This is a genomic window from bacterium, from assembly GCA_035703895.1.
Lineage (GTDB): Bacteria > Sysuimicrobiota > Sysuimicrobiia > Sysuimicrobiales > Segetimicrobiaceae > Segetimicrobium.
Genome location: DASSXJ010000274.1, coordinates 1 through 41,538, shown reverse-complemented (window position 1 = coordinate 41,538; position 41,538 = coordinate 1). Strand labels below are relative to the sequence as shown.

General features: G+C 67.7%; 42 protein-coding genes. 29 read left to right on the top strand and 13 right to left on the bottom strand.

Annotated features, from left to right (window positions below):
• The first annotated feature begins 356 nt into the window (after nt 1-356).
• From VFP86_18180 to VFP86_18155, 6 genes are read left to right on the top strand one after another with little or no spacing between them, the layout of a single operon-like run.
• On the top strand, nt 357-1,280 hold the full coding sequence (locus VFP86_18180) for a transporter substrate-binding domain-containing protein (protein HET9001574.1): 924 nt from the start codon (nt 357-359) through the stop codon (nt 1,278-1,280).
• Between the two features lie 25 nt (nt 1,281-1,305).
• Nucleotides 1,306-1,974: an amino acid ABC transporter permease gene (locus VFP86_18175; protein ID HET9001573.1), complete on the top strand. Its 669-nt coding sequence runs from the start codon at nt 1,306-1,308 to the stop codon at nt 1,972-1,974.
• Between the two features lie 5 nt (nt 1,975-1,979).
• On the top strand, nt 1,980-2,630 hold the full coding sequence (locus VFP86_18170; GenBank protein HET9001572.1) for an amino acid ABC transporter permease: 651 nt from the start codon (nt 1,980-1,982) through the stop codon (nt 2,628-2,630).
• Between the two features lie 7 nt (nt 2,631-2,637).
• The gene (locus VFP86_18165; protein HET9001571.1) at nt 2,638-3,417 is read left to right on the top strand and encodes an amino acid ABC transporter ATP-binding protein; all 780 of its coding nucleotides are present in this window, start codon (nt 2,638-2,640) and stop codon (nt 3,415-3,417) included.
• Between the two features lie 31 nt (nt 3,418-3,448).
• Nucleotides 3,449-4,582, top strand: coding sequence for a SelA-like pyridoxal phosphate-dependent enzyme (locus tag VFP86_18160; protein HET9001570.1), 1,134 nt, complete (start codon nt 3,449-3,451; stop codon nt 4,580-4,582).
• Between the two features lie 13 nt (nt 4,583-4,595).
• A complete protein-coding gene (locus VFP86_18155; protein ID HET9001569.1) occupies nt 4,596-5,828 on the top strand; it encodes an MFS transporter in 1,233 nt (410 codons plus the stop codon).
• On the opposite strand, the gene VFP86_18150 is transcribed toward VFP86_18155, so the two are convergent.
• The 10 genes from VFP86_18150 to VFP86_18105 form a co-directional block, all read right to left on the bottom strand.
• Complete coding sequence (locus VFP86_18150) at nt 5,822-6,415, bottom strand: hypothetical protein (protein HET9001568.1); 594 nt, start codon at nt 6,413-6,415, stop codon at nt 5,822-5,824. The two genes, VFP86_18155 and VFP86_18150, sit on opposite strands and share 7 nt — an antisense overlap.
• Nucleotides 6,416-6,527: 112 nt before the next feature.
• Nucleotides 6,528-7,136 (bottom strand): hypothetical protein, encoded by a 609-nt coding sequence (locus VFP86_18145; GenBank protein ID HET9001567.1) that lies wholly within the window; start codon nt 7,134-7,136, stop codon nt 6,528-6,530.
• A gap of 111 nt (nt 7,137-7,247) precedes the next feature.
• Nucleotides 7,248-7,466, bottom strand: a complete 219-nt coding sequence (locus VFP86_18140) for a hypothetical protein (GenBank protein HET9001566.1) — start codon at nt 7,464-7,466, stop codon at nt 7,248-7,250.
• Between the two features lie 141 nt (nt 7,467-7,607).
• The gene (locus VFP86_18135; protein HET9001565.1) at nt 7,608-8,645 is read right to left on the bottom strand and encodes a D-2-hydroxyacid dehydrogenase; all 1,038 of its coding nucleotides are present in this window, start codon (nt 8,643-8,645) and stop codon (nt 7,608-7,610) included.
• 59 nt (nt 8,646-8,704) lie between these two features.
• Nucleotides 8,705-9,691 (bottom strand): Gfo/Idh/MocA family oxidoreductase, encoded by a 987-nt coding sequence (locus tag VFP86_18130; protein HET9001564.1) that lies wholly within the window; start codon nt 9,689-9,691, stop codon nt 8,705-8,707.
• An 88-nt stretch (nt 9,692-9,779) separates the two neighbouring features.
• A complete protein-coding gene (locus VFP86_18125) occupies nt 9,780-10,673 on the bottom strand; it encodes an ABC transporter permease (protein HET9001563.1) in 894 nt (297 codons plus the stop codon).
• A complete protein-coding gene (locus VFP86_18120; protein HET9001562.1) occupies nt 10,666-11,589 on the bottom strand; it encodes an ABC transporter permease in 924 nt (307 codons plus the stop codon). The genes VFP86_18125 and VFP86_18120 overlap by 8 nt, the downstream gene beginning before the upstream one ends.
• 22 nt (nt 11,590-11,611) lie before the next feature.
• Entirely contained in the window at nt 11,612-13,258 is a 1,647-nt protein-coding gene (locus VFP86_18115; GenBank protein HET9001561.1) for an ABC transporter substrate-binding protein, read from the bottom strand.
• A gap of 37 nt (nt 13,259-13,295) precedes the next feature.
• Entirely contained in the window at nt 13,296-14,972 is a 1,677-nt protein-coding gene (locus VFP86_18110) for a DUF885 domain-containing protein (GenBank protein HET9001560.1), read from the bottom strand.
• Between the two features lie 6 nt (nt 14,973-14,978).
• Nucleotides 14,979-16,100 (bottom strand): Gfo/Idh/MocA family oxidoreductase, encoded by a 1,122-nt coding sequence (locus tag VFP86_18105; GenBank protein ID HET9001559.1) that lies wholly within the window; start codon nt 16,098-16,100, stop codon nt 14,979-14,981.
• A 97-nt stretch (nt 16,101-16,197) separates the two neighbouring features.
• Here VFP86_18105 and VFP86_18100 point away from each other — a divergent pair, with 97 nt between their 5' ends.
• The 6 genes from VFP86_18100 to VFP86_18075 are packed head-to-tail and all read left to right on the top strand — an operon-like array spanning nt 16,198 to nt 21,608.
• The gene (locus tag VFP86_18100; protein HET9001558.1) at nt 16,198-16,443 is read left to right on the top strand and encodes a hypothetical protein; all 246 of its coding nucleotides are present in this window, start codon (nt 16,198-16,200) and stop codon (nt 16,441-16,443) included.
• A gap of 21 nt (nt 16,444-16,464) precedes the next feature.
• Nucleotides 16,465-16,752, top strand: coding sequence for an OsmC family protein (locus VFP86_18095; protein ID HET9001557.1), 288 nt, complete (start codon nt 16,465-16,467; stop codon nt 16,750-16,752).
• Between the two features lie 25 nt (nt 16,753-16,777).
• Nucleotides 16,778-17,968 (top strand): amidohydrolase family protein, encoded by a 1,191-nt coding sequence (locus VFP86_18090; GenBank protein ID HET9001556.1) that lies wholly within the window; start codon nt 16,778-16,780, stop codon nt 17,966-17,968.
• Nucleotides 17,965-19,086 (top strand): mandelate racemase/muconate lactonizing enzyme family protein, encoded by a 1,122-nt coding sequence (locus VFP86_18085; GenBank protein ID HET9001555.1) that lies wholly within the window; start codon nt 17,965-17,967, stop codon nt 19,084-19,086. The genes VFP86_18090 and VFP86_18085 overlap by 4 nt, the downstream gene beginning before the upstream one ends.
• A gap of 7 nt (nt 19,087-19,093) precedes the next feature.
• Entirely contained in the window at nt 19,094-20,464 is a 1,371-nt protein-coding gene (locus VFP86_18080; protein HET9001554.1) for an MBL fold metallo-hydrolase, read from the top strand.
• The gene (locus VFP86_18075; protein ID HET9001553.1) at nt 20,454-21,608 is read left to right on the top strand and encodes a VIT1/CCC1 transporter family protein; all 1,155 of its coding nucleotides are present in this window, start codon (nt 20,454-20,456) and stop codon (nt 21,606-21,608) included. Before VFP86_18080 ends, VFP86_18075 begins: the two co-directional genes overlap by 11 nt.
• A gap of 101 nt (nt 21,609-21,709) precedes the next feature.
• Here VFP86_18075 and VFP86_18070 read toward each other — a convergent pair whose 3' ends face one another.
• A complete protein-coding gene (locus VFP86_18070) occupies nt 21,710-22,150 on the bottom strand; it encodes a hypothetical protein (protein ID HET9001552.1) in 441 nt (146 codons plus the stop codon).
• Nucleotides 22,151-22,291: 141 nt separating this feature from the next.
• Nucleotides 22,292-22,723: a hypothetical protein gene (locus tag VFP86_18065; GenBank protein HET9001551.1), complete on the bottom strand. Its 432-nt coding sequence runs from the start codon at nt 22,721-22,723 to the stop codon at nt 22,292-22,294.
• Between the two features lie 235 nt (nt 22,724-22,958).
• On the opposite strand from VFP86_18065, the gene VFP86_18060 reads away from it, so the two are divergent.
• From VFP86_18060 to VFP86_18015, 10 genes are read left to right on the top strand one after another with little or no spacing between them, the layout of a single operon-like run.
• Nucleotides 22,959-23,939 (top strand): ABC transporter substrate-binding protein, encoded by a 981-nt coding sequence (locus tag VFP86_18060; GenBank protein HET9001550.1) that lies wholly within the window; start codon nt 22,959-22,961, stop codon nt 23,937-23,939.
• Nucleotides 23,940-23,979: 40 nt separating this feature from the next.
• Nucleotides 23,980-24,765 carry an ABC transporter ATP-binding protein gene (locus VFP86_18055; GenBank protein HET9001549.1) on the top strand — a complete coding sequence of 262 codons (786 nt, stop codon included), beginning with the start codon at nt 23,980-23,982 and terminating at the stop codon, nt 24,763-24,765.
• Nucleotides 24,758-25,552 carry an ABC transporter permease subunit gene (locus VFP86_18050; GenBank protein HET9001548.1) on the top strand — a complete coding sequence of 265 codons (795 nt, stop codon included), beginning with the start codon at nt 24,758-24,760 and terminating at the stop codon, nt 25,550-25,552. Before VFP86_18055 ends, VFP86_18050 begins: the two co-directional genes overlap by 8 nt.
• Nucleotides 25,534-26,478 (top strand): fumarate hydratase, encoded by a 945-nt coding sequence (locus tag VFP86_18045; protein HET9001547.1) that lies wholly within the window; start codon nt 25,534-25,536, stop codon nt 26,476-26,478. The genes VFP86_18050 and VFP86_18045 overlap by 19 nt, the downstream gene beginning before the upstream one ends.
• Nucleotides 26,471-27,082 carry a FumA C-terminus/TtdB family hydratase beta subunit gene (locus VFP86_18040; protein ID HET9001546.1) on the top strand — a complete coding sequence of 204 codons (612 nt, stop codon included), beginning with the start codon at nt 26,471-26,473 and terminating at the stop codon, nt 27,080-27,082. Before VFP86_18045 ends, VFP86_18040 begins: the two co-directional genes overlap by 8 nt.
• The gene (locus VFP86_18035; protein HET9001545.1) at nt 27,072-28,793 is read left to right on the top strand and encodes an FAD-binding protein; all 1,722 of its coding nucleotides are present in this window, start codon (nt 27,072-27,074) and stop codon (nt 28,791-28,793) included. Before VFP86_18040 ends, VFP86_18035 begins: the two co-directional genes overlap by 11 nt.
• Nucleotides 28,790-29,521, top strand: a complete 732-nt coding sequence (locus VFP86_18030; protein HET9001544.1) for a succinate dehydrogenase/fumarate reductase iron-sulfur subunit — start codon at nt 28,790-28,792, stop codon at nt 29,519-29,521. The genes VFP86_18035 and VFP86_18030 overlap by 4 nt, the downstream gene beginning before the upstream one ends.
• Before the next feature lie 6 nt (nt 29,522-29,527).
• Nucleotides 29,528-29,914: a hypothetical protein gene (locus tag VFP86_18025; protein HET9001543.1), complete on the top strand. Its 387-nt coding sequence runs from the start codon at nt 29,528-29,530 to the stop codon at nt 29,912-29,914.
• A gap of 9 nt (nt 29,915-29,923) precedes the next feature.
• Complete coding sequence (locus tag VFP86_18020) at nt 29,924-30,226, top strand: hypothetical protein (GenBank protein HET9001542.1); 303 nt, start codon at nt 29,924-29,926, stop codon at nt 30,224-30,226.
• Between the two features lie 26 nt (nt 30,227-30,252).
• Complete coding sequence (locus VFP86_18015; GenBank protein ID HET9001541.1) at nt 30,253-31,233, top strand: VWA domain-containing protein; 981 nt, start codon at nt 30,253-30,255, stop codon at nt 31,231-31,233.
• Here the strand turns inward: VFP86_18015 and VFP86_18010 are convergent.
• On the bottom strand, nt 31,230-33,827 hold the full coding sequence (locus VFP86_18010; protein HET9001540.1) for a hypothetical protein: 2,598 nt from the start codon (nt 33,825-33,827) through the stop codon (nt 31,230-31,232). The two genes, VFP86_18015 and VFP86_18010, sit on opposite strands and share 4 nt — an antisense overlap.
• A 113-nt stretch (nt 33,828-33,940) precedes the next feature.
• On the opposite strand from VFP86_18010, the gene VFP86_18005 reads away from it, so the two are divergent.
• From VFP86_18005 to VFP86_17975, 7 genes are all read left to right on the top strand, one after another.
• On the top strand, nt 33,941-35,305 hold the full coding sequence (locus VFP86_18005; GenBank protein HET9001539.1) for a sugar ABC transporter substrate-binding protein: 1,365 nt from the start codon (nt 33,941-33,943) through the stop codon (nt 35,303-35,305).
• 128 nt (nt 35,306-35,433) lie between these two features.
• Nucleotides 35,434-36,246, top strand: a complete 813-nt coding sequence (locus tag VFP86_18000) for a sugar ABC transporter permease (protein HET9001538.1) — start codon at nt 35,434-35,436, stop codon at nt 36,244-36,246.
• Nucleotides 36,240-37,103, top strand: a complete 864-nt coding sequence (locus tag VFP86_17995; protein ID HET9001537.1) for a carbohydrate ABC transporter permease — start codon at nt 36,240-36,242, stop codon at nt 37,101-37,103. The genes VFP86_18000 and VFP86_17995 overlap by 7 nt, the downstream gene beginning before the upstream one ends.
• 68 nt (nt 37,104-37,171) lie before the next feature.
• Nucleotides 37,172-38,866 carry a peptide ABC transporter substrate-binding protein gene (locus tag VFP86_17990; GenBank protein ID HET9001536.1) on the top strand — a complete coding sequence of 565 codons (1,695 nt, stop codon included), beginning with the start codon at nt 37,172-37,174 and terminating at the stop codon, nt 38,864-38,866.
• A gap of 59 nt (nt 38,867-38,925) precedes the next feature.
• Complete coding sequence (locus VFP86_17985; GenBank protein HET9001535.1) at nt 38,926-39,852, top strand: ABC transporter permease; 927 nt, start codon at nt 38,926-38,928, stop codon at nt 39,850-39,852.
• On the top strand, nt 39,845-40,813 hold the full coding sequence (locus VFP86_17980) for an ABC transporter permease (protein ID HET9001534.1): 969 nt from the start codon (nt 39,845-39,847) through the stop codon (nt 40,811-40,813). Before VFP86_17985 ends, VFP86_17980 begins: the two co-directional genes overlap by 8 nt.
• Before the next feature lie 72 nt (nt 40,814-40,885).
• The coding region (locus VFP86_17975; GenBank protein ID HET9001533.1) for an NAD(P)-dependent oxidoreductase at nt 40,886-41,538 on the top strand (653 nt) is incomplete at its 3' end.

The window sequence follows — 41,538 nt, the reverse complement described above, 5'->3', positions numbered from 1 at the left end:
CGAGCGTCCGAGCTTCCACGTGATACCGATCTCGTGTTTTACTGAACCTGACCCGAGGAAGGATCAGCCGCCCGGGCGGCGGCTGCGCTGTGGGGCAAGGGGTACACGCGGGTGTTCGCATTGAAGGGTGGTCTCGCCGATTGGGAGGCGCACGGCTACCCCACGCGTGAGGGGGTGTGATCATCCCGACGCAGCCCGCACGCCCGTCGAAGTGTGCAGGAAACCTTCCCACGGTGATGAAGAGGGCGGCACTCCGGTCGGATAACGATGTCATGGCTGTAAAGCGCTCGTATGGGGGGGTGACCACGATGGGAGACGGCGTGAGGGCGAGGCATACGACGGGTTCACGGAGGCAGTTGCTCGCAGACTCTGCGGGGGCGCTGGCCACGGGCGGATTAGCCCGCTGGGCGGCCGCTGCGGGGACCGGATCGATCGCCGCGGCGTTTTTGGCCACCAACGTTGCGGCGCAGCAGGCGCAGGGCAACAGCAAGCTCTACGACGTGATCAAGCGCAAGATGCTGATCGTCGGAACGGGCAACGGCAACCCACCGTGGCATTTCCAGGACGAGAAGGGGGAGTTTGCCGGGTTCGACATCTCCATGGGGCGCCTGCTGGCCAGTGCCCTGTTCAACGACCCGACCAAAGCGCAGTTCCAGATTCAGGCCGCCGACGCGCGGATCCCGAGCCTGCTGACCGACAAGGTGGATATCGTCTTCCAATTCATGACGATCAGTCCCCTGCGCGCTCAGCAGGTGGAGTTTTCCATCCCCTATTACCGAGAGGGCGTGGGGCTGTTGATGCCCAAGGCCAGTTCGTACCGAGACTACAAGGCGCTGGCCGCCGCCGGCGGCAAGATCAAGTGCTCGGTCTTGCAGAACGTGAGCGCCGACGACCTGGTGCACGAGGCACTGCCCAAGGCGCAGGTCATCCAGCTCGACAGCCAGGCCAACGTTATCCAGGCGGTCGATTCCAACCGCGCAGACGTGGCGGCGGTGGATCAGTCAACCGTGCGGTGGCTGACGATTCGGTTTCCTACTAAGTATAAGGATTCGGGAAAGGGATATTACCCTCAGCTGTATGGGGGCGCGATGAAGCCGGGAGATCCTATCTGGCGACAGTTCGTCGACACGGTGCTCATGATCGCGATGGGCGGAAACCAGTGGAAGTACTACAAGGAGGAGTACGCGAAGTACTTTGGCATAACGCTCCCCGATCCGCCGATCGGGTTCCCAGACGAAGCGCGGATGGACCAGGCGCTGGGATTGATCCGGCCGAGCTGAGCGGCCACACGCGCGAGGGAGCGCTCTGGGCGCCTACCACTTCAACTGGTTTCTGGCGTGGCAGAACTTTCCCCGATTCTATTGGGGGTTGGCCCTTGGGCTGGAGCTCGCCGCGCTCTGCCTGTTCATCGGCAGCCTGATTGGGATCGGGGGCGCCTTTGCCCGCAGCTTCGGCCCACCCTGGCTCCGTGTCGGCATCACCTCCTACGTGGAGTTCATCCGGAACGTTCCGCTGTTATTGCTGGTATATTTTGCGTTCTACGGGCTCCCCAAGGCCGGGATCACCGTCTTCAATAACGTCTGGTCGTTCATCGTCGCGCTCTCGGTATACTCGGGCGCCTATCTGACCGAGGTCTTCCGGGCCGGCGTCAACTCGGTCCCCGTCGGCTACCTCGAGGCGGGTAAGGCTGTCGGACTGACCCCGTGGCAGCGCGTGCGATTCGTGACGCTCCCTGTGACCTTCCGGATCATCCTCCCGTCGCTGAGCAACACGTTCATCTCGCTCTTCAAGGACACCTCGCTCGCGTCCGCGCTGGCCGTGCCCGAGCTGACGTATGCTGCCGAGTGGTTGAACGTGAACACCTTCCGCACCATCGAGGCCTGGACGTTTGCCTCCGTCATGTACCTGCTCGCGGGGTACGGGATCGCGCTTGCCCTCCGGCGGATCGAACGCCGGTATGCCGTGATCCGGTGACCGGCGTGTGGCATCAGATCGCGCTGGCGCTTCCGCAGCTGCTGCGCGGGCTGCGCACGACGTTGGAGATCTCGGCCCTCGTCCTCGTCGCCGGCTCGCTCGTTGGGTTTGTGGTTGGGCTCCTGCTACTCTACGGCGGTCTCGTTGTCCGCCTCGCCGCCCGGGCCTACGTGGATACTGTGCGAGGCATCCCCGTGCTCGTCCTGATCTTCGTCTGCTACTTTGCCCTGCCCGCGTTCGGCCTGAGGCTCTCCGCCTGGCAGGCCGGCGTGACCGCGCTCACGGTCTTCGCGGCCGCGCACATCGCGGAGATCGTCCGAGGCGGGATCGACTCCATCCCCCGCGCGCAGTCGGACGCAGCGAAGGCCGTCGGGTTGACCTTCTGGCAGCGGCTGCGCCTCGTGATCCTGCCTCAGGCGACGCGGCGCATGTTGCCGCCGTGGGTCAATGCCGCGGTGGAGATCGTCAAAGGGTCGTCGCTCCTCTCGCTGTTGGGCATCGTGGATCTGCTGCTGGCGATGCAGAACGTCGTTGGATACACGTTCATCGTGCTGCCGTTCTACTTCCTCACCGCCGTTTTGTATTTCGTGGTCAACTTCACGGTCTCGCGGACGGCGGCGACGCTTGAGCGGCGGTTTGCCTATCTCAAGTACTGACGCCGCGATGCCGCCCGTCCTGAGGATTGCCGATCTACACAAACGGTTCGGGACGCTCCACGTGCTCCGCGGGATCACGCTGGAGGTGGATCCTGGGCAGGTGGTGGCGTTGATCGGCGCCAGCGGATCCGGCAAGACCACCTTGCTCCGGTGCGTGAACGCGCTTGAGGACTACCAGCAGGGGCGGATCCACATTGGAGAGGAGCTGGTGGGATACCGGGAGGTCGACGGCCAGCGGGTTCGGCTCCCCGAGTCACGGGTGTCGCGCCAGCGGGCGGAAGTGGGAATGGTCTTTCAAAGCTACAACCTCTTCCCCCATATGACGGTGCTCGACAACGTCACCCTGGGGCTGGTGCACGTTCAGAGAAAGGCGCGGGTCGACGCAGAACGCATCGCGCTCACCTGGCTCGAGCGCGTGGGGCTGGCGGAGAAGGTCCGGGCGTATCCATTTCAGCTTTCGGGCGGGCAGCAGCAGCGGGTGGCAATCGCCCGGGCGGTGGCGATGCAGCCCAAAGTGATGCTGTTCGATGAGGTCACCTCGGCTCTCGATCCCGAGCTCATCGGGGAAGTGCTCACCGTGATGCAGGACCTCGCCCGGAGCGGGCAGACCATGCTCGTCGTCTCCCATGAGATGATCTTCGTGCGCGAGGTCGCTCACCGGGTCGTCTTCATGGACGGCGGGGTGATCGTTGAGGACGGCGTTCCCTCCGAGGTCCTGGTCCATCCCCGCACCGAGCGTCTGCGGGCGTTTCTCAGCCGCTTCCGCGGCGTCTTCGGATCGGTCTGAGGTGTGTGGGGAGACGAAAGGGGATGCGCGGATGACCGGGGCGGGGAAGCGAACGCAGGATCGCGATGCGGCGGATCCCCACGCGCTGCGGGTGATCAACGCCAGCGGCCACATGACGTCGCTCGGCGGGGCCACGCTGTCCGCGGGCGTGGTGGAGGCGATGCGTCGCGCCGCGGGGGCCTACTGCGACATGGACCGGCTGCACGAGTGGGCCGCCGAGACGATCGTGCGCGCCACCGGGGCGGACGCCGCGTGCGTCGTCGCGAGCGCCGCCGCGGGGATCGCGCTCTCGGTTGCGGCCGTGATCGTCGGGAACGACCCCCGCCGGGTGCGCCGGCTCCCGGACGTCCCGGAGGGCGAGCGGCGGATCGCGATCCAGGCCGGGCACCTCATTGACTTCGGCGCGGAGGTCGCGCAGATGATCCGCCTGGGCGGCGGATCCGTGCTGGCGGTGGGCTCTGCGAACCGGGTGGACCGGCTGGAGCTCGAGGCCGTCATGCGGACGCGGCCCGCCGGGTTCGTGTTTGTGCAGTCGCATCACGCGGTGCAGAGAGGGATGCTCTCGCTCGGGGACTGCGTCGATGTCGCGCGCGCGTCCGGCGTCCCCGTGCTCGTCGACGCCGCCGCCGAGGAGGATCTCCGGCGGTACGTCGCGCGGGGGGCCGATCTCGTGATCTACAGCGGGTCGAAGGCGTTTGCCGGCCCCACGAGCGGTCTCGTGTGCGGGCGACGGGACCTCGTCGACGGCGTCCGGGCCCAGCACCGCGGGATCGGGCGGGCCATGAAGATCGGGAAGGAAGCCATCACCGGACTCGTGCAGGCCCTCGACGAGTATTCGGCCGCCGACCGCCAGGCCGTGCGGGCTCGGGAGGGCGCGGTGGTCGCGCGGTTCGTCGCGGCCTTCGGGCGGCTGCCGGGCGTGGCAGTTCGGGCCGTGCGGGACGACGTGCGCCCCGACATCGAACGGGCGGAGATCCAGTTTTCCGGAGAGGACGAACGGGCCCAGGCGAGACGGCTCGTCACGCACCTGCGTGGGTGGACCCCGCCCGTCTTCACGCGCGACCATCGGATAGGCGAGGGGATCCTGGCGTTCGATGCCCGCCCGCTTTCGGACGGCGACGCAGACGTGGTTGTCGCAGCCGTCGAGGCCTTCTTCCGCGGGTAGCCCCGGCGATCTCGTGACCTCGCGACCTCAGACGTCGTCCGCGCTGATCGCGGGGTGGACGGTCTTTACGCTGGCCAACGCGCAGCGGATCGCCATCGTTCCGTTCTTCAACGACCTGCGCCGAGTGTTCCATATCGACTACACGGCAGTCGGGGGATTGCTGTCCGCGTACCTGCTCGGGTACGTGCTCGCACAGATTCCCGCGGGGCTGGCCGCGGACAACCTTCCCACCCGCCGTGTTACGGTGGCCGGGCTCGCGGCGCTCACGGTCACCTCAGGGCTCTTTGCGCTGACGGGCAGTTACTGGGTCGCGATGCTGCTTCGGGGTCTGATGGGGATGAGCGCGGCCGCGCTGTACTCCTCGACCGTGAAACTCACCCTGGGCGCCGCCGCACATCGCGGTGCCGCGATGGGCGTGCTGCAGTCGGGCGCGGGAACCGGGATGGTGGTCGGTCTCTTCGCGATGCCGCTTCTCGGCGAGACGACGAGCCTGCGCACGGCGTTCCTCGCCATGGCCGCGTTCTCGTGCGTCGCGCTGATTGTGGCCGGGCTATTCCTTCCCGGCGACGGCGGGCGACAGCCCAGCGCCGAACCGCTGCTCGCCCAGGTCGGCTGGATCGTCGGCCGGCGGCACTTCGCCTATTTGTCGAGCTGCGTGTTCCTGGGGCTATTCAGCGCCTACGGGATCACCGCGTGGCTGCCCACGTATCTCCGGAACGACTTCGGGTTCACGAGCGCCGCCTCCGGCGCAGTCGCCGCGCTCATCAACGTGGCCCTCCTCGTGACCGCGCCGTTTGCCGGGACGCTCTCGGACCGGTTCGGTACCCGCGCGGCGGTCATCCTGATCGGGTTTGGGGTCTTGGTGGGTTCGTTTTCGCTGCTCGTGATGCTCCACACCGCAGCGTGGGTGGCGGTCAGCGCCGCGCTCGGTGGTGTCGGGCTGGCCCTGACGCTGCCCACCATCACGACGCTCACGACGGAAGTCTTCGGGATCCGTCGGGCCGGCCTTGCCGTGTCCCTCAACCTGGCGTGGGGCCAAATCGCCTCGACGATCTCAGGCGTCCTGTTTGGCTACATTCTCGACGCCACCGGCAGCTTCACCCGGGTCTGGGTCGTGGGGCTGGCGGTGGCCGTTCTCGGGATTGTGCCCGCGCTGGCACTGCGCCGTCTCGAGCACACGCCGGGATCTGGATCCGCCCGCATCGGCGCCGGCGGCTCTCCGGCTGATGATCCGAGGGCTCAGTGATCGGGCCCGGGCTCGCGTGATGGCGCCGGCGGCGCGGGAGCAGCCGCGGGGCCCGGCCGGAACGTCGCGATAATCCGGGAGAGCTCCGGGAAGGTTTCGGCGATGCGGTCGGGGGTGTTCCGCGTGGAGCCGATGATCACGAACATCCGGCGGCCCACCGGGACGCAGGCCTGGATGCTCCTGCGCTCCTCGCCATTTTTCAGGCGCCAGATGTACGCGCGAGAATACGCGGGCAGTCCCCCGATCGAATCCGGCCCCTCGGACAGCGTCGTCCATTCGTGGATCGTCATGCGCATCACCCATGCGACTTGGGCGGCGCACGCCTTGGGGGAGAGCGGGACCATCATGTCCTTGACGAACACCTCGACGGTGTCCGGCGCCATCCCTGGGGGTTCAGGAGATTTCGCAGAGAGGGCCCGATCCTTCAGCGATTGGTCGATCTTCCATGTCGACGGCACGGCGATGGTGAAGCGGCCGTCGCCGTCCCTGACGGGCTGCAGGTCGAGCGCCCCGACGGCCCCGCTGCCTGCCACCGACAGCAGGCCCGCGGCGACGACGATTGCAAGCCGAGCCTGCCTCGGTGTCATCCGCCCACCCCCGTCGTGACGCTCCCCGGAGCCGATCCTGCCCGGAGCGACGCGTCGATGTTGCTCGCCTTCCGAGATAATTCCCCGGTGCGCGCCGCTTCAGACGGACCGGTTACTTGGAGCCGCCCTCCTGTGGCCGGAGGGTGCCCGGCCCATGGGTGTCGGGTAGATTCGTCGCGTTGGGCCGGAACGTGGCCATGATCTGTTCGAGTTTGGCAAGGTGCTCCTGAAGATCACCCTGGCCGTTCGCCGTCGTTCCGACGATCACGAACGCCCTGCGCCCCATCGTCACGCACGTCTGGACGCTCCGGCGGTCCTGTCCCGCACTGGTGCGCCACGTGTACGAGCGTGAGTAGGCCGGGAGCCCGGCCAGCGTCGCGGGGCCTTCGTGCAGCGTGGTCCACTCGTGAATGGTAAAGCGCATGATCTGCGCCACCTCCCCGGCGCACCCCTGCGGTGAGAGCGCGATGGGCAGATCCTGCGCGATCACGTCCACGCTGTCCGAGAGTTGTCCCGGGGCCGGCGGCGATATCGCCACCACCGCGGGGGCTCTCCCGCCGGTCGACGTGTGGACGTTCCAGTCAACCGGTATGGCAATCGTGAACCGATTCTCCGGGTCTTTGACGACATGCGAGGTCGGCGGCGGCGCGGCGCCTGCGGCGGTCGCGCCAACGATCCCGATGCACACCATCGATATCCAAATCCCGATGGTTTTCGACATCCTGCATCGCCTGCCCGGCCATCACTACGCTTCCCCCTGCCGATCCACTTCCCCTCCGCGAGAGAGGGAGGCAGGCGGCGACCGGTCGGCGACGATCGCGGTTCAGGGTGGTCAATGCGCCGCCATCAGGTGCGCGACCGTCCACGAGCCGTAGCCCCACAGCAGGAGCGTCACGCCGTACGTCGCCACCTTCACGATGTTCTGCCTGTTTCGAACCATCCGCTTCAACAGGAAAAACATGATGAACCCCCAGGCGACGATCCAGAGAGTCAACGCCGCCTGCGAACCGGTCTTGCCCAACAGGCCGGCTATACTATCGAACTGTTCCATGGTCGGGGCCTCCTTAGATCCTTCTCACTGGGAGATTGGAGGCCGGCTGGTCTGCACTTTCGTCTTTTCGTTTGGATCAGGGCTCGGGCGGGTGAATCGACATCATTCGTTGGATAGCGACGAGGTCGTCCGAAGGAACTATCAATAGAGCCGTGTCCGGTCGAACACGTTGCGCAGCGGCGCTCCGCGGAGATACCGGCGGAGGTTCTCGCAGAAGAGGTCGGTCAGCCTCGCGTTCTCGATCGTCACGGTGCTCGCGGAGTGAGGGCTGATGAGCACGTTGGGGAGGCCCCACAGCGGACTGTCTCGTGGCAGCGGTTCCTTCGCCGCCACATCGAGAGCCGCCCCTCCGAGCCGGCCGCTTTGGAGCGCTTCGATCAGCGCCGGTTCGTCGACGACGGCCCCGCGCGCGATGTTGATCACCATCGCATCAGGCTTCATCGCCGCGAGCTCGGCCCGGCCGATCAGCCCTTGCGTTTCGGGGGTGTGGGGGCAGGCCAGGACGAGCGCGTCAACCTCGTTGAGCATCGCGCGGAGTTGTGCGATGGGGACGAGCGCGTCCACGCCGTCCTCGTCCGGGGCGCCCCCCGCGGTCCGCTTCGTCGCGATGACGCGAAGGCCCAACGCGCGGCAGGTCCGCGCCACCTCGCGGCCGACTCCCCCCAGGCCGACGATTCCCACCGTGGAGCCGCGCAGCTCGCGGGCGCAGGTGCGCCTCCACCGGCGGTCGGCTTGATCGCGGATGATCTGCGGGCCGCCCTTCGCAAACCAGAGCAACGCCATCGCGACGAACTCGGCGAGCGGAACGCCGTGGACGCCGCTCGCCGTCGTGAACGTGATCGAGGTGTCGATGAGGCCCGTTCGGACGAGCATCGGTCCGATCCCGGCGCTCGACGCTTGGATCCATCGGACGTTGGGGATCAGGGCCGCCAGGTGGTCGAGGTTCGTGTAGTCGAGGTCGAACAGCACCTCGGCCTCGTGCAGGTACCCCCGCCACCGCTGTTCGTCCTCGGGGCTCCGCCGGATCGAGCCGAAGTGATGGTCGCACGGATACGCCGGGGGCGGCAGCAGAGCCGGCTCGTAGATGACGCGGACCCCCTCGATCCGGGCGATCTGCTCCGCGTATTCCGGCTCGAAGTACGACGCGATCAATACGGGTCGGGCTGTCGAGGTCTGCACGGTTCGTTCGCTCCTTTGCAGGGTGTCTGCGCGGCGAGGGATTGGACGAGGGGGCCGGATCAGCCCGGGACCGGGCGGGGGGCGCCGCTCTTGAGGGAGTCGAGTAGCGCCGTGATCACCCGCACGTTGCGGACGGCATCATCAGGCGGGAAACTCACGGGAGATCCCGAGGCGACCGCGTCGCCGAAGTGCTCGACCATCCGCTGATACTGCTCGGTGCCGGGGACGGTGTGAATCGTCCGCTCGGTCCCCCGCGTGACGTGGATCTCCGCGTCCGCCGTCCCCGGGAGGAACGCGGTGGGCACGCGCAGATAGCCCTCGGTGCCGGTGATCTCGTATTCCTCGCGCCGCGGAAGCGTGAGCGCGCAGTCGAGCAGCGCCATCCGTCCACCGTGGTAGCGCAGCACCGCGCCGACCTGCTCGTCCACCCCGGACGGCCCGATGCGGCCGCAGGCAAACACCTCGTCCGGCTCCCCCAGGATCATGCGGCTGAGATTGATCGTGTAGCAGCCGATGTCGTAGAGGGCGCCGCCGCCGAGGTCGGGGCGCAGCCGGATGTTGGTCTGGGGCTCGCGGACCTGGAAGGTGAACGCCCCCCGCACGAGACGGGCCTCGCCCACACCGCCGTCGCGCACGATCCGGGCGACCTGCTCGGTCCGGGGGTGGAAGCGGTACATGAACGCTTCCATGAGCGTGACCCGATACCGGCGGCAGGCGACGATCATGTCCTCGCACTCCTCGGGGGTGGGCGCGAGCGGCTTTTCGCACAGGACGTGCTTGCCCGCTTCCGCGCACCGCACCGTCCACTCGCGGTGGAGGGAGTTGGGCAGCGGGATGTAGACCGCCTGGATCTGCGGGTCGTCCAGCAGGGCCTCGTACGAGCTGTGGCCGCGGATCTCGAGTTCCCGCGCCGCCTCCTCGGCCCGCGTCCGCGTGCGGCTGGCGATGGCGACGAGGCGGCCGTTCCGCGACCGCTGGATCGCGGGAATCACCGCGCGCCTGGCGATGCCGGCGACCCCGAGGACCCCCCACTGAATGGTCTTCACCGTCTCCCCCTCAGTCGATGTGCCCGTCGACGTGGCCGGCGTCACCGCCGCGTGTCGTGGACCGCTCGCGACGGCGTCGCCCGCGGACCTACAGGCGCAGCCGCGGATCGAGCGCGTCCCGCAGGCCGTCGCCGAGGAGATTGATCGCGAGCACCGCCAGCATGATCGCGAGCCCCGGGAAGAATGCCACCCACCACGCGTAGCGGAGAAACTCGCGCCCTTCCGCGAGCATGTTCCCCCACTCGGGCGCCGGCGGGCGGATGCCCAGTCCGAGAAAGCTGAGCGCCGATCCGGTGATGATGGCCCCCGCCGTCCCAAGCGTCGCGAGCACGATCAGCGGCGCGGTGACGTTCGGCAGGATGTGTTTGAAGATGACCGCGTCGTCGCGGCACCCCACCACCCTCGCGGCGAGCACATACTCCTGTTCCACCAGGCCGAGCACGGTCCCGCGGGTGATGCGAATATATTCGGGGATGGCCGCGATCCCCACCGCGATCATCAAGTTGGGCAGACTGCTTCCCAGCGTCGCGATGATGGCGAGGGCGAGGAGGATGCCTGGAAACGCCAGCAGGAGGTCGGTAAGGCGCATGATGACCGCATCGACCCGCCGCCCATAGTACCCGGCCGCGAGCCCCAGCACGACGCCGGAGCACGCGGCGATGCCCACCGAGACGACCCCGACCGCGAGCGAGATCCGGCCGCCCCAGAGGACGCGGGAGAGGATATCCCGTCCAAACCGGTCGGTGCCCATGAGGTGGGCGACGCTGGGCGGTTCTAGAGGATCTCGCTGATTCGTCTTGATGGGATCGTAGGGGCTGAGGGCCGGGGCGAGCAGGATCGAGAGGCCAATCGCCAGGAGGAGGGCGCCGCCGACGACCGCGCTCCGGCTGCGGAGCAGACGCCGCCCGGCCTCGAGGGCAAGCGAGCGCCGGGGCCGCCCCGGCGCCGCGATCGCCCCCGGCCGCGTCGCGGACTCAGCCAAATCGAATGCGCGGGTCGACCGCGGCGTAGGACACGTCGACCACCAGGTTCACCATCACGTAGGCGACGGCGGCGAACAGCACCGTGCCCTGCACGAGCGGGAAGTCCCGGCCGAGGATCGCGTCGACCGCCAGGCGGCCCACCCCCGGCCTGGAGAAGATCGTCTCGGTCACGACGGCGCCGCCGAGGAGCGCGCCGAGCTGCAACCCGACCATCGTGATGGTGGGGATCAGCGCGTTCTTGAGCGCGTGGCGGAGGATCACGATCCGGGGCGCGAGCCCTTTGGCCCGCGCCGTGGTGACGTAATCCTGGCGCAGGACACCGAGCATGCCGGACCGTACGAGCCTGGCCTGCACCGCCGCCGAGATCAGCCCCAGCGCCGCCGCGGGCATCACCAGCCGTTCCACGCCTCCCTGGCCGGTGGCGGGAAGCCATCCCAGCGTGAATGAGAACAGCAGAATCATGAGGAGGCTGGAATAGAAGACCGGCATCGACACCCCGAGGATCGCGAAGGCCATCGCGGTGGTGTCGACCCACGTCCCGTGGGCGAGCGCGGCGACGACCCCCAGGCTCACGCCGATCACGGTGGCGCAGGCGAGGGCGGAGAGCGTCAGCTGCACCGTACCCGGGAGGACCTCGAGGATGCTCTCGAGGACGGGGCGCTGGCTTCGGAGGCCTCGTCCCAGGTCCCCGCGAGCCGCGTGGCTCGCGTAATCCCAATACTGGATCCAGATCGGGCGGTCGAGGCCGAGCTGGTGGCGGATCTCCGCGGCGCGTTCCTCAGTGAGCGGTTTGTCTCCCGCGAACAGCAGGACCGGATCGCCCGGGATCAGGTGCAGCATGAGGAACGTCACCACGGAGATGCCGATGAGGATCGGGACGAGCTGCACGACACGCTGGACGATATATCGCAGCATCCTCCTCGGGCCGCCCGCTCCGCTACTTCTTGATCTGGACGTCGTACAGCCAGACGTACGAGGCCAGCGCGTCGAGCACGTCGCCCTGAACCTCCGCGCGCTTGGCATTGTACGTCAGCGAATCGACCAGCGGAACGCAGACCGCGTCGCGAAGCACGCGCTGCTGGATCTGCGAGTACAGCGCCGCGCGCCGGACCTTGTTGGTCGTGGCCGCGGCCTGCTCGAGCATGCGGTCCACCTCTGGGACCTGGTAGCGCGCGCGATTGAACGCGTTGACGTTCGCCGAGTGGAAGATCGTCCGCAGTACGTCGGGATCGCCATAGGAGAACCACATGAAATTGACGTCGTACCGGTTCTGCCGGCGCACGTCGACGAACGCCGCGCGCTCCAGGGGGGTGACCTTCAAGTCGATCCCCACGTCGCGGAGGCTGGCCTGGACCGACTCCGCCATCGCCTTATCCCGCGGGCGCCCGATGATCGGGAAGTCGACCACCAGCTTCTGGCCGGCCTTCTCCCGGATGCCGCCGGCGCCCACTTTCCACCCCGCTTCTTCGAGGATCTGTTTCGCTTTTGCCGGATCGAAGCTGTAGATCTTTTCGGTCGCCGCATCGTACCCGAAGGTGGGCCGCATCAGGGGGCTCCAGGCCACCTTGTTGAGCCCGTGGAAGACCGCCTTGTTGAGCCCTTCGCGGTCGACCCCGTACTCGATCGCCCGCCGCACGGCCAGGTCGCTGATTGCCCCCTTGCTGGTGACATTGAGGAGCAGCACCCATCCCGATCCGGGCTGCGCGCGCTCGATCACGACGAACTTGGGGTCTTTCTTCATCGACGCGTAGTCGAGCGGGTCCATATCGTTGACGTACTGGGTCTCGCCGCTTTTGAGCGTCCCGGTCCGGACGGACGCCTCGGGAATGATCTTGAAGACGATCTGGTCGAGGTAGGCGGCCCCGCGGTGCTTGAAGAACGATGACCCCCAATTGTAGTCCGGGTTCCGAACCAGGGTCACGTGATCCTTGTCCACCCACTCCTTGAACATGAATGGCCCGGTCCCAACGGGATGGCGGGCAAATTCGGCAAGGCCCATCTTCTTGACGGCGGTGGGGGAGACGATCCCGAGGTAGCCGTTCAGATTGGTGAGAAGCGGGGCGTAGCCTTCCTTCATGACGATCTTGACGGTGTGGTCATCGATGACCTCGGTGTGGTCGTACGGGCCCAACTGATCGTGCGATTGCCCGGCCTTCGTCTCGGGAGCGACGACGCGGTCCATGGTAAACTTGACGGCGTCCCCAGTGAACGGTGTCCCGTCGTGGAATTTGACACCCTTCCGCAGGTGGAACGTGTACGTCTTCGCGTCGGGGGCGACCTCCCACGATTCGGCGAGCCCCGGGACGAACCGGCCGGGGGTCGGCTCCCATACGAGCGGCTCGCAGATGCTGAGGGTCACCCGGATCGTAGAGTCGAAGTCGGTGACCTGTGGATCAAGTGTGCCGTCGAAGTCGAACCCGCCGATGACCAGCGTGCCGCCCCCGCCGGGCGCCGCCTCTGCCAGCCTGCCCATGCCGCCCGCCACCAACCCCGCCGCGCCGGCCCAGGCGCCGGCCGTCCTCAGGAACTCCCGCCGTCCCACCCGTGCGGGCCCGCTCACCCCGTGGCGTCCTCCATCCTGCATCGGCTCATCCTCCTCCCGATTGTCTTGCCAGACCGACTCAGACCACCGCATGTGCCTTACGCATCGCAGCAGCCGCGAGCGCCACCGGCACCGAGCCGTACGCGAGCAGCCGGTCGTGAAAACCGCGCAGGTCGAACGGCCCCTGCCGCGCGGCGATCTCACGCCGCAGCCGATGGATGAGGTCCGTCCCCACCATATACATCATGGCTGTGGCGGGGAACATGCTGTTCTTGACCGCCTCGGCACGGGCCGCCTCCGCCGGGAGCCCGACACGGGTCTCATAGAAGGCCGCCGCGTCCTCCAACGTCATAGCCCCCTGGTGCAGCCCGACGTCGACGGTCGCCCGCGCCGCCATCCGCAGGCGCGCGTGAATCTGCGCGTAGTGCTCGAGGGGAGTCAAAAAGCCGATTTCGTCCATGAGGTCCGTCGCGTAGCACGCCCAGCCCTCCGCCATCGTGCCGCCGCAGAACATCGCGATCCGTGACGCGCAGTCGACCGCGGCGACCTGGCCGACCCGGGAGGGGGCGTGGAACGCGTACCAATTCTGGACGTGATGGCCAAGTCCCCCGTGGTGAATGACGTGGTTGAGCTTGATCACGCTGTCGTTCGCGGCCCGGAGGCGCCGGTGCTGCTCGTCCGGCGGAGTGCCGAGGTCGACCGGCGGCACTAAGTACTCTACGATCGGGAGCCGGTCGAACGGCGCCGGGGAGCGATACGCGAGAAAATAGAGCGCGGGGGCGGCGCTTCGCGCCCACGCGGGCTGAGGAACATACCGGATCGGGTAGTCGGGCCAGGTCACGAGGCCGCCGGCGATCGCGGCCTCGCGGGCGGCGCTCCAGACCTCGGCGTAGCGGGCGTAATATTGCGCGGCCGTTGGGTGCCGGTCGGCCAGCTCCGCCAGCGCCTCGCGCCACGATCCGGCGCCAAACTCGCGCGCGCGGGCGCGGAGCTCCGCCTCGCACTCGGCCAGCCGCTCCTCCGCCATGGTGCGGACCTCGATCGCGTCCACCTCGAGGAAGTGACCGCGCCGCAGGAGCATCGCAAACGCCTCTTCGCCGCACGCGTAGCTATCGTGGGCCGTGGAGATGAGCTCGGTCTCGAGATAGTGCTGGAACTCCGCGAAGGCAACGGCCGCCCGGTCCGCCGCGCTACGGACTCGGGGGTCGGAGATCGCCAGGTGCTGGACCAGGATGGCGACGCCGTCGCGGAAAAAGGCGAGCGCCCCCGCGCACTCGCGGATCGCCCGCTCGATCCAGGCCCGCGGTGCCCGGCGCACATTCGTGGTGCCCTGCGCGAGGAGTCCCGGAATCGCGTGCATCCGAGCGATCGCCGACTCGACGCGTTCGGGCACCGGCGCAAAGTCGCGGAGAAAGAGCCCGATGACGGCGAACACCGCCTCGCCCGTGTACACGCAGGGGTTTTCGCACATGAAGTGCGGGGAGGCGTACTCCCACCGCTGGATCTCGAGGAAGCCGTCGACGAGGGTTCGGTCGATCGCCTCGCTTTCCGAGAGCGGCTCGGGCGGCAGGCCGCGCAGGCGGGTCCTGATCCCTTCCATCTCTGCGACGATCTCGGCCACCCCGCGCGCCGAGTAGTCGGGAAGGCGATCGTCGTAGTCGTGGACGCCGATGAATGTGGCGCTCACGGGACGGCGCCGGCAGTAGGAGGCGAAGAACTCATCGAGGAGCGCCGCCAGCGCCGGGGCCCGCGTCATCGTGGCCTAACGCTCGAGGGGCAGGTCGACCCAGCGCCGTTCGCGGAAGGAACGCTCGACCGCGTTGATGACTTCCTGGACCCCCGCCCCGTCCGCGAAGCTGCCCTGGTTGCGCCCGCCGCCGTCGAGGATCTCGTCGATGAAATCCCTGATGAGGTTGGCATAGAACAGCGATCGCCAGGACTCTCGGGGATGGCCGCCCGGCGGGTAGAAGGGCGTGGGGATCTCGAGTTCGCGGAACTCGACCTGCTCGGGTGTGGCCACCTTGATCGTCTCGGGGATGCCGCGTTCCTCGACGAGGCGGCAGATGATCGCGCCCTTGCTGCCGTAGAGGCGCGCCTCGATCCCGGGATAGTTCCCGATCGTGACGTAGCTGGTCTGCACGGATCCGATGGCGCCGTTCTCGTACTCCCCGATGTACACGGCGCCATCGTCGATGTTCATGCGCATCATCCGTCCGGTCGCCCGCACCATGCGCTCGGGGATGAAGTTGCGCATCGTGCCCACGACGCGGGCGTACCCCGCGCCGACCCACCACTGCCCGATGTCGATGATCGGCGCCCCGTACCCCTCCAGCGAGGAAACGTGAAGGATCGAGGGATCGGCGCTCGGATCCCCCTGACGGAGCGGGGTCTCGGGGTTGAGCCACTGCGAGTTCTGCTCGTACCCGTTGAAGATGAAGGGGGTGCCGACGAACCCCTCGTCGATGAGCGACTTCGCGTACCGGACCCCCGGGCTGTAGCGGAACGTGAACCCCAGTTTGGTCAGGAGCCCCTTGCGCTTGGCCAGGTCCGCGGCGCGGAGCGTGTCGCGGAAATCGAATGCGACGGGCTTCTCGCACAAGACGTGCTTGCCCGCCTCCAGGGCGCCGCAGGCCAGCTCGTGGTGGGTGTGGGAGGGCGTGACCACGTCAACGACGTCGAGGTCGCGCCGCGCCACGACGGCCCGCCAGTCATCCGCCGGTTCCGGGATATCGAAGTGGCGGGCGGCGTCGTGCGCCTTGCCCGCCTCGACGTCGCAGACCGTGACGACCCTGCACCGCGGGTCGCGCAGCCAGCCCGGGATGTGGGCTGTGCGCGCCCAGGTCCCCGCGCCGAGCACGCCCACTCTGAGCACACGATGCGCCATGATTGTTCTTTCTCTGCGCGCGCGGCCGCCGCCTGCTCACAGGGACGGTGCGCGCCTCCGGCGAAACCGCCCCCAGCGACTCGAGGAGGAGGGCGTCATGACCCCGATACACCGCAGCTCCGAGTTCATCGACCACGTCCAACGAATGTTCGAGGGCTACGCCGCAGCGGATCTCGAAACCGCTCGGGGCGTCATTCGCGCGAGTACCCGGCTCGTGGAGGACTGCCGGTCGGAGGCGCAGCTCGGGGAGCATCTCGTGATCTGCGACGAGCCGGCGGACCGGGGCGGGACGGGGCGGGGGCCTAGTCCCCTGCAGTATTTCCTCGCCTCGCTGGGTTTCTGAGAAGAAGTTCAGTTCGCCCGTGTGGCGGCCCTCAGAAAGATCCGGCTCGACGCGTTGGAGTTTGCGATCCGCGGGTACTTCGACCGGCGGGGCGGCCGCCTCCCGGGGATGCCCAACCGCGGGTTCGACGAGATCCGCTATGAGATCCGCATCGAAAGTCCCGAGCCGCCCCAGCGCGTCAAGGAGCTCGTCGAGGAGGCTGAGCGTCATTGCTACGTGCTCAGCACGCTGGCGCGGGCGGCGAAGATCAGCGCGCGCGCGCTCCTGAACGGCGCGCTCCTCATGGAGATGGAACACACCCCCGAGTAGGTCGACGGCAGAGGAGCATCGGACGATGGAACCCACACGCTTCGCGGTCAAGGCCGAGCGCATCATCGACGGGACCGGACGTCCTCCGATCGAGCGCGGCGTCCTGGTGGTCGACGGCGACCGCATCGCGGCGGTGGGCCGCGAGATCGACGTGCGGGTCCCAAAGGACGTGGAGGTCATCGACTGCGGGGCGCAGACCCTCCTGCCGGGGTTCGTCGATGCGCACTCGCATGCGTCGATCGTTCCCGGCCTCGGAGACCAGATCGGTCAGCTCCGGCAGCCCCCGGCGCCCCAAATCTTACGCGCGGTCCAGAACCTCCGCACCGACCTCCGCTCGGGCGTGACCACGATGCGGGTGGTGGGGGAGGAGCACTTCATCGACGTGGACCTCCGTGAGACGATCGCCGCGGGCCGCCTGCCCGGGCCCCGGCTGCTCGTCGCCACCCGGCCGATCACCGCTCGCAACGGGCACGGCGCGGCGCTCACCTTCTCCGACGGGGAAGACGAGATCCGCAGGCACATTCGGGAGAACGTGGCCGGGGGCGCAGACTTGATCAAGCTGTTCATGACCGGGGGCGTCTCCAGCAAAGGCACGGCCGCCCGGTGGTATGCCTACACTCCCCACGAGGTCCAGGTGGCCGTGGACGAGGCGCACCGGAACGGGAAGCCCGTCGCCGTTCACGCGCACGGCGGCCCGGGCGTGGCGATTTGCATCGACGCCGGCGTCGACACGATCGAGCACGGCAAGTTGTGCGATCTTGAGGACTTCGTCGCGATGCGCAAACGCGGCACATGGCTGGTGACGAACAACGCCGTCAGCGGGCATCCCGACGGCATCGAGCGGGGCGACGCGCACGTGCCGTCCATCATGGCCAAGCTCAAGGAGTCCAGGGAAACGTCGCGCCAGACATTCCGGTTTGTTCTCGAGAGCGGGGTCAAGTGGGCCCTCGGGACCGATTCGATGCACGGCCTCATGTGGTGGGAGATCGCCCAGGTCGTCGCGTGGGGCGCGGAACCGCACGACGCCATCTTGGCGGCCACCCGGCGCGCCGCCGAGGCCATCGGCATGGGGAGCGAGGTCGGCAGCCTCGAACCCGGCAAGCTGGCGGACATGATCAGCGTCGACGGCGATCCCCTGGACGACATCAGGTGTCTCGAGCGGGTGGGGATGATCATTCAAGGGGGGCGGCGCTGCGACACGCTGAGTATGCGATGAGGATCGCGTCGGCCGAGGCCCGCTGCTACCGGGTGCCGCTCCCCGCCCCGTGGGGGAGCGCCACCCACCGCATCACGCACCACGAACTGATCGTGACGCGCCTCGCCACCGACGAGCAGCACGACGGCGTCGGCTGGTCCTACACGGTCGGCACCGGCGGCACGGGCGTCGCGGCTCTGCTCTCCGACTACCTGCTTCCCCGGCTGGCCGGGATGGACCCCGCCCCGATCGAGCGTATCTGGCAGGACCTCTGGAAGGCCACGCACGACGTGGGCGGTGGGATCGCCCGGCTCGCGCTCGCGTCGCTGGATATCGCGCTGTGGGATCTTCGGGCCAGGGCCGTGGGGCAGCCGTTGTGCACGGTGCTCGGCGGCACCCCAGCCCCGGTGCCCGCGTACGGCAGCGGCGTCAACCTTCACCTGGCCCTGCCGGACCTTCTCGCGCAGGTCGAACGATGGCAGAGCCGAGGGTACGCGGCGTTCAAGATCAAAGTCGGCCACGACGATCCGGAGCAGGACGTCGAACGGGTTCGCGCCGTGCGTGAGGCGATCGGGCCCCGCGCCCGCCTCATGGTCGATGCCAATCAGAAGTGGACGGCCGCGGAGGCCGCGCAACGCGTCAGGACGCTGGAGCCGTTCGACCCGTTCTGGATCGAGGAACCGGTGATCGCCGACGACGTCCCGGGAAACGCGTGGGTCAACGCCCACGTCCGTCCGCCGGTCGCGCTCGGCGAGAACGTGCACTCGACGTACCAGTTTGCCGGCTACCTGCGCGAGAACGCGGTCGATATCGTCCAGCCGGACGTCGCCCGGGTCGGCGGCATTACCGAGTGGATGAAGATCGCGCACCTGGCGCAGGCGTTCAACCGTCCGGTGTCCGCCCACCTCGTCGTGGAGATCTCCGCGCACCTCCACTGTGCCGTTCCGAACGCGCTGATCCTCGAAGACGTGGACGATGGGAGCCTTACGGACCTGGGGGTCCTCCGAGAGCCGATCCGGGCGGAACGCGGGGCGTTCACGCCGCCCGCCGTTCCCGGGCACGGCGTTCGGTTCGACTGGAATGCGCTGCGGCGGTGGGAGGTCACCCCCGGGGCCGTGGCCGCCTCCGCCGCGTCGTGACCCGGGCATGATGCAGGTCACCTGCTACGGGGCGGCCCGCACCGTCACTGGGTCGATGCACTTCGTCGAGGCTCAGGACACGCGCCTGCTGCTGGACTGCGGGCTCTTTCAGGGACGGCGGGCCGAGTCATTGGAGATCAACGCACACTTTCCGTTTTCCCCGTCGAGCGTCGGCGCCGTCGTGCTCTCGCACGCCCACCTCGATCATTGCGGCAACCTGCCCACGCTGGTCCAGCAGGGGTTCGCCGGCCGGATCTACTGCACGCCGGCCACGCGCGACCTGACCGGATTGATCCTCCGGGACAGCGCGAAGGTGCAGCATCAGGACGCCGTCTTCCTCAACAAGCAGCCGGAGCGCCGGGGGGCGCCTCCGGTGAAGCCGTTGTACACCGCGGACGAGGTCGAGTCCGCCCTGCAGCACGTGACGGCGGTCCCGTACGATCAACCGTTTCCGGTCGGGGGTGCCCGCGTCACCTTCTTCGATGCCGGCCACATTCTCGGGTCCGCGGCAGTGACCGTCGAGGCAGGAGGTCGAATCCTCGGATTCACGGGCGATCAGGGCCGGCCCGGCGCCCCGATCCTCCGCGATCCGGAGCTGCTCCCGGCCGTCGACGTCCTCTTGATGGAGTCCACGTACGGAGACCGCCTGCATCCACCGTACGCGGAGGGCGAGCGGAAGCTGGCGCAGGTGGTGCGCGACACCGTCTCGGGCGGGGGCACGGTGCTGATTCCGTCGTTCGCGGTGGGGCGCGCCCAGGATCTCGTGTATTCGCTGGCGCGCCTGCGTGAATCCGGGCAGGTGCCCTCCGTCGACTCGTTTGTGGATAGCCCCATGGCCGTCGACGCGACCCAGATCTTCCGGCAGCATCCCGAGTGCTTCGATGACGAGACCCGGGCGCAGCTCGATCACCAGGATCCGTTCGGGTTCAAAGAACTCACGTACGTGCGGTCCGTCGAGGACTCCAAGGCCCTCAACGCCATCGGCGGTTCGTTTCTCGTCATCGCCACGTCCGGGATGTGCGAATCCGGCCGGATCCTGCACCATCTGCGCCACCACATCGACGATCCAAAATCCATCCTCCTCATCGTTGGCTTTCAGGCGGTCAACACACTCGGCCGCCGGCTCGCCGACGGGGTCTCGCCCGTCCACATTCTTGGCGAGTCGCACGATGTGCGCCTGCGCGTGGCCGTCCTGCCGTCGTTCAGCGCGCACGCGGATCGGGACGAGCTGCTCGGGTGGGTGCAGCGGCTGCCGCGGGTCGGAAGGATCTACTGCGTGCACGGCGAGGAAGCCCAGTCGGCCGCCCTGGCCGGCCATTTGGCCGCGCGCGGGTTCGCGGCCGAGGTCGCCACGCGGGGACAGGCCATTGCGGTCTGAGGCCACCGTCGCGCGGCTCCTCTCAGCGTGGCGGGGCGAGGTGGAAGCCCGGGCGGTCTACGACGCGCTGGCCGCGCGCGAATCCGATCGACAGCGGGCCGCGATCTTGCGGCGCATGGCCGAGGGCGAAGGCCGGCATCGCGCGCGGATCGAGGCTCGCCTCCGCGAGCTCGGCGTTGCGATTCCCGACCCCGCCTCCGTGCGGCTGTCGCGGTGGACGCGGCTGCAGGTCAGGTTTGCCCCTGTCGACAAAGTGCTCGCCTGGCGGGAAGCCATGGAGGACCAGGAGACCGACGACACATACGCGCGTCCGACCGGCGACGCAGAGACAGACACGCTGTTTGCGCAGCTGCGGAAGGACGAACGATCCCACGCGCTCGCGGTCGAGGACATGCGGTCAGGGACGCCCGCCGCGGCGCCGGGCGAGGATCCGCAAGGCCGGCTGAGGCGGATCCTGGGCCGGGAGACCTGGCACAAAACCGGCTCGAGTTGGATCTCGGGGGCGGTCTACGGCGCGAACGACGGACTCGCCGCGGTCTTTGGCATCGTCGCGGGTGTCTCTGGGGCCACGGGGGGGTCGAGCTTCGTGCTGACCGCGGGCCTGGCCGGCGCGGTCGCATCGGCGCTGTCGATGGCCGTCGGCGCGTACCTCGCGGAGCGATCGACGTCGGAGGTGGCCGCCGCCAATATCGCCGGCGAGCGCAAAGAGCTCGAAGAGCACCCCGAGGAGGAACAGGAGGAGCTGTCGCTTTTTTACCAGCTCAAGGGACTCAACAAGGCCCAGGCGGACGAGCTCGCAGAGCGGCTGGGCAGCCATCCCGATGCCATGCTGCAGGCGCTGGTCGGAGAAGAACTCGGGGGGGTCAGCACGGGGGGCAACCCCGTTCAGGCGGCGATCGCCGCGGGCCTCAGCACCGGCATCGGCGCGCTCATCCCGGTGCTGCCGTTCTTCTGGATCGGGGGAACCGCCGGCGTGATTTGGGCGGCCGTGGTCTCCCTCATCGCGCACTTTCTCGTCGGGGCCGCCAAATCGCTGTTCACGCTGCGGAGCTGGTGGTCGTCGGGGCTGGAGATGACGCTGGCCGGTATCATTGTGGGGGGCGCGACCTACATCCTGGGGCTGTTGTTCAAAGTCGCAGGCTAGACCGGCCGCGACGGTCTTCCGTTCCAGACGGGCGGCGCCGAGATCCGGAAGGCCGTCGCGGTGGTGGAGGCCGCCTACGAGGCGGCGCGGTCAGTACGGCGTTAGGACCCGAGCGCGGCGAGCGCGGCTTTCAGGTGGTCGGAGACGACTTTCGCCCACGGCTGGACTTCATTGACGTCGTTCTTGGCGATCGCCTGCACGGCGAGCGTCTCCGCCAGGTTCGCCTGCTTCAGCGCCTCTGCGGCGCCCGGGACCTTCGCGGCCACCGCGTCCTTGAGGTCGGGCAGAATCCCGTTGCCCATCCCCTGGCACGGAAACCCAGCCTCGGCTTTGACGTTGGCCCCGTTCGGGCCCTCGAGGCAATTGATGACGTGCTGTACGTGGAGCTTAGCCCCGGCGACGGCGCTGCCGCGCTGGGCGAGTTCGCTGCTGTGGAAGATCGCGGTCTGCAGTTCCTTCTTGACGTCCCCGCCCATCATCGCCGCGCCCGCGCGCGGGACGACGTAGACGAGCACCAGCGCGGCCATAAGGACAGATGCCATGACGGTTCTCATCCATTGATCCCCCCTTGCCAGAGTGTGGAGCAACTCGCCCCTCATCATCAGAGGGGTATGTAACGAACGTGTATGGCCGGGTCCCGGGTAGTGTCCTAATTTGGAGTAACCAAATTAGGACACATACCCTTAGGGCATAATTATTCGCTCTCGCCCGTCTGCACCTTTCAACATGATCCTCGTGGTCGGCCTCTCGGCGGTTCCGACCCCCCACCTTGCAATGACTTGTACATAAGTTTGGACAACAGAACCAGAGGCGGGATCCGTTCCTCCATCGGCCACCAGGAAATACCCTGATCCCAGCCCTGAACTTTTGTTGGCCGCCCCTAGCTTCACGTGATTGATCCCGTCCTTATCGAAAAGATCGAGTTCAATTACGTTCGACCCTTTCACACCGAGCCGGGCGCGAACCACACTGCGTTCGTCCACCAACTCGAGCGTGTTTGCTCGTAGGATCGGAGCGACGTTCTGCGCCGTCGTTGACCTGGTCTGCATCGCGGTATGCAGTAGGAGTAGGAGATTGACCACGGTGAGCACAATGGCCAGTCGCTGTGCGTTCATACCGTCCCTCCCCACGTGTTGATCCGGCCCTTACTTCACTCACTCTCCAGGAAATTGCATCGCTGAATGCCCGAACAAGCGCCTTCTGGGTGTTTGACAGGGTTGAATATGTCGATGCCGGGGGCCCAATCGCCCGGTCTCGTTCGCGCGGCCGCCCGCAACCTCCTTCACATGGAGGAAGGCGTCTTCCCCACGACGCGGGAACACTAGGACAGGGATTCTGGGAGGTGCTGCCGTGAAGCGAGGATCTGGTCTGGGCCTCATCGCGCTGGCCATCATGGCGGGCCTGACGCTGCTCCCCGCCGAGCGTCTGCCGGCGCAGCCCCAGCGGGTGCTCCGAATCGCCACGCAGCCCGGCATCGGCTACGGTCAACTGATCGTGATGCAGAACCTCCAAATGCTTGAGAAGCGTGTCCCGGGGCTCCGGGTGGAGTGGCTCAAGCTGACGTCCGGCCCGGTCATCCGTGATGCCATGCTGGCCGGGCAGGTCGACGTCGGAAGCGGAGGGGTCGCGCCGTTCATCATCGCCTGGGACCGCGGGGTGACGTGGAAGATCATCTCCGCGATCAATGAGATGCCGCTCTACTTGAATACGTACCGGCCGGAGATCAAGACCGTCCGCGATTTCAAGCCAACCGACAAGATCGCGATGCCCGCGGTCGGAAGCATCCAACACGTGGTGCTGCAGATGGCCGCCGATAAGGACCTGGGCGCGCCGACCGCGTTCGACAGCCTCGTCGTCTCGATGGCCCACCCCGATGGGATGTTTGCGCTCCTCTCGAAGCGGGAGATCACGGCCCACCTGACCTCGCCGCCGTACCAGTACCTGGAACTGCAGACGTCGGGGATCCACAAGATCTTCGACAGCTACCAGATCGTGGGAGGTCCCCACACCTTTAACATGGTGTGGGCGATGGACGACTTCCCGAAGAAACACCCAGACGAGTACCGGGCCCTCCTCCGTTCCCTCGAGGACGCCACCGCGTTCCTCACGGAGCACCGGGACGAGGCGGCGAAGATCCTCGCCGAAGCCGAGAAAACGGAGATCGGGTTCATGCGGGCCGTGCTCAGGAATCCGGAGATTCGGTACACCATGACACCCCATCGGTTGATGCAGTTCGTGGGGTTCTTGAAAAAGATCGGGACCACGAAGCGGGTGCCATCCTCGTGGAAGGAGCTCACCTTCGACGAGATTCACCGGCTGCCGGGCGACTAGGGGCGCGTCAGGCGTGCCCGATCGCGCCGCCCCATCCGGGGTGGCGGTGAGCGACCCGCTGATCGACGCCCGCGGGGTGTCGATCGAGTTCCACACGGGCGGGCGCGCCGTGCGGGCCGTGGAGGACGTCTCGTTCCAGGTCCGCGCCGGCGAAAAGTTTGTGCTGCTCGGTCCCTCGGGATGTGGAAAATCCTCGCTGCTCAAGGCCGTGGCCGGGTTTGTCCTGCCGACGGCCGGATCCATGCGGTTCAAGGGGACGGCGACCCGCGGCCCCGGGATCGACCGAATCCTCGTGTTCCAGGAGTTCGACCAGCTGCTTCCATGGAAGACGGTGACCGGGAATGTCCGGTTTGGGTTGGGGGCGTCCGCGCGGTTCTCGCGAGAGGAAGTGCGTTCCCGGGCCGCCCAGTACATTCAGATGGTCGGGCTCGGCGGCTTCGAGGACGCCTATCCTCACACGCTGTCGGGCGGCATGAAACAGCGGGTCGCGCTGGCCCGTTCCCTAGCCCTCGATCCAGAAGTCCTGCTGATGGATGAGCCGTTCGGGAGCCTCGACGCGCTGACCCGCCTTCGGATGCAGGGAGAGCTGAACCGGATCTGGCGCGAGACGCGAAAGACCATCCTGTTTGTGACCCACAGCATTCAAGAAGCGATGCAGATCGGGCACCGCATCATGGTGATGACCACACGACCGGGCCGGGTGGCGGCGATCCTCGATAACCCCACGGTCGATATAGGGCCGGACGGCCCCGGGTTTCTCCCGCTCCAACTCCGCATCCGGACGCTGCTTGGGGTTGGGGGCGGGGAGGGTGGCCGCGATGAATGAGCGGGCCGGGACGGTGCCGCGCTGGGCTCTCACGGGAAAGGCGCTGACCATTCTCCTCCTGCTCGCCGCCTGGGAGGTCCTCCCCCGCGCGCTCCATGCCAACCCCCTCCTTTTCCCCCGGGCCACGACGGTGTTCTCCGTGTGGCTGGACGGCCTCCGCAGCGGAGAGTTGGTGATCTACGCGGGGCGCTCGCTCCAGGTCCTGCTGCTCGGGATGGGGGTGGGCGTCGCGGGGGCGTTTGTGCTCGCCATGATCGCCCTGTTCACCCGGTTCGGGCGGGATCTCCTCGAGGTCATGGCGAGCATGTTCAACCCGCTCCCGGCGATCGCGCTGTTTCCGCTCGCGCTCCTCTGGTTTGGGCTCGGCATCAACTCGATGATCTTCGTGTTGGTGCACGCCACGATCTGGCCGATGGCGCTCAGCGTGCGGACCGGGTTCGTGACGGTGCCCCCGACGCTGGTGCTCGTCGGGCGCAACCTCGGCTTCCGCGGCTGGCCGCTCGCCGCCGCGATCTACGTTCCGGCGGCGCTCCCCTCGATCCTCACCGGCCTTCGGATCGCGTGGGCGTTCGCGTGGCGCACGCTCATCGCGGCAGAATTGGTCTTCGGCGTCATCGGCGGCAAAGGAGGACTCGGGTGGTACATCTATCAAAAGCGATATTATCTCGAGACCCCGGCCGTGTTTGCGGGGCTGGCGACGATCGTGCTGATCGGGCTCGTGGTCGAGCACGGCATCTTCCGGGCGGCTGAAGAGAGGACGATCAAACGATGGGGCATGAGCGCGTGACGCCGGGGGACGCCGGCGTGTCCGTGGCGACCGGGTTCTACGGCGCGGTCGAGGAAACGACGAAGGCGCTGTACATCGGCGCCCTGAAGGATGTCCCGGCCGATATCCGCGCGGCGCTCGCGCGCGCCTACGAGCGGGAACGGTCGACCGTAGCCCGCCAGCTCCTCGGCATCATCCTCCGGAACGTCGAGCTCGCCGACGAGCGGGACACGCTCGTCTGCCAGGACACGGGGACCCCGATCTACTACATCGGCGTGGGCACGGGCCTTCGCGTCGACGGGGCCAGGGTGGGGGACGCGATCCGGCGGGGCACCGAGAGGGCCACGCGCGAGTACCCGCTCAGGTCCAGCGTGTGCCACCCGGTCACGCGCGAAAACCCGCAGACCAACACCGGCTACCGGATTCCGGCGATCCACTGGGAGTTCGTGCCGAACGTGGACTGGGTGGACATCCTCTGCATCCCCAAGGGATCGGGATCGGAGAGCATGAGCTTCCTAAAGATGCTCCCCCCCGCGGACGGCGTGGCGGGAGTCCGGCGGTTCGTATTGGAGAGCGTGGTCGAGGCCGGCGCCAATCCCTGCCCGCCGTGCATCGTCGGCGTCGGGGTGGGCGGATCCGCGGACCTCTGCGTGGCGCTGGCGAAGCGCGCGTCGATCCGGCCGATCGGCACCCGGAACCCGGACCCTCACCTGGGCGCGCTCGAGGACGATCTGCTCGCCGGCATCAACACGCTCGGGATCGGCCCCCAGGGGCTCGGCGGCGACACCACCGCGCTCGCCGTGCACATCGAGCACGCGTACACGCACATCACGCACAACCCCGTGGCCGTAAACATGCAGTGCTGGCGCGGCCTGCGGGCCACGGCGCGGATTCACGCGGACGGCCGGGCAGAGTTCGGCCCCGCCGGCAGCCGGCATCATGGCTGAGATCCAGATGACCCCGCCGCTCGACGAAGCGGGGGTCCGGCGCCTTCGGGTCGGGGATTGGGTATTCCTCACCGGGACCGTCTTCGGTCTGCGCGATGCGACCTTGATCCGGATCTTCGACAAAGGCGAGCGGCCCCCGGTGGACCTCCGCGGCGGCGTGCTCCTGCACACCGCTCCCAACGTCCGCAGGGTCGGCGAACGCTACGAGGCGGTCTCGGTCGGCACAACGACGAGCGCGCGCATGGACAGGTTCACGGCCGGCCTGCTGCACGAGTACGGCGTACGGGCGATCATCGGCAAGGGCGGCCTGCCGGCGGGGAGCGTCCGCGCGATGCGGGAATACGGCGGCGTGTATCTGAGCATCGTCGGGGGGGCCGCCGCGTGGGAGACGACGCACCTCGAGGAGATCGAGGCGGTTTACTGGGAAGACCTGATGCCCGAGTGCCTCTGGCAGTTCCGCTTCCGCGACCTCGGGCCCCTGCTCGTCTCGATCGACAGTCACGGCGAGAGCGCCTACGCGCGCATCGCGGAGACGGCGCGGGAACGGTTGTCCGGGTTGATCGACAAGGGCGCCGGCGGAGGAGCCCCATCCGGTGGCCGGTGACGTGCTCGCCACCGACGTGCTCATCGTGGGCGGCGGCGGGGCGGCCCTCTGTGCGGCCCTGCACCTGACGGAACGCGCGCCGGCGCTCGACGTGACGATCGCCGTCAAAGGCCTGCTCGCGAAGAGCGGCTGCACGCGGATGGTGCAGGGTGGGTACAACGCCGTCCTCAACCCGGCCGACTCCTTTGAACGGCATTTCGCAGATACCATCGCCGGGGGCGCGTTCCTGAACGAGCAGGACTTGGCCTGGATCCTCGTCACGCGGGCCCCTGCGATGATCCGCGAGCTCGAGAGCCGGTACGGGTGCTTCTTCGACCGCGCTCCCGACGGCTCGATCCACCAGAAGCCTTTCGGGGGACAGTCGTTCGATCGGACCGTGCACCGCGGTGACCTGACCGGGATCGAGATCATGGAGCGGCTTCGCGACGCGGTCCTCGGCCGCCGGGTCCGCGTGCTGGAAGACCACCGCGCCGTCGGCCTGCTCCGTGACCACGGCGAAGCGCGGGTCTGCGGCAGCGTCCTGCTCGACATGCGCCGCGGACGATTTCTCGTGGCCGAAGCGCGCGCGACGCTGCTCGCGACCGGAGGGGGGCCGACGATGTATGCGGTCTCGTCCCCGTCGCGCGAGAAGAGCACGGACGGGATCGCCATGGCGTACGCCGCGGGCGCAGAAGTGATGGACATGGAGATGGTGCAGTTCCACCCGACCGGGCTGGTCGTCGAGGGCTCCGAGCTCCACGGCATGGTGCTCGAGGAGGGGCTGCGCGGCGTCGGGGGCCGGCTCTACAATGCTCTCGGCGAGCGCTTCATGGAGCGCTACGATCCCGCGCGGATGGAGCGGGCCACGCGAGATGTGGTCTCGCGCGCCTGCTACCTGGAGGCCCGGGAGGGGCGCGGGTCGCCGTTGGGTGGGGTGTGGTTGGACCTGAGCCACCTCGATCAGGACGAGATCGCGCAGGCCTTCCCGGGGATGGTGGAGCGGACGCGCGCCGCCGGATACGATCTCGCGCGCGGCCGCGTGGAGATTTCACCGACCGCCCATTATCTCATGGGCGGCGTGCGGATCGACGCGCGGTGCCGGACGACGCTCGACGGTTTGTACGCCGCGGGAGAAGACGCTTCGGGGGTTCAAGGCGCGAACCGGTTGGGGGGAAACGGGGTGGCCGAGTCCCTCGTCTTTGGCGCGCTGGCCGGCGACGTGATCGCCGAGGAGGTCGGAGCGCGGCCGCGCATCCCGCGGGACGAGCGGGAGGCTGAGCGGCACATCGCGCAGGCATCCGCGCCGCTCCGCCGCGAACGCGGCGCCGACGCCTATGACCTGCTCGACCGGCTGCGCCGGCTGATGTGGGACAAGGTCGGGGTCGTGCGTGACGGGCGCCTCCTGGATGAGGCGATCGCGGAACTGGCCGAGCTCACCACCCGCGCCGGGACGATCGGGGTCCACGGTTCCCGCGAAGCCAACGTCGAGTGGGCCGCGGCGCTCAACCTTCACAGCCTGCTCGTCGCGTCCACATTGATCGCGCGGGCGGCCGCCTCCCGCACGGAGAGCCGAGGCGCGCACTACCGCGCAGACTTTCCCGCCCAGGATGACCGGGAGTGGCTCGCGCACGTCGTGATGCGGTCTGGGGGCGACGGCCCCCGCCTCGCCGTCCGCCCCGTCTGCCTCACCCGCATGAATCCGGCCGATGCGCTCGCGGAGGCCGACCGATGACGAAAGTCAGGCGCGTCCGCGTGGCCCGGTCGGACGGCACCGGCGGCCGCGCGTTCCAGAGCTACGAGGTGCCCGAGAGTGCCCGCATGACCGTGCTCGATGGCCTCCTGCACATCCACCGCTACTCTGACCGCGGCCTCGCCTTCCGCTACGCCTGTCGGGCGGGCATGTGCGGGACCTGCAGCGTGACCGTGAACCGGGTGGGGCGGCTGGCGTGCAGCACCCGGCTGTCGGCGATTCCGGAAGAGGTCGTGGTCGTCGAGCCGCTCCGGCATTTCCCCGTGATCCGAGATCTGGTGGTCGATTTCGCGCCGTTCTTCGACGCCTGGCGCGCGGTCCATCCCGAGTTCATTCCGGGGCCTAACCCTTCAGACGAGGCCGGGGTCCAACCGGAGAGCCGCGAGCGCCGGGTGATCGACCGGCACCGCGAATGCATCTCGTGCGGCATCTGTTACGCCGCGTGCGATGTCGTTGGTATGCACCCGGGGTTTCTGGGTCCCGCGGCGATGACGCGGGCCCTCTGCCTCCTCGCCGATTCGCGCGGAGCTGGGAACGAGGAGCGCCTCGCGGCGCTCGACAGCGCGCGTGGGTGCTGGCGGTGCCACACACATGGGACGTGCGCGGACCTGTGCCCCAAGGGGCTCGATCCCACCCAGGCGATCGAGCAGGTGAAGCGGATCCTCGCCTCGCGCGCCATGCGGCGCCTCGTTGGGCTGCGCCCGGGATAGGACGGCGTGTATCCCGTTCCCAAGGAGCGGCGGACCCAGGCCTACGCGGAGCTGTGGCCCGCGCACCCGCGCTGGGGGATCTGGGCGTGGTGGGCGCAGCGCCTGACCGGCGTGGCCCTGACCGCCTACGTCGTTTGGCATGTCGTCACCATCGCCCGCGCAGGGCGCCACCCCGAGGCGCTCGCGCCGCTCCTCCGATTTCTGCTGCACCCCGCGGTGCTGAGCGTGCTGGTCCTGGGGCTCGCGTACCACACCGCCAACGGGATCCGGGTCGTGCTGGTCGACCTCGGGGTCGAGCGGATGCGGGGCCGCCGTGCGTTCTGGATCTTTGTCGCGCTCGCGGCGGCGGCCGCGGCCGCCGCCGTCTTGCGGGGCGCCTTTCATGTCCTCTGAGGCCGGGTCGTGAGCGCGCTACTCTGGGTGCTGCAGCGGGCGAGCGGCCTGCTGCTCGTCGTCCTCGTCGGGATCCACCTGGGCGTCCACTATGCGTTGTATCCGGTCTCCCTGCGGCGCGGTGTCCTCCTCGGCGTCGACTGGCTTCTGCTGGGGATCGTGCTCTATCATGGGTGTAACGGCCTCCGGACCATCGCGCACGATTATCTCAGCGGCCCCCGGGCGCAGCGGGCGGCCGATTGGGCGCTGGTTGCGACTGGGCTGGTCCTATTCTTATATGGAAGCTGGGGCCTCGCGGCGTTCGCGCGCTGAGCCCCGGGATTGAGAGGGTCGCCTGCATGAGCACGCCCGCGGTCGCGTTCCAGTGGCCGGCGTTTCTGTGGGGCCTCGCCCTTCTGCCGCTGCTGGCCGCCGCGTACCTCTGGCTGCTGCGTCGGAGGACCCGGGTCCCGGTCCGCTTCTCCGAGGTCGAGATGCTGGCCGCGGCCGTGGGGCCGCGGCGATCCGCCTGGCGGCATATCCCCGCCGCGCTGTTCCTGCTGGGGCTCGCCACCCTCACCACGGCGATGGCACGGCCTACCGTTCCAATGCGGCTTCCCTCGGACCAGTCGGCGATCATGCTCTCCATCGACGTGAGCGGCAGCATGCTGTCCCGCGATGTCGCTCCGAGCCGCCTCGAGGCGGCCAAGGCGGCCGCGAAGGCGTTCGTTACCGCGCTTCCGGGTCGGATCAGGATCGGACTGGTGACCTTTGCCGGGTACGCCACCGTGCACATGCTGCCGACCACCGATCATGAACGTTTGCAGGCGGCAATCGACGCGATCAGCGTGAGGCACCGGACCGCGATCGGCGACGGGCTCATGGAAGCCGTCGCCGCCCTTCCGGGACGCGTCCGTCCACTGCCGGATGGCACGCTCCCTCCGATGCCCCCGGGTCCCAGGCCCCCCGGGTTCGTCGTCCTGCTCTCCGACGGGCAGAACAACGCCGGGATGGACCCGCTCGTCGCGGCGGACCTCGCGCGGCGCGAGGAAGTGACCGTGTATACCGTCGGGATCGGCGTGCCGATCACGGAAAACCGGTTCGTTATCGGCGGCCCCTTGGATGAGGACACCCTCCGGGCGGTCGCTCACCGTACGGGCGGGGAGTACTTCCACCCGACGTCGGGCGGGAGTCTGCGCGATGTCTACAAGAAGCTCGCCCGCAGCGTGGCGTGGGTGTCGCAGCCGGTGGAGGCCACAGCGTTCGCCTCCGGGCTCGCCGCCGCTCTGCTGATCGCGGGGCTCGCGATCGCCTCCCTCCGGCACCCCCTCCAGACCTAGCCGGTCTGGCGGCCGGCCGCGTGTGGGGCGGGGGAGGGAATGGGCACAGGGACGACCGCCTCCCGGCCGGCCATGACCAACGCGAGAGCCGCCACGGCGTAACAGGCGACGCCGCTCCAGAACGCCGCGGCGATCCCCCAATTCAATGCGATCGCCACTGCGAGCACGGACGCACAGACCGACATGGCGCCATTGATCCCCCAGAACCATGGGGTCAGGTTCCCGCACCGCGCCGAGGCGATCTTCATCCCCAAAGGAAACGCCATCCCCATGCCGAGGCCAAGGGGGAACAGCACGCCGGCGGCGACCAGGATTCTGATCGGGGTCGTCGCCTCCCCAAACACGACGATCGCACGCGGCGTTAACGCCCCGAAGAGCACCAGCAGGCCGAGCAGGGCCGCCAACTGCAGGCCGCCCGCCCCGGATGCCCCGCGATGGCCCGTCTTCCGGGTCAAATAACTGCCTAGGCCGCTGGCGAGCAAGAGGGTCGAGAGCACGACCGACAGGCTGTAGGTCGGATGGCCCAGGAAGATGATGAGACGCTGCATCTGTGAGATCTCCACGAGCATGAACCCCAGCCCGATGCTGGCGAAAAAGGCGAAGAGGGGCGCGGCGCCGTCGATCGGACTCCCTCTCGTCGTCAGGACGAGCGGGACGACGACGCACAGCGCGGTGAGGACAATCACCAGGACCAACAAGGTCCCCAGCGTGGCCACGGCGCTCATGTTGATGTTGCGCTCCCCCGGGAGCCAGATCCTCGGGTTGAAGACGTCGCGCAGGCGGAGCATGTGAAAGAAGAACGGGCTGTCGTCGGTAGGCGGCGCGATGTTGATCGGGAAGCGCGCGGTAAACGCCTCGAGGTTGCTCCCCGAGGCGATCGTGGCGAAGGTAGGGTCGAGCGCCGCGCGCGGTGTGAGGACGAGGTCGAACTGCATCGTCCGGGCCTCGGCGTCCAGCGCGTCCAGATCGGCCGTGGAGAACGGCGCCCGGCTCACGAGGATGGTGCCGATCCCGTCCGGCACGTTACGATTTCCGCTTGGATTCAAGTTCCGGGCGATCACGATATGCGATCGGGGATCCGCCACCCCCGATCGTGCCAGCGCCGTTGTGGCCAGGGTGGCCAGCCGGTAGACCTCGCTCGGTCGATCACGAAAATACCAGCGCGACACGCTGAGCACGCCTCGTGGCGAGAGCCGCTGCAGGAACAGCGTCCAGGCATCCCGCGTATACAGCGAGTTTTCTGTCAGGACAAACGCCCCGGCGCTGGTGGCGGCCCAGGTATCGATGAGGGAGATCTGGATGATGTCGAACCGATCGCGCTGCCGGGCGATGTAGCTTCGCGCTTCGTCGTTGACAAAGGTCACCCGCGGGTCCCGGTCCAGGTGGCCGGTGAACTGCCCGAACCGCCTGTTCACCGCGTCGATAATGTTGCGGTTGATCTCGACGGCTACCACCGAGCGCTGCCGGAAGGCGAGGGCCGAGAGGATGTCTCTTCCCCCACCGGAGCCGACCACCAGCACCTTGGCATCGTGCCGCACGTAGTGGGCGAGGTTCGTGATGTCGTAGCGCAGGTGCCCCAGCGTCTGCACGTCGCCGTCGAAGGCCGTGAGCCAGGTCGCCGCCGAGGCGTCGATGGTGAGCATGAGTTGGCGCACCTTATGCCCGGGGTCGTATCGCGGGCTCAGCCCCCACCCCGCAGGCGCTCCCGGGACGTTCGGGTCGCCGCTTACCCTGATGCGCGAAAACGAATTCCATTTCTCGTACAGCGTGTGCACCTCGTGGTGTCCCTTGGCCCAGGTCAGCCGAAGCAGCGGACGTTCCTCGCGGACCAGGATGGATTGCGCCGCGCCCAGGACCGCCAGCGCGAGGCCGCCTGCCACAGCGATCCGCAGCACCCCTCTGCGCTCTTGCGCAGACGCAAAGAAGGCCGCGGCGGCGCACCCCAGGGCCGCGACCACGAACACCGCCCCGGGGGCGTCGGTCACACGTAGCAGATAAATGAACAGGAGTCCCCCGCACGCCGCGCCGGAGAGGTCGGCGGCATAGAGGGCGCTCACCTTCTCTGGGAACCGCGTCAGCGCCAGCGAGACACAGATTCCGCTGAACACGAACGGGACGGCGATGACGAGGTAAGTGAAGATCAGGATCCCCTGCATCCGGGCGCCGTCCACCGGCATCATCAAGTGCGCCCCGAGGCTTGTGAGGCTCGAGATCCCAAACAACAGGGCGCTCAGCGCCAAATGCCGGCTCGTCCGTTCGCGGGAGAAGATGCCGGGGGAGACGTACACGAGAATGGCGCCGACCGTCGTGCCAAACAAGGCCAGCGAGACCGCCATAAACGCGTAGTGGTACCACATCGTCACGCTGAAGACGCGCGTCAGGAGGATTTCGTAGACGAGCGTCGCCAGCGTGACCAGAAAAAGCCCGGCATACGTGCGGGCGTCGATACCAGATTCGCGATCCGTGGGACTCCCCCGTGTCGCGATGATGGCGCGCCAGGGGCTCGCGCGACGCCCCGGCGCGCCGTTCCTCTCACTGCACGCTATGTACCCTCTTTCGGAGCCGTACCAGGCGGTACCTCGGTCTCGATCCACCCACCGAAGGCAGCAGGCGCCCACTTGCCCCGCGTCACAAGGAGATTGGGGGAGCCCCGGCAAACATCGACGCACTGGTCCCAGCAGAGGTGAGCCTCATCGAGGAGGGACATATGACGGCCCAACGGAAACGCGCCGGCTCCGGGACAATGACCCGTCGGGAGGCCATCCGGCTCGGAACGGCCGCGGCTGTTGGAGCGGCCGCCGGGGCGGCGATGGCGCCCTTCGCGCCCTCCCCGGTCCAGGCCGAGAGCGTCAACTGGCAACGCTACAAAGGCACGACATTATCCTTGCTCTTCTACAAGCATCCCTGGGTGGACGAGATCGAGAAGTACTTCCCCGAGTTCGAGTCGCTCACCGGGATGAAGCTCCAGCACGAGGTCATCCCCGAGGTCCAGGGGCGGGAGAAGCTGGTCGTGCAGATGACCTCCGGGGCGGGGGACATCGACGCGTGGCACGCGAGCATGCACGTGGAGAAGCGCCGGTTCTGGAAGTCGGGGTGGTTCCAGCCCGTGAACGCCTACCTCCAGGACAAGACCCTGACCGCCGAGGACTACGCCTGGAACGACATCACCAAGGGGGCGGTCGACGCCGTCACTCAGCCCGACAAGACGATCAGCGCCCTCCCGACTTTCCCCGATCCGTTCGTCATGTTCTACCGGAAGGACCTCTTCGATCAAAAGGGCTGGGGGCCGCCGAAGACCCTCGACGAACTGGAGGACCGCGCCAAGGCGCTCCACAATCCGCCGAGCACGTACGGATTCGTGATGCGCGGGCTCAAGAACGCGAACGCCACCCCCTGGGCGTTCGTCCTCTTCGCGATGGGGGGCAAGTATCTCACCCCGGACCGCAAGTCGGCCATGAACACCCCCGAGTGGATCAAGACCATGGATTGGTATGCGGGGATGCTCCGGAAATACGCGCCCCCCGGCGTGGTCAACTTCAATTGGTATGAGTGCAGCGCCGCCTTCATTCAGGGGCAGGTCGGTATGTACATCGATGGGGTGAACTTCGCGAACCAGTTCGAGGATCCCACCAAGTCCAAAATCGTCGGCAAGGTCGGGTACGCGCCGCTCCCGTCGGGCCCCGCCGGGCGATTCGCGCCGACCTTTACCAACGCGATGGCGGTGAGCGCCCAGAGCAAGCACAAAGAAGCGGCGTACCTGTTCTCCGAGTGGGCGACCAGCAAGAAGAACTGCAACCGGGAATTGCTGGGCGGGGTGGGGGTCGGCCGCGCCTCGACCTGGGGGCTGCCCGAAGTCAAAGCCAAGGCCAAGATGCCGATCGGCTGGTACCAAGCGTACCAGGAAAGCTTGAAGATCAGCCGCCCCGGGCTCCCCGAGATCGTCGACGTCACGCAGTACCGCGACATCATCGGGGTGGCCATCCAGAAGGCCATCGAGGGCGCCAAATCGGCGGACGTGATCGCCGACGCCAACAAGCAGTTTCAGGAGATGCTGGACAAGACGGAGAAGTAGCCGCGTTCCCCAACACCGGCGCCGTACGTCCGTCTGCCGTCCCCGCCCCGACCGGGTTCGGGGCGCGATGCGCGCGACTCGCCCACCGGTATGCTCGGTTCATCTTCCCCGCGCCGGCGGTGGTCGCGGTGGCCCTGATCATCGTCTATCCGGTGCTGTATACCGGGTGGATGAGCCTGCAGGAATGGTACGCCTCGAGCGTGACGCTGCCGAAGTTCATCGCCCTGGCCAACTACCAGCATCTCGCCTTCGCGGACCCGAGGTTCCGGGAGGCCTTCTTTCGGACGCTGTACTTCGCGGCGCTCGTGGTCTCCGGCGAGGCGGTGCTTGGGGTGGCGATGGCGCTGCTGTTCAACCGGGAGTTCTGGGGGCGGGGGCTCGTGCGAACGCTCTCGATTCTCCCGATGGTGGCGACGCCCACGGCGATCGCGCTGATCTTCGTGATGATGTACCACCCCACGCTCGGCGTGATGAATTACCTCGTCACCCGCGTCGGCGTGGGACCGCTCAAGTGGACGTACAGCAGCCACACGGCCCTCTACGCCCTCGCGCTCGTCGACGTGTGGGAATGGACGCCGCTCGTCATGCTGATCGCGCTCGCCGGGCTGGCGGCGCTGCCCAGGGAACCCTATGAGTCGGCGGTAATCGACGGCGCCTCGGGGCCGACCATCCTGTGGCATATTACGCTGCCGCTCCTGCGTCCGATCCTCATCGTGGCCGTCCTCTTCCGCGCTATCGACGCGATCAAGACGTTCGACATCATCTTTATCATGACGCAGGGGGGGCCCTCGAACGCGTCGGAGACGATCAACCTCCTGCTGTTCAACCAGGCGTTCTCGTATTTCAACATCGGGTACGCGTCCTCGATGGCGGTGGCCTTGTTCGCGATCGTGATGGGAGCCTCGTTGATCTTGATGAAGGTGCGCCGGACCGAATGGTAGCGGGTGTCGCCGTCGCGGCGCTCGGCCCGAAGAAGCGGCGCATCACCGACGTGCTCCGCACGGCCGGATATTACGCGCTCGTGTGCCTGGCGATGCTGCCGACCGTGTTCGTGTTCTACTGGATGGTCACGCTGTCGCTGAAGACCCAGGTAGAGGCGGCGGGATACCCGCCCCACTTCTTCCGCTTTGCCGTCACCTTCAAGAACTACGCGGAGGTCTTTCAGAAGAACCCCTTCGTCCTGTACGTCTGGAACAGTTCGGTCGTGGCGGCCGGCAGCACCGCACTCGGTCTGATCGTTGGGCTGCCCGCGGCGTTCAGCATCGCCCGCTGGCGGCAGCAGGGTCTCGCCCTCACCGTCCTCGTGGCCCGGATCATCCCCGGGATCAGTTACCTGATCCCCTGGTACATCCTCTTCCGGCACCTCCATCTGGTGGACACGTACCCGGCCCTCATCCTCACCCACCTGGTGGTGAGCCTCCCCCTGATCATCTGGGTCTTGATCGGTTTCTTCGAGGACGTCCCCGAGGAGCTAGAGCACGCCGCCTTGATCGACGGGTGCTCCTACTACAGCGCGTTCTGGCGAATCGCGCTCCCCCTGGTGCGGCCGGGCATCGTGGCCGCGGCCATCCTCAGCTTCATCTTCTCCTGGAACAACTTTCTGTTCTCCGTGATCCTTGCCGGGAGGCACACGCGCACCCTGCCCATCGCGGTCTTCAACATGATCAGCTACGAGGAGATCAGCTGGGGACCGCTCGCCGCCGCGGCGACGATGATCACGCTGCCGGTGATCATCCTCACCCTCATCGTGCAGCGGCACATCGTCTCCGGCCTGACGTTCGGGGCCGTGAAACGGTGACAAGGAAACTCTTCTCAACGCCCCGAACAGGCCCGACACCAATAGCGCTGGAGGTTGGAGGGACCCCGATGGCAGATGAGCGGATTGCGTTCCCCTGGCATGGATACTATGAGCGCGGCCTGATCACCCGGCGGCAGTTCGTCAAGCTGACCGGGCTCTTCGGCACGGCCATCGCGGCGGGCGCCGTCCTCTCCGAGCCTGAGCCCGCCGCCGCGGCGCTCGCACCGGCGGCGAAGCAGATCCTCCGCTACCCCGATCAAGAGCCGCTGCACTTCGATCCGGCCACCATGGAGGCCCGGCCGGAGATTCTGATCGGCATGGCCCTCTTCGATCCACTGTTCACCTTCGACGACACCGGCCACATCGTCCCGCTGGCCGCCCGGTCCTGGGACGTGTCCAAAGACGGCCTGACGTACACGTTCCACCTCAGGTCGGGGATGCAGTGGTCGGACGGACACCCTGTGACCGCGGCGGATTACGAGTATGCGTGGAAGCGCGTCGCGGATCCGGAGACCGCCAGCGATTATGCCTCCGCATTCTATCCGATCAAGGGGGCGCTCGACTTCAACAAGGGCAAGACGAAGGACCGCGATACCGTGGCGGTCAAGGCCGTGGACACGCTCACCCTTCGGGCGACCCTTTCCGAGCCGGCCGCGTACTTCCCGCGGCTTGTCTCCACCTGGAACTTCATGCCGGTGCCCCGCTGGCAGGTCGAGAAGTACGGCAAGAAATGGGTCGAGGCCGGCAACCACGTGGGCAACGGGATGTTCATGCTGCAGAAATGGGAGCACGACCGAGAGCTCGTGATCGTCGCGAACCCGAAGTACTGGGGCGCCAAGCCGACACTCCAACGGGTGGTGTTCACGCTCACCGATGACCCGTTCCGCACCAGCCTGCCGTCGTTCGAGAACAACGAGCTCGACGTCACCGACCAGATCCAGCCCGGTGACATCGAGCGGGTGCGAAAGTCTCCCGCCCTGAGCAAGCAGCTGCAGAAGTACCGGTGGTCCGGAACGGCGATGGTGTTTTGCGACACGACCAACACCAAGTCGCCGCTCAGCAAGGCCAAAGTCCGCCAAGCCCTGTACCTGGCGATCGATCACAAGCGGGTGGCCAGCGAGGTCCTCCGCGGCATCTACGACCCCGCGCCGACGATCACGCCCCCCGGGACGATCGGGTACCTTTCCACGCCGCCGCTCACGGGGGGTCCGGACCGGGCGCGCCAGCTCCTAGCCGAGGCCGGGTATCCGGACGGGCAGGGGTTTCCGGAGGTGCGGCTGGCCTGGCCGAAGCTGGTGACCTTCGACCTGGTCGCGCAGGCCCTCCAGCAGATGTGGCACGATACCCTGAAGATCAATCTGACCCTGCAGCGGATGGAGTCGAAGGAGTTCAACGCCGCCCGGGCTTCGTGGGCGAAGCAGCCGTACGACTTCTACCTCAGCCGCTGGGGATCGGACTTCGAGGACCCCGCCAACTGGGCCAACATCTTGTTTGACTCAGATCAGGATTTCTTTTACACGAAGTGGCGGAACGACCAGTTCGACTCGTTGATCCGCAAGGGCTCGGGCGAGGCAGACCCCGCCAAGCGGAAGCAGATGTACGAGTCGGCAGAGAAAATTCTCAACACGGATCTGCCGGCGCTTCCCGTCTATCACCTGGGTGTGATCGTGGCGGTGAAGCCGTGGGTGCAGGGATTCCGGCTGCCTCCCGCTGCGGCGGCCTGGTTCGGGACGTTCGGCCGCGTGAAGATCCTCGAGCACTAAGGTTTCGCGGGCGCTGCGCCGGCGAGGCCGGCGCAGCGCTCCCATAATCCGGCGCATCCGTGGGAGCCTACCTCGTCCGGCGTCTCCTGCTCGCCGTCCCCACGATGGCGGTCGTGTACACGGTCGCGTTTCTCCTGGTGCACGCGACGCCGGGGGGGCCCTGGGACAACGCTGAGAAGCCGTTGGCCCCGCAGGTCATCGAGAACATCCGGCTCAAGTTCCATCTCAACGAACCGCTCTGGGATCAGTATCTCCTCTACCTCCGGGACGCCGTCCACGGATCGCTCGGTCCGTCGTACGTGAACGCCGCCCGCGATGTCTCGGAGATCATCTCGGACTTCTTCCCCGTCTCCGTGCAGCTTGGAGCCGTGGCGATGGTGTGGGCGGTCGCGTTCGGGATCCCGCTGGGCACCCTGGCCGCCGTGTACCGCAACACGCCGGTTGACTATGCCGCGATGGGGATCGTGGTGGTGGGCATCTCCATCCCGAATTACGTGATGGCGACGATCCTCGTGACGGTGCTCGCCGTCCTCCTGCATTGGCTGCCAACCGGGGGATGGGGCGGGGTGCTTGACCTCCGCGTGGTCATCCCGGCGGCGGCGATCGCCTTTCGCCCAGGCGCGACGCTGGCCCGGTACCTGCGGACGTCGCTGCTGGAAGTGCTGGGGCAGGATTATATTCGCACGGCCCGGGCGAAAGGTGTCTCGGGCAGGGGGGTGGTCATCAGGCACGCCCTCCGCAACGCCCTCGTGCCGATTGCTACCGTCTCCGGCATTCTCGTGGCCGACGTGATCACCGGATCGTTCTTCGTCGAGACGATCACCCGGGTGCCCGGGATCGGCCGGTATTTTGTCTTGGCCACGACCGGCCGCGACTACCCGGTCCTCTTGGGGTTGGCGCTGCTCTTCGGCGTGGTGATTATCACGATGAACATCCTGGTCGACCTGACCTATGCGGCGTTGGATCCGCAGGTGAGATATGAGTGATTCGTCCCCGTTGGGGTCGCTGCGGTCGGCGCCCGAGACGCTCCTCCGGCCGGCGTACCGCCGCAGCGGGAGCCGCGCTCTCAGAAGGTTTGCGGCGCATCGGATGGCCCTCGTGGGGGCGGCGTTTCTGGTGGTCGTGGCGCTGATCGCGATCAGCGCGCCGGTGTCCGCTCCGTACGGGTACGATCGGCAGGACTTGTTTGCGACCTACCGATCCCCCAGCCGCGCCCACTGGGCGGGGACGGACGCGCTCGGCCGCGACGTGCTCAGCCGCCTGATGTACGGCGCTCGCGTGTCGATGAGCGTTGGGCTGGCGAGCGCCGCCTTGGTGCTCGCCGCCGGGGTCCCGCTCGGGCTTGTTGCCGGATACTTCGGGGGCACGCTCGACCTGCTGCTCATGCGGGTCGTGGACATCGTGTTTGCGATTCCCTTCCTCCTGCTCGTCGTCTTACTCCAGACGTTCTTCACAGCCTTTCTGCCGACCATCCGCCACGGGCCTCTTGTCTGGCTCCATGCGCTCAATCACGATACGCGCGGCGTGACGGCCATCGTCATGGCGCTCGCCCTCGTCGGCTGGCTCGACGTCGCCCGCGTCGTGCGAGGGCAGGTGCTGACCCTGCGGCACCGCGAGTTCGTGCTGGCCGCCCAAAGCCTGGGGGCCGCCGACCGCCGTGTCATGGGGATCCACCTCCTGCCCAATATCGCCGCTCCCATCATCGTGATGGTGACCCTTCTCATTCCGACCTTCATCATCGCGGAAGCGGGGCTGAGCTTCCTCGGGCTCGGGGTGCAGCCCCCCGTCCCAAGCTGGGGGACCATGATCGCGGAGGGCGTCGACTCGATCGAGTCGTACCCTCGCCTGGTGATCGCCCCCGGTCTGGCGCTTGCCGCCACCCTGCTCAGCCTCAACTTCGTCGGAGACGGCCTGCGCGACGCCCTCGACCCGGTCGTGGAGCGTTGACTCGCTGAGAGGTGATCCAGGACGATGCCCCCGGACGCTCTATCGCACGTCGGGCTTGTGGGAGTTGGCAAGATGGGCGCGCCCATGGCGCGCCGGCTGCTGGCCGCAGGGTACCGGGTGACGGCGTACGACGTCCGGGCCGAGGCGGTCGCGGAGGTGTGCCGGGACGGCGCCGAGCCCGCCGATAGTGCTGCCGCCACCGCGGCCGGCACGAACGTGGTGATCACGATGCTGCCGGATCCGCCGGCCGTCGAGCGCGCCGTGTATGGAACGGATGGTCTCGGCGGCGTGATGCGCGGCGGACAGGTGCTCATCGAGATGACATCGTCCCATCCCTTCACCACCCGCCGGGTCGCGGCGGATCTCGCGCGGACGGGCGTGCGCGTCCTCGACGCGCCGGTCTCCGGCGGCGTCCGGGGCGCGGTCGAGGGCACGCTGTGCATCATGGTCGGCGGCCCGGCGGATCTCTTGGAGGCGTGCCGGCCGATCCTCGAGCGCCTGGGCAGGCATATCGTCCACGTCGGTGACGCTCCCGGGGACGGTGATACGGCCAAGACGATCAACAACCTGCTCTCCGCGGCGACGACGTGGAGCGTCGCGGAGGCGCTGGCGTTGGGGACGCGGGCCGGCCTCGCGCCCGCGCGGCTCTTTGATGCGGTGAACCATTCGACCGGTCGCAGCCACACCACGGAGTTCAAGGTTCCCCAATACATGCTGCCTCGCCG

Coding starts and splice junctions, on each gene's coding strand:
- VFP86_18165 (HET9001571.1), top strand. CDS start 2,638: ATGCCGCCCGTCCTGAGGATTGCCGATCTACACAAACGGTTCGGGACG.
- VFP86_18160 (HET9001570.1), top strand. CDS start 3,449: ATGACCGGGGCGGGGAAGCGAACGCAGGATCGCGATGCGGCGGATCCC.
- VFP86_18150 (HET9001568.1), bottom strand. CDS start 6,415: ATGACACCGAGGCAGGCTCGGCTTGCAATCGTCGTCGCCGCGGGCCTG.
- VFP86_18145 (HET9001567.1), bottom strand. CDS start 7,136: ATGTCGAAAACCATCGGGATTTGGATATCGATGGTGTGCATCGGGATC.
- VFP86_18140 (HET9001566.1), bottom strand. CDS start 7,466: ATGGAACAGTTCGATAGTATAGCCGGCCTGTTGGGCAAGACCGGTTCG.
- VFP86_18120 (HET9001562.1), bottom strand. CDS start 11,589: ATGCTGCGATATATCGTCCAGCGTGTCGTGCAGCTCGTCCCGATCCTC.
- VFP86_18115 (HET9001561.1), bottom strand. CDS start 13,258: ATGCAGGATGGAGGACGCCACGGGGTGAGCGGGCCCGCACGGGTGGGA.
- VFP86_18110 (HET9001560.1), bottom strand. CDS start 14,972: ATGACGCGGGCCCCGGCGCTGGCGGCGCTCCTCGATGAGTTCTTCGCC.
- VFP86_18105 (HET9001559.1), bottom strand. CDS start 16,100: ATGGCGCATCGTGTGCTCAGAGTGGGCGTGCTCGGCGCGGGGACCTGG.
- VFP86_18100 (HET9001558.1), top strand. CDS start 16,198: ATGACCCCGATACACCGCAGCTCCGAGTTCATCGACCACGTCCAACGA.
- VFP86_18090 (HET9001556.1), top strand. CDS start 16,778: ATGGAACCCACACGCTTCGCGGTCAAGGCCGAGCGCATCATCGACGGG.
- VFP86_18085 (HET9001555.1), top strand. CDS start 17,965: ATGAGGATCGCGTCGGCCGAGGCCCGCTGCTACCGGGTGCCGCTCCCC.
- VFP86_18080 (HET9001554.1), top strand. CDS start 19,094: ATGATGCAGGTCACCTGCTACGGGGCGGCCCGCACCGTCACTGGGTCG.
- VFP86_18070 (HET9001552.1), bottom strand. CDS start 22,150: ATGGCATCTGTCCTTATGGCCGCGCTGGTGCTCGTCTACGTCGTCCCG.
- VFP86_18065 (HET9001551.1), bottom strand. CDS start 22,723: ATGAACGCACAGCGACTGGCCATTGTGCTCACCGTGGTCAATCTCCTA.
- VFP86_18050 (HET9001548.1), top strand. CDS start 24,758: ATGAATGAGCGGGCCGGGACGGTGCCGCGCTGGGCTCTCACGGGAAAG.
- VFP86_18045 (HET9001547.1), top strand. CDS start 25,534: ATGGGGCATGAGCGCGTGACGCCGGGGGACGCCGGCGTGTCCGTGGCG.
- VFP86_18040 (HET9001546.1), top strand. CDS start 26,471: ATGGCTGAGATCCAGATGACCCCGCCGCTCGACGAAGCGGGGGTCCGG.
- VFP86_18030 (HET9001544.1), top strand. CDS start 28,790: ATGACGAAAGTCAGGCGCGTCCGCGTGGCCCGGTCGGACGGCACCGGC.
- VFP86_18015 (HET9001541.1), top strand. CDS start 30,253: ATGAGCACGCCCGCGGTCGCGTTCCAGTGGCCGGCGTTTCTGTGGGGC.
- VFP86_18005 (HET9001539.1), top strand. CDS start 33,941: ATGACGGCCCAACGGAAACGCGCCGGCTCCGGGACAATGACCCGTCGG.
- VFP86_17995 (HET9001537.1), top strand. CDS start 36,240: ATGGTAGCGGGTGTCGCCGTCGCGGCGCTCGGCCCGAAGAAGCGGCGC.
- VFP86_17990 (HET9001536.1), top strand. CDS start 37,172: ATGGCAGATGAGCGGATTGCGTTCCCCTGGCATGGATACTATGAGCGC.
- VFP86_17980 (HET9001534.1), top strand. CDS start 39,845: ATGAGTGATTCGTCCCCGTTGGGGTCGCTGCGGTCGGCGCCCGAGACG.